This window comes from Cryobacterium adonitolivorans, from assembly GCF_004402695.1.
Classification (GTDB): domain Bacteria; phylum Actinomycetota; class Actinomycetes; order Actinomycetales; family Microbacteriaceae; genus Cryobacterium; species Cryobacterium adonitolivorans.
In genome coordinates this window covers 1-54621 of record NZ_SOFL01000034.1, presented here as the reverse complement: position 1 = coordinate 54621, position 54621 = coordinate 1, and the positions used below count along the sequence as shown (strand labels likewise).

At 62.7% G+C, this 54621-nt stretch carries 59 protein-coding genes and 6 pseudogenes (1 of these 65 only partly in view); 30 read left to right on the top strand and 35 right to left on the bottom strand.

Going from position 1 to position 54621, the window contains the following annotated elements:
* From E3O42_RS10385 to E3O42_RS10355, 7 genes and pseudogenes are all read right to left on the bottom strand, one after another.
* Positions 1-42, bottom strand: a pseudogene (locus E3O42_RS10385) (glutaredoxin domain-containing protein); it reaches 189 nt to the left of the window's first position.
* A 259-nt stretch (positions 43-301) separates the two neighbouring features.
* The gene (locus E3O42_RS10380) at positions 302-625 is read right to left on the bottom strand and encodes a hypothetical protein (RefSeq protein ID WP_134453874.1); all 324 of its coding nucleotides are present in this window, start codon (positions 623-625) and stop codon (positions 302-304) included.
* Complete coding sequence (locus E3O42_RS10375; RefSeq protein ID WP_241984764.1) at positions 622-1404, bottom strand: ParA family protein; 783 nt, start codon at positions 1402-1404, stop codon at positions 622-624. The genes E3O42_RS10380 and E3O42_RS10375 overlap by 4 nt, the downstream gene beginning before the upstream one ends.
* Before the next feature lie 350 nt (positions 1405-1754).
* On the bottom strand, positions 1755-1958 hold the full coding sequence (locus E3O42_RS10370; protein WP_134453873.1) for a hypothetical protein: 204 nt from the start codon (positions 1956-1958) through the stop codon (positions 1755-1757).
* Positions 1959-1976: 18 nt separating this feature from the next.
* Positions 1977-2396: a DUF3846 domain-containing protein gene (locus tag E3O42_RS10365; RefSeq protein ID WP_134453872.1), complete on the bottom strand. Its 420-nt coding sequence runs from the start codon at positions 2394-2396 to the stop codon at positions 1977-1979.
* Positions 2397-2758: 362 nt separating this feature from the next.
* Positions 2759-3196 (bottom strand): hypothetical protein, encoded by a 438-nt coding sequence (locus E3O42_RS10360; RefSeq protein WP_134453871.1) that lies wholly within the window; start codon positions 3194-3196, stop codon positions 2759-2761.
* Between the two features lie 138 nt (positions 3197-3334).
* Entirely contained in the window at positions 3335-4270 is a 936-nt protein-coding gene (locus E3O42_RS10355; RefSeq protein ID WP_134453870.1) for a DUF3560 domain-containing protein, read from the bottom strand.
* 699 nt (positions 4271-4969) lie between these two features.
* Here E3O42_RS10355 and E3O42_RS10350 point away from each other — a divergent pair.
* The gene (locus tag E3O42_RS10350) at positions 4970-5536 is read left to right on the top strand and encodes a DUF4232 domain-containing protein (protein WP_134453869.1); all 567 of its coding nucleotides are present in this window, start codon (positions 4970-4972) and stop codon (positions 5534-5536) included.
* 44 nt (positions 5537-5580) lie between these two features.
* Here E3O42_RS10350 and E3O42_RS10345 read toward each other — a convergent pair whose 3' ends face one another.
* From E3O42_RS10345 to E3O42_RS10305, 9 genes are all read right to left on the bottom strand, one after another.
* Positions 5581-5976 carry a hypothetical protein gene (locus E3O42_RS10345; RefSeq protein ID WP_134453868.1) on the bottom strand — a complete coding sequence of 132 codons (396 nt, stop codon included), beginning with the start codon at positions 5974-5976 and terminating at the stop codon, positions 5581-5583.
* A gap of 504 nt (positions 5977-6480) precedes the next feature.
* On the bottom strand, positions 6481-7887 hold the full coding sequence (locus E3O42_RS10340; RefSeq protein ID WP_134453867.1) for a ParB/RepB/Spo0J family partition protein: 1407 nt from the start codon (positions 7885-7887) through the stop codon (positions 6481-6483).
* A 494-nt stretch (positions 7888-8381) separates the two neighbouring features.
* Positions 8382-8849, bottom strand: a complete 468-nt coding sequence (locus tag E3O42_RS10335; protein WP_134453866.1) for a GNAT family N-acetyltransferase — start codon at positions 8847-8849, stop codon at positions 8382-8384.
* 52 nt (positions 8850-8901) lie between these two features.
* Positions 8902-10755 carry a hypothetical protein gene (locus E3O42_RS10330; protein WP_241984763.1) on the bottom strand — a complete coding sequence of 618 codons (1854 nt, stop codon included), beginning with the start codon at positions 10753-10755 and terminating at the stop codon, positions 8902-8904.
* A gap of 276 nt (positions 10756-11031) precedes the next feature.
* Positions 11032-11259 carry a hypothetical protein gene (locus E3O42_RS10325; RefSeq protein WP_133163808.1) on the bottom strand — a complete coding sequence of 76 codons (228 nt, stop codon included), beginning with the start codon at positions 11257-11259 and terminating at the stop codon, positions 11032-11034.
* Positions 11260-11350: 91 nt separating this feature from the next.
* Positions 11351-12271, bottom strand: a complete 921-nt coding sequence (locus E3O42_RS10320) for a M23 family metallopeptidase (RefSeq protein ID WP_166787959.1) — start codon at positions 12269-12271, stop codon at positions 11351-11353.
* A 216-nt stretch (positions 12272-12487) separates the two neighbouring features.
* The gene (locus E3O42_RS10315) at positions 12488-12982 is read right to left on the bottom strand and encodes a hypothetical protein (protein WP_134453863.1); all 495 of its coding nucleotides are present in this window, start codon (positions 12980-12982) and stop codon (positions 12488-12490) included.
* The gene (locus tag E3O42_RS10310) at positions 12979-14328 is read right to left on the bottom strand and encodes a MinD/ParA family ATP-binding protein (protein WP_134453862.1); all 1350 of its coding nucleotides are present in this window, start codon (positions 14326-14328) and stop codon (positions 12979-12981) included. Before E3O42_RS10310 ends, E3O42_RS10315 begins: the two co-directional genes overlap by 4 nt.
* A 21-nt stretch (positions 14329-14349) precedes the next feature.
* Positions 14350-14592, bottom strand: a complete 243-nt coding sequence (locus E3O42_RS10305) for a helix-turn-helix domain-containing protein (protein ID WP_134453861.1) — start codon at positions 14590-14592, stop codon at positions 14350-14352.
* Between the two features lie 179 nt (positions 14593-14771).
* On the opposite strand from E3O42_RS10305, the gene E3O42_RS10300 reads away from it, so the two are divergent.
* The 14 genes from E3O42_RS10300 to E3O42_RS10235 all read left to right on the top strand — a co-directional run bounded on the left by E3O42_RS10300 (position 14772) and on the right by E3O42_RS10235 (position 28126).
* Positions 14772-15371 (top strand): DUF6668 family protein, encoded by a 600-nt coding sequence (locus E3O42_RS10300; RefSeq protein ID WP_134453860.1) that lies wholly within the window; start codon positions 14772-14774, stop codon positions 15369-15371.
* 17 nt (positions 15372-15388) lie between these two features.
* The gene (locus E3O42_RS10295) at positions 15389-15679 is read left to right on the top strand and encodes a hypothetical protein (RefSeq protein ID WP_134453859.1); all 291 of its coding nucleotides are present in this window, start codon (positions 15389-15391) and stop codon (positions 15677-15679) included.
* Between the two features lie 48 nt (positions 15680-15727).
* Positions 15728-16456: a DUF8175 domain-containg protein gene (locus E3O42_RS10290; protein ID WP_134453858.1), complete on the top strand. Its 729-nt coding sequence runs from the start codon at positions 15728-15730 to the stop codon at positions 16454-16456.
* 3 nt (positions 16457-16459) lie between these two features.
* Positions 16460-18019: a TrbL/VirB6 family protein gene (locus tag E3O42_RS10285; RefSeq protein ID WP_134453857.1), complete on the top strand. Its 1560-nt coding sequence runs from the start codon at positions 16460-16462 to the stop codon at positions 18017-18019.
* Between the two features lie 9 nt (positions 18020-18028).
* The gene (locus E3O42_RS10280) at positions 18029-19525 is read left to right on the top strand and encodes an SCO6880 family protein (protein WP_174844253.1); all 1497 of its coding nucleotides are present in this window, start codon (positions 18029-18031) and stop codon (positions 19523-19525) included.
* The gene (locus tag E3O42_RS18285) at positions 19525-21249 is read left to right on the top strand and encodes an ATP/GTP-binding protein (RefSeq protein WP_198414111.1); all 1725 of its coding nucleotides are present in this window, start codon (positions 19525-19527) and stop codon (positions 21247-21249) included. Before E3O42_RS10280 ends, E3O42_RS18285 begins: the two co-directional genes overlap by 1 nt.
* Positions 21246-23048: a type IV secretory system conjugative DNA transfer family protein gene (locus E3O42_RS10265; protein ID WP_241984760.1), complete on the top strand. Its 1803-nt coding sequence runs from the start codon at positions 21246-21248 to the stop codon at positions 23046-23048. Before E3O42_RS18285 ends, E3O42_RS10265 begins: the two co-directional genes overlap by 4 nt.
* On the top strand, positions 23045-23470 hold the full coding sequence (locus E3O42_RS10260) for a DUF4913 domain-containing protein (protein ID WP_134453855.1): 426 nt from the start codon (positions 23045-23047) through the stop codon (positions 23468-23470). Before E3O42_RS10265 ends, E3O42_RS10260 begins: the two co-directional genes overlap by 4 nt.
* Before the next feature lie 134 nt (positions 23471-23604).
* On the top strand, positions 23605-24717 hold the full coding sequence (locus E3O42_RS10255) for a type IV toxin-antitoxin system AbiEi family antitoxin domain-containing protein (protein ID WP_166787958.1): 1113 nt from the start codon (positions 23605-23607) through the stop codon (positions 24715-24717).
* Positions 24707-25627: a nucleotidyl transferase AbiEii/AbiGii toxin family protein gene (locus E3O42_RS10250; protein WP_134453853.1), complete on the top strand. Its 921-nt coding sequence runs from the start codon at positions 24707-24709 to the stop codon at positions 25625-25627. The genes E3O42_RS10255 and E3O42_RS10250 overlap by 11 nt, the downstream gene beginning before the upstream one ends.
* 140 nt (positions 25628-25767) lie before the next feature.
* The gene (locus E3O42_RS18005; protein WP_166787957.1) at positions 25768-26358 is read left to right on the top strand and encodes a hypothetical protein; all 591 of its coding nucleotides are present in this window, start codon (positions 25768-25770) and stop codon (positions 26356-26358) included.
* 4 nt (positions 26359-26362) lie between these two features.
* Entirely contained in the window at positions 26363-27436 is a 1074-nt protein-coding gene (locus tag E3O42_RS10245; protein WP_166787956.1) for an XRE family transcriptional regulator, read from the top strand.
* 7 nt (positions 27437-27443) lie between these two features.
* The gene (locus E3O42_RS10240) at positions 27444-27878 is read left to right on the top strand and encodes a DCL family protein (RefSeq protein ID WP_134453851.1); all 435 of its coding nucleotides are present in this window, start codon (positions 27444-27446) and stop codon (positions 27876-27878) included.
* Positions 27875-28126: a hypothetical protein gene (locus tag E3O42_RS10235; RefSeq protein WP_134453850.1), complete on the top strand. Its 252-nt coding sequence runs from the start codon at positions 27875-27877 to the stop codon at positions 28124-28126. The genes E3O42_RS10240 and E3O42_RS10235 overlap by 4 nt, the downstream gene beginning before the upstream one ends.
* 21 nt (positions 28127-28147) lie before the next feature.
* Here E3O42_RS10235 and E3O42_RS10230 read toward each other — a convergent pair whose 3' ends face one another.
* Both E3O42_RS10230 and E3O42_RS10225 read right to left on the bottom strand, forming a co-directional pair.
* Entirely contained in the window at positions 28148-28390 is a 243-nt protein-coding gene (locus E3O42_RS10230; RefSeq protein WP_134453849.1) for a hypothetical protein, read from the bottom strand.
* Positions 28391-29066: 676 nt separating this feature from the next.
* Positions 29067-29924 (bottom strand): alpha/beta fold hydrolase, encoded by an 858-nt coding sequence (locus E3O42_RS10225; RefSeq protein ID WP_134453848.1) that lies wholly within the window; start codon positions 29922-29924, stop codon positions 29067-29069.
* 81 nt (positions 29925-30005) lie between these two features.
* On the opposite strand from E3O42_RS10225, the gene E3O42_RS10220 reads away from it, so the two are divergent.
* From E3O42_RS10220 to E3O42_RS18525, 3 genes and pseudogenes are all read left to right on the top strand, one after another.
* Positions 30006-30524 carry a CGNR zinc finger domain-containing protein gene (locus tag E3O42_RS10220; protein ID WP_241984759.1) on the top strand — a complete coding sequence of 173 codons (519 nt, stop codon included), beginning with the start codon at positions 30006-30008 and terminating at the stop codon, positions 30522-30524.
* A gap of 79 nt (positions 30525-30603) precedes the next feature.
* Positions 30604-30809: pseudogene (locus tag E3O42_RS10215) on the top strand (IS110 family transposase); the annotation flags it as partial.
* Positions 30810-31041: 232 nt separating this feature from the next.
* Positions 31042-31199, top strand: a pseudogene (locus E3O42_RS18525) (recombinase family protein); the annotation flags it as partial.
* 145 nt (positions 31200-31344) lie between these two features.
* Here the strand turns inward: E3O42_RS18525 and E3O42_RS10205 are convergent.
* On the bottom strand, positions 31345-33198 hold the full coding sequence (locus tag E3O42_RS10205; protein ID WP_241984758.1) for an MSCRAMM family protein: 1854 nt from the start codon (positions 33196-33198) through the stop codon (positions 31345-31347).
* A gap of 844 nt (positions 33199-34042) precedes the next feature.
* Between E3O42_RS10205 and E3O42_RS10200 the strand changes: the two genes are divergently transcribed.
* Positions 34043-34249, top strand: coding sequence for an ANTAR domain-containing protein (locus E3O42_RS10200; RefSeq protein ID WP_134453845.1), 207 nt, complete (start codon positions 34043-34045; stop codon positions 34247-34249).
* Positions 34250-34344: 95 nt separating this feature from the next.
* On the opposite strand, the gene E3O42_RS10195 is transcribed toward E3O42_RS10200, so the two are convergent.
* Positions 34345-34647, bottom strand: coding sequence for a DUF7882 family protein (locus tag E3O42_RS10195; RefSeq protein ID WP_134453844.1), 303 nt, complete (start codon positions 34645-34647; stop codon positions 34345-34347).
* Between the two features lie 232 nt (positions 34648-34879).
* On the opposite strand from E3O42_RS10195, the gene E3O42_RS10190 reads away from it, so the two are divergent.
* Positions 34880-35089: a hypothetical protein gene (locus E3O42_RS10190; protein WP_134453843.1), complete on the top strand. Its 210-nt coding sequence runs from the start codon at positions 34880-34882 to the stop codon at positions 35087-35089.
* Positions 35090-35675: 586 nt separating this feature from the next.
* Entirely contained in the window at positions 35676-36461 is a 786-nt protein-coding gene (locus E3O42_RS10185; RefSeq protein ID WP_134453842.1) for a (S)-acetoin forming diacetyl reductase, read from the top strand.
* 371 nt (positions 36462-36832) lie between these two features.
* On the opposite strand, the gene E3O42_RS10180 is transcribed toward E3O42_RS10185, so the two are convergent.
* The 3 genes from E3O42_RS10180 to E3O42_RS10170 are packed head-to-tail and all read right to left on the bottom strand — an operon-like array spanning position 36833 to position 39744.
* Complete coding sequence (locus tag E3O42_RS10180) at positions 36833-37681, bottom strand: hypothetical protein (protein ID WP_134453841.1); 849 nt, start codon at positions 37679-37681, stop codon at positions 36833-36835.
* 15 nt (positions 37682-37696) lie between these two features.
* Positions 37697-39355, bottom strand: a complete 1659-nt coding sequence (locus E3O42_RS10175) for a relaxase/mobilization nuclease domain-containing protein (protein WP_134453840.1) — start codon at positions 39353-39355, stop codon at positions 37697-37699.
* Complete coding sequence (locus E3O42_RS10170; RefSeq protein WP_134453839.1) at positions 39352-39744, bottom strand: plasmid mobilization protein; 393 nt, start codon at positions 39742-39744, stop codon at positions 39352-39354. The genes E3O42_RS10175 and E3O42_RS10170 overlap by 4 nt, the downstream gene beginning before the upstream one ends.
* Before the next feature lie 239 nt (positions 39745-39983).
* Here E3O42_RS10170 and E3O42_RS10165 point away from each other — a divergent pair, with 239 nt between their 5' ends.
* The 3 genes from E3O42_RS10165 (at position 39984) to E3O42_RS18960 (ending at position 41158) form a co-directional block, all read left to right on the top strand.
* Positions 39984-40322 (top strand): hypothetical protein, encoded by a 339-nt coding sequence (locus E3O42_RS10165; protein WP_134453838.1) that lies wholly within the window; start codon positions 39984-39986, stop codon positions 40320-40322.
* Between the two features lie 324 nt (positions 40323-40646).
* Positions 40647-40934, top strand: a complete 288-nt coding sequence (locus E3O42_RS10160; RefSeq protein ID WP_338144947.1) for a glutaredoxin domain-containing protein — start codon at positions 40647-40649, stop codon at positions 40932-40934.
* A complete protein-coding gene (locus tag E3O42_RS18960) occupies positions 40925-41158 on the top strand; it encodes a helix-turn-helix transcriptional regulator (RefSeq protein WP_134453836.1) in 234 nt (77 codons plus the stop codon). Before E3O42_RS10160 ends, E3O42_RS18960 begins: the two co-directional genes overlap by 10 nt.
* 1 nt (position 41159) lies before the next feature.
* Here the strand turns inward: E3O42_RS18960 and E3O42_RS10150 are convergent, their stop codons facing one another.
* The 5 genes from E3O42_RS10150 to E3O42_RS10130 form a co-directional block, all read right to left on the bottom strand.
* The gene (locus tag E3O42_RS10150; RefSeq protein WP_134453835.1) at positions 41160-41657 is read right to left on the bottom strand and encodes a hypothetical protein; all 498 of its coding nucleotides are present in this window, start codon (positions 41655-41657) and stop codon (positions 41160-41162) included.
* A complete protein-coding gene (locus E3O42_RS10145; protein WP_134453834.1) occupies positions 41654-42235 on the bottom strand; it encodes a recombinase family protein in 582 nt (193 codons plus the stop codon). Before E3O42_RS10145 ends, E3O42_RS10150 begins: the two co-directional genes overlap by 4 nt.
* On the bottom strand, positions 42232-42480 hold the full coding sequence (locus E3O42_RS10140) for a hypothetical protein (protein WP_134453833.1): 249 nt from the start codon (positions 42478-42480) through the stop codon (positions 42232-42234). The genes E3O42_RS10145 and E3O42_RS10140 overlap by 4 nt, the downstream gene beginning before the upstream one ends.
* Positions 42481-42631: 151 nt before the next feature.
* Entirely contained in the window at positions 42632-43507 is an 876-nt protein-coding gene (locus E3O42_RS10135) for a Fic/DOC family protein (protein WP_134453832.1), read from the bottom strand.
* A gap of 2 nt (positions 43508-43509) precedes the next feature.
* Positions 43510-43716, bottom strand: a complete 207-nt coding sequence (locus E3O42_RS10130) for a hypothetical protein (protein ID WP_134453831.1) — start codon at positions 43714-43716, stop codon at positions 43510-43512.
* 758 nt (positions 43717-44474) lie between these two features.
* Here E3O42_RS10130 and E3O42_RS10120 point away from each other — a divergent pair.
* Entirely contained in the window at positions 44475-45329 is an 855-nt protein-coding gene (locus tag E3O42_RS10120) for a hypothetical protein (protein ID WP_134453830.1), read from the top strand.
* A gap of 466 nt (positions 45330-45795) precedes the next feature.
* Here E3O42_RS10120 and E3O42_RS10115 read toward each other — a convergent pair whose 3' ends face one another.
* The 3 genes from E3O42_RS10115 to E3O42_RS10105 all read right to left on the bottom strand — a co-directional run bounded on the left by E3O42_RS10115 (position 45796) and on the right by E3O42_RS10105 (position 47916).
* The gene (locus E3O42_RS10115; RefSeq protein ID WP_134453829.1) at positions 45796-46425 is read right to left on the bottom strand and encodes a hypothetical protein; all 630 of its coding nucleotides are present in this window, start codon (positions 46423-46425) and stop codon (positions 45796-45798) included.
* Entirely contained in the window at positions 46415-46885 is a 471-nt protein-coding gene (locus tag E3O42_RS10110) for a class F sortase (protein ID WP_198414109.1), read from the bottom strand. Before E3O42_RS10110 ends, E3O42_RS10115 begins: the two co-directional genes overlap by 11 nt.
* A gap of 260 nt (positions 46886-47145) precedes the next feature.
* Entirely contained in the window at positions 47146-47916 is a 771-nt protein-coding gene (locus tag E3O42_RS10105) for a hypothetical protein (RefSeq protein ID WP_134453827.1), read from the bottom strand.
* A 219-nt stretch (positions 47917-48135) separates the two neighbouring features.
* Here E3O42_RS10105 and E3O42_RS10100 point away from each other — a divergent pair.
* A pseudogene (locus tag E3O42_RS10100) lies at positions 48136-48675 on the top strand (transposase); the annotation flags it as partial.
* 42 nt (positions 48676-48717) lie between these two features.
* Here the strand turns inward: E3O42_RS10100 and E3O42_RS10095 are convergent.
* A complete protein-coding gene (locus E3O42_RS10095) occupies positions 48718-49131 on the bottom strand; it encodes an ester cyclase (protein WP_134453825.1) in 414 nt (137 codons plus the stop codon).
* A 332-nt stretch (positions 49132-49463) separates the two neighbouring features.
* Here E3O42_RS10095 and E3O42_RS10090 point away from each other — a divergent pair, with 332 nt between their 5' ends.
* Positions 49464-49817: a hypothetical protein gene (locus E3O42_RS10090; protein WP_174844252.1), complete on the top strand. Its 354-nt coding sequence runs from the start codon at positions 49464-49466 to the stop codon at positions 49815-49817.
* Positions 49818-50105: 288 nt separating this feature from the next.
* Here E3O42_RS10090 and E3O42_RS18520 read toward each other — a convergent pair whose 3' ends face one another.
* Together E3O42_RS18520 and E3O42_RS18955 are read right to left on the bottom strand one after the other, a co-directional pair.
* Positions 50106-50546: a TSUP family transporter gene (locus tag E3O42_RS18520; RefSeq protein ID WP_338144946.1), complete on the bottom strand. Its 441-nt coding sequence runs from the start codon at positions 50544-50546 to the stop codon at positions 50106-50108.
* 91 nt (positions 50547-50637) lie between these two features.
* Positions 50638-50928, bottom strand: a pseudogene (locus E3O42_RS18955) (hypothetical protein); the annotation flags it as partial.
* A gap of 194 nt (positions 50929-51122) precedes the next feature.
* On the opposite strand from E3O42_RS18955, the gene E3O42_RS10080 reads away from it, so the two are divergent.
* From E3O42_RS10080 to E3O42_RS10070, 3 genes are all read left to right on the top strand, one after another.
* On the top strand, positions 51123-51677 hold the full coding sequence (locus E3O42_RS10080) for a hypothetical protein (RefSeq protein ID WP_134453824.1): 555 nt from the start codon (positions 51123-51125) through the stop codon (positions 51675-51677).
* Positions 51678-52004: 327 nt separating this feature from the next.
* Positions 52005-53204, top strand: coding sequence for an alpha/beta fold hydrolase (locus E3O42_RS10075; protein WP_166787954.1), 1200 nt, complete (start codon positions 52005-52007; stop codon positions 53202-53204).
* Between the two features lie 98 nt (positions 53205-53302).
* Positions 53303-53947 (top strand): Pr6Pr family membrane protein, encoded by a 645-nt coding sequence (locus E3O42_RS10070; RefSeq protein WP_134453822.1) that lies wholly within the window; start codon positions 53303-53305, stop codon positions 53945-53947.
* 49 nt (positions 53948-53996) lie between these two features.
* On the opposite strand, the pseudogene E3O42_RS10065 reads toward E3O42_RS10070, so the two are convergent.
* A pseudogene (locus E3O42_RS10065) lies at positions 53997-54083 on the bottom strand (transposase); the annotation flags it as partial.
* Positions 54084-54621 lie beyond the last annotated feature (538 nt).

Here is a 54621-nt window from a genome sequence, read left to right as displayed (position 1 = left end):
CTGGCACTCTGGCTACGTATAGACGACCACTGACTCACTCATGTCCCTGTCCCTTCCCCACCAACAATTCTTTGTGCCTGTCTGGCAAAGGGAATCGATTGAGAGCGGGAGTGCCGTAGTGCAGGGTCGTGGAATACCGGAGCGAGCACAGCGAGTGAGGATATGCCGCGAAAGCCTGGAACGAGAGGCACGCAGCGAACTACGGTGAACGGCTAGACAGGCGCAAACATCACAGGCTCTACAGTGCCGCGCAGCGGCTCCCCTCGTGGCCGGCCTCCGTGCCGGTGACCGTCTTGAATGGCTATTTTGTTTGGTACTTCTCGCGTATGGCGGCCTCGACAACGCTACGGATCGTTGCACCGTCCTCCGCGGCCGAAGCTGCGTCGATGAGTTCGAGAACATCGGGGGCCAGCCTGGTACTGAACGGCACCGTGGCCTCGCGGCGTGGGCGGCCGCGCCGCGGTGCGGCGCCGGCCGTAGCCACGGGAGCCTGAGAGACCACAGGGGCGGCCTGAGGGGTCGGCGCTCTCTGGCGGTAGTCCACCGGGTCTACGCGTTCGTCGGGTGCCGCCTGCGGCTTGCGGCGGCGGCTGAGGTCTGGTCGGTCCTGCTGCTGGTCGCTCATCGAATCACCTGGTTCACAATCTTTGTGTACGCGCTCAAGACGGGCGCGCCCTTCCTGTAGTTGCCGTACCACTCCCCCGTGAGGCGAACTTCTTGAATGATTGCCCTTTCGGGCACTAGGGGCATGAGAAGCATTCCGGTGGCGCGCAGCTCGTCTGTGCTGGCAACGGCTGGCCGGGAGGGGATTGTCTCTTGGACCCTGCCACAGACGATCCCGGCCTCTGAGAGCGTGACGGGTGCACCGATGCGCTCTCTGCTGAGGCGGAACTGTTCGACAGTGCGCCGTGCGCCTGCAACGCCGTCCACGCCGTCACTGGAGGCCGTGGCGGCATAGACAATCGAGTCGGCAGCATTCAACGCTGACAGGATGAGCGGGCCGCCCTGCCTGTTGGGGCAGTCGATAACTACCAGGTCAGCAGAGATACCGACAAGTGCCGTTCGTAGTCTCAATTCGGCGTGGTCTGCTCGATCAGCCTCACGGTTGGAGACGTTGCGAGCGGAGGGAATCACGCGAAGATTATTTGACCAGTTGGACTGCACTGCCAAGTCTTCGCCCCATCCTTGCGGGTCGTCGTCTCCGAGAATCGCGCCGACGTGGAGGCCTTCACCGGAGGGTGCGACGTCGAGCCATTTGGTCGCTGCTGCACGGGGGTCAAGATCAACCAGGACCGTCCGCCGGCCTTGCCCGGCGGCAGTCATCGCGATCGACACGGCGGTAGTCGTTTTCGAGACGCCGCCCGATTCGCTGTAGACCATTAGTGTTTGCATGCTTTCAATCATTCCTGCTTGCATTCCTTCTGTCAATCATTCCAACATTCCTGCATTCTGTCTTTCTGTCATTCATGCATTAATTATTCGACCTCGAAAAACGAGCATTACCTCGGTATCGCGACTACGGGGGAGTGTGAGGGGGTCGCCCCTCACAGGCTGGTCCGCGAGGGCCAGCCGGTGGCTGGTCCTGGTTAGGCGGCCTCGACAAGGCACTGGGGGCAGCTCTTGGCGATTGTCAGGGCGCGGTCAAATTCGTCCATGCGGTGCAGCTCTGGTGATCGGCGCATGCGGAGACTTGTTCGGTCATGGTGTTGCTTTCCGGCTGGGGGAGGGGCGGCCCTGGCCGCCCCTCCGGATCGTTAGTCGCTTACGCGAGTGAGGGTGTCGACGAAAGTCACATATTCGGCGCTGTCGATCGTTGCCGTGTGTGCCAGCGTGTAACTGGCCTGTGCGTGGGCGTACAGATCCTCGCCACGCTTGGCGAGCTGAAGGGTACGGCTCCAGGTGTCGTCATCGCTTTTGGTGACTCGCGTCTGGATTGTTTCGATGCTCAGGGTGGCCATTGCTCTTCCTCCCGTTTGCTAGATGTTGCGGAGCATGCTGACGATGGTGGGGAAAGGCGACAGGCTCTCAATGAGAGTGTCGACAGTTCCCGGGTCGGGCTTCTGGGCGAAAGCCTTCTGGACCCGCGCGAACTGGCTATCGCTCAGCCCGACGGTTTGGCCCTCGGGGTTGGTGCCGACTGCGATAGCGGTTCCAAAGATCACGGTCGGGTTGCCGAGCAGGTGGGTCAGCACGGTTGCGGGCAGGTTCAGGGTCGACCCGTTGATGAGCCCTTCGTCGTCTACGAATAGGTCGATGCTGTCGGCCAGGTCGACGACGGCGAACATCCGGCAGTCGATGGCTGCGGCTATGTCGTTGCCGCTGTTTGCGCTGTCCAGGTCGAGTGTGGTGATGGTTTCGGTCGGGTTGATCTTGACGCTGCGGATGGTGGTGGTCATGGTGTTTCCCTCTCCAAGGATGGTGAGATACGCGGGGTCCCGGGCTCTCGTGGGCAGTGATTGTGTAGTCGTCCACCGTTTTTCTGCCCTTGGTGGCAAGAGAAATCGATTGAGAGCGGAGTGCCGTAGTGCACGCAATCTGGTGCGAAATAAGGGAGCTTGCGACCGCGTGCCAGATTGTGGGTGACGAAGGCACGCAAGCGAACTACGATGACCGGCCACCAAGGGAAGAAAAGTTCTGTCAGGGTCAGGCCGGCGTAGCCGGGTCCGCGTGGATCCGGCCTCCGTGCCGGATTCACCTGGGGGAGTGTGAGGGGGCGCCGTCCCCCTCACGGCCGACCTCGTGAGGGTCGGCCCGGCGTTCAGGTGGTGGCGGTTGAGCTGGCGGTTACGTCGTCTTGGTCGCCTTCCCAGAAGTGGCCTAGTCCGGCGTCGACCATGCTGCGGATCAGCGCGGCCGCGTTGATGCCGCGTGCAGCTCGGTCGGGAAACGACAGGGTGACGGTGATGCTCTGGGTGGGGGCCGCCTGGTCGACGTCGCCGTGCTGCGCGTCGGTGGCGTATTGGTACGTCCACGCGATGGCAACGGCGCCGCCCGACCCGTCGCCTGGGGGAGTGATGGTGGCGCGGTGTTCGTCCTGGCCGGGGTGGGGTGCTCTGCTGCAGCTCCACTGGATCCCGAGGACCCCGACGGTCGTTGTTCCGCACGTGGCCCCGGTGGGGCTGAGGTCGGCGGCGGGGGCGTCCTGGTCGAGCTGGTGCGCCTCGAGCGTGCCGGGGCGTTGGTAGGTGATGATCATGGCCGGATCTCCTGTGGTCCCTGTGTCGGGACCGTTCTCGAGGGTGGGTGCCGGGCGGGGCCGGCTGCAGCTGGTGGGGGAGTGTGAAGGGGTTTCCCCTCACGGCCGGCCCTGGGTGGGCCGGCCGTTTGGGCGGGACTACTCCGGCCGCACGAGCTGCTGAATCTCGGCGTATGGGGCGGTGTCGGTCCAGGTGTAGCCGGTGCTGACGCTGACTGTTTTGAGGTTGGCGCGCACGACTTCGCGCCACTGGCCGCGGATCTTCACCCGGTCGCCCTTCTTGACGGTGGAGCGGTCGTAGCCGGTGGCCGTGCCGCTGACGACCTGGGCGGCGCGCACGGCTTCCCAATAGGCGATCTGGTCGCGCTTCTCGTCGATGTGCGGGGCGAGGCGGGTAGTCCGGGCCTGGATCTGCTCGGCGGTGGCCTCGATGTAACCGCGTGTGTCGTCGTAGCACTGCGCGATTATGCGGCGTTCGAGCCTGCGGAGCTCAGCGCCCAACGCCTCGATGCGGTTGGCCACGGTGACCGGGTTGTAACGGGCGTCGGTGGTGTGGGTGGCCGCGTCGGCGTGGGCCTGGGCGATGGTGGCCTCTGCGCTGGCTTCGACTGATTTGCGAATGGCGTTATCTGCTTTGGCGATCGCGTTGCGGTGTCGACCTTCCGAATGGTGGCCAACCTTGATCGGCTCGCCTCCCTCGGGCAGCCGGTCCAGCGCTGCGCGCGCATTGTTCCAGGCGGCATCTTCCGCGCCGGTTTTGCGCTCTGCCTTCGCGGCCAGGGCATCTACCCGGTCGGCCTGACGCTCGATCTTTCCGGCCTCGACGTCGGCGGTCGTGCGGTGGGTGCTGTCGATTTCGGTTGTGACCTCGAACCCGGCGGCTTCAAGTGCCGACTTGGTGCGGGTGATGGTGTGCAGCTTGGGCAGGCAGTCGCGGGACTGGGGGACGAACCATGCGCTGATGCTGCGGCCCCAGCGCCATCCGGTGGACTTGAGGACTTCGGCGGTTCCGTCGCCTCGGCTGGTTCCGTCGATCATGGTTCCGGCTTCGTGGGTGTGGGTGATGGTGAGCATGAGTTTTTCCCTCGATCTAGGCGAAGCTGTCGGCGTAGCGGGTGGCGGTGCAGGTTGCGCCCGGCTGAGAATCTGCGGCACCTTCGGACCGGCAACCACGGCAGGCGCACCCGCTGGCGGAGCGCTCCCGGGGGTAGGTGTTCTCGTACGGGTGATCTGACTCGGCCATGGGTTCTCTTCCTCGTGAACAACTGTTTTTTTGCCCTATCTGGCAAGAGAAATCGATAGCGACCGGGAGTGCCGCAGTGCACGGATTCTCGGGCGAAATAAGCCCGCAGGGTGCGTCCGAGAATGTGGGTGACGAGGCACGGGAGGGAGCTACGGTGAAACGCCAGAAAGGACAAAAAGACCCATTGGACAGTGCCGCGCAGCGGCTCCAATTTGCTCATGACGGCATCGCCGTCACGGTTTTGCAAGTGATATCACTCTGATATCCATCGGCCGCTCAGCGGCTCAAAATGGGGGATGGGTACAGCGGCCGCGCCGCTGTTCCGTCACGACCCATTCAGGACGTGTGCCTAGTCATCGCCGGCTCAAGACGTGCGTTCCGGGGTTCGGGTCGCCTGGCCCGCCGTCGTGCGCGACATGCCCGGACATTTGCTCAGCTGCAGCGACGCTGACATTCCGATTAGTCGATCTTTTCTGGCCGATCAGACGTGCGGTGCAGCCGAGTAGCATCGGTGCCGGGGGGAACAACAAATGAACACTCGATCTCGTAGGTCCGCCAAGGCACTGGTGGCCGCGACAGTGCTGCTCATGCTGGGCGCGCTAACGGGGTGTTCACTGAGCCCGGCTGAAGGAAACGCTCGAACGCCGGCAGCGGACAAGAACGCTGACTCTGGCACCTGCGAGTTCACGGCCACCCGGGAATCCTTTAATTCGGACCACCCCCATAACACGGCCCTGTTCTACGTCAAGCTCACCAACACCGGGGCGACCAGCTGCACCGTCTCAGGATTCCCCGAGGTCGCCCTTCTCGACGCCGCAGGGCAAGTCATCGACAACCCGGCTACGAAACGCGACACCATTCCCGCCCACAGCATCACCGTCACACCCCAGGACGCCGCTTACCTCTTGGTCAGAGTGGCCGGCCAGAATCTCTACCCAGACTGTCCGCTGCTTGGGGCTGAATCATTACGGATCGGACTCCCACAATCCAGCGCGGAGATCCTGATTGATGTCACCGACCTCACCATCTGCGACGCCGCGACATCAGGCTGGCTCATCTACAACCTCGCCGACACCCCGCGCAGGCCACACTCCTAAAACAGATGTGTCACCTGGCCACTGCCGGCGTTAGGGAGGGCCGCCTAGAAGATGCTGGCGGTAACGCCCAGAATCAGGCATGACCCCAGGATTCCAAGCGTGCTCACCATGACCGAACGCCACACGGGAAAGCCGTGGCGCCCAGCAAGCACGGACACTGGGATCGCCGCCAGGACAGTCACGCTGAACAGACCAAATCCGCCCAGGACGGTGGCAAAGAACTCCTCGCCATCGTTCGAGTTGGGATCCCCCGCCCACCACCCGTTCTGCGCTCCCAACGATTGAATACCTATCCCCAAAAACAGAAGAGGCAGCAACGCGACAAAAACTGCGACCACATCAACCAGCACAATGCGTCTAACGAATTCTCTCCTCGTTATCGGCGCCGGTACTGCCGCATCCTGGCCGAGACCCGCAGTGGGAAGCGCCGATTCAGTCATCTCAGCACGCTACCCAACTTCGCCGTCGCGTGGGCATCTCCGCCGCACGGACTGGCCCACTAGGCGGCATCTCCCAAGTATTGCCAGCGGCTCTCGGGATTGAGGTTGCCGGCAGCGACGAGCTCCAGCGCCAGATCGACGGCAAAGGGGGGGGCGGGGGGCGGGGCGGGGGTTATGTAGTGATTGTGGCCGGACTGTACGTGGGGTTGTGCGCAGCCGCTCCGAGTTACTTTCGACGGCATCGGCGGGCATCACCCTGAAAGGGTGATCTTTCGTCACCCTGAAAGGGTGATCTCTCGTCACCCTTTCAGGTGATGTCGCTCTGTTCTCCCCGGCCGCGCAGCGGCACAACATCGGGGACGGGTACAGCGGCCGCGCCGCTGTTCGGTCACGACCCGTCAGGGGCGTGTGCCTGGGTGCAGGTTCCGGCCTCCGTGCCGGAGCCGGGGACGGCGGAACCCGGCGCGGCAGTAGGGGGACTGTCGCGCCGGGTCGGGGCTGAAGCTACTCCTGAGTGCCCTTAGCGGCTACGGCTACGGCTGCCTTGGTCGCGGTCTTCTCGGCAACAGCGTTGATCACGATTTGCTCAACGTCGCTGAGGCCGTAGCCCCATGCGGCCAGCTGCAGCAAGTAGCGAGCGCTGTAGGTGTTCGGGTGGCGCCAGGTTTCCTTGCTGGTGCTGTCCTCGATACCGGCCAGGATGATTGCGAGGGCGACGTGCTGCGCCTTGGTGGGGGAGTGCTCCACCAGCGCGGAGAGCTTGTCACGCGACCAGTAGTCGGCCCGCTTCAATCCGAGCAGCGTGTGCGCGAGCACGTTGCCGTTCTGGATGGCTTTGCCGACCATGCTGTGGTGCACGGTCAGGCCCACGGTGATGGCCTGGGTGGCATCCTTCGGGAGCGTCTTGCGGCTCAGGAACTCGGCCAACCATTCGCGGCGCACGACCTCAGCGCTGGCCCACGCCTTGTTGTTGGCAATCAGGGTCTTACGTTCGGCCTTCTGCTCGTCGGTCATCGGGCCGCTGGTGGCCCCGCTGCCGCTGGACTTACGGAACCCGGCAGCATTCGGGTCTTTCAGGTAGTAGCGCACGGTGGCGGTGTCATTGCTGCTGTACGCGTACACGTACGCGGCCCGACCCTCACTCGCCGCGATGTGCTCGGCGGTGACTGACTCACCGTCTGCGGTGGTCAGGTAGCTGATGCTCGTGTAGTCGTTTTCGTAGGATCCCCGGTCACGGTCCAGAACCGTAAAGCCGCGCGCGATCAGGTCGGCGGCCGCGTCTGCCTTCATCGTGGCCACGCGCTTGTCGTCGCGTGCGCGCTGCGCTGCGTGGGCGAACTGCTCGGGGCTGGTGGTGGCAATGTCGATGAGCACGGACACGGTTTCGTCGTCGCCCTCGAACTCGATCAGCGCGGCAGCCTGGTCGAGAGTGAGGGAGTGGCTGACGATGGCGGATGCCGCGACGGCGTTCTCTGCCACGGCGATTCCGGCCTTGACTGTGGCGGGCTTGCTGCCCAGTCGCTTGGCGATCACCGCGGGGGTCAGTCCCTCGAAAGCCAACTGCTGGAACGCGGCCACCCGGTCGGCGTCGGTGACGGCCTCGCGGTGATCGTTCTCGGCCATCTGCTGCACAATCCGCTCGACAGTAGTCTCATCGGCGGCTACTACGTAGGCGGGGATCGTAGCCAAACCGGCCTCACGAGCGGCCAGGGTGCGGCGCTGACCGGCTCGCACGATGATGTTGCCCTGGTCGTCGCGGCGGGCGAGGATCGGCGTCAGGACGCCGTTTGCCTTGATGCTGGCCACGAACTCGCGGCCCAACTGAGCTTCGGTGCGCACGTTCGCTTCTACAACGATCAGGTTCGGGTCAACGTGCTCGATAGTTCCGACATTTACGGTGCTGGTAGTCATTGGGTTCTCTCTCCATCAACTGATTTTTTTGCCTGTCTGGCAAGAGAAATCGATTGAGAGCGGGAGTGCCGAAGAGCAGGGACGTGGAATACCGCAAGCGCAGCGAGGATATGCCGCGAAAGCCCGGAACGCAGGCGCGGAGCGAACTACGGTGAAACGGCCAGACAGATAAAAAATGCAAGAAGGCGACCGCGCAGCGGTTCCCAGGCCCGAAGGGCCCACCGTGGGGTGCCGGCCGACTAGGGCGTGTTGCTAAATGGTTGACCAGCACTCGTCGCTGACGCTGGGGATGTGTCGCGTAATGTGCTGTCGGACGAGACCCGGGCTCTGCTCGGTCCGTAGATCGTCGGCTCGTGGTGGAGACAGTGATCTGGCACTGGCGCGGCATTGCGATGCGCTCCGACAAGATCGCTCGGAACTACAACGCCGCGCCCTGCCTTGCAGCGTCCCTTCAGTAGCCACCGCCGCCTCAGAAAACGAGGACTGAGCGGGGGTCAGAGCTGCTTCCGCATCTTGACGGTAGTGGTTTCATATCCGGCTGACTCGTACAGTCCCCGCGCGGCCTCGTTGTGACCGAACACGCTAAGGCCCAGCGTGCGCGCTCCTGCCGCTCGGGCGTGGTCTTCAGCGAGCCGCATCGCCGCTCGCCCGTAGCTCTTGCCTCGGTATTCGGGCTCGACTACGACGTCCCAGACCCACCACGAAGTGTCATCGCCCGAGCTGTCGCGACCGATCCAGAGGTACCCGACGGTGCCATCCGTGTCGTGAACGAGGTCAAACACAGCGTTATCCGCGGTGGGGGCACCTGCGGGGAATGCCCGCTTTAGAGAATCGGCGGCATGCCGATCTGCAGCGTGTGGCGTCTCACCAGCAGTGATCAGGTCTGCTTCGTACTCGGCGTGGCACCGTTCCTGCCACGAGGGGAACCGTTGTGCGTTAATCGGGACGAGGGTGATCGGCATGCGGCCAGTCTGACAGCGTCCCCGCCCTCTCTTACCCATTTAGCAACACGCATTAGGCCGCGCTCGACCACCAGAGCGAGCCAGGAGCCAGCATTCCGTTGACGGCCCAATAGCGGGCCATTCGGTGATCGCCTCGGCCTTCGCTGTCACGGGGGTAGAGCGGCCAGCTGCGTTCACCTGGTCGGCTGTCGGTGAATTCGAGAGTGCGGCTAGTGACGTGGAGTCGGCGCGTGCGGGCTCTCGGCGCTGTGGTCATCCGGTCGATTTCGGCGTGCCACCATGCCCACACTTCGCGTTCGGCTCGATACCGTTCGGCTCGATCAGCCAGCGTGCCGGCTACTCCCTCGGTGACAGCTGCATGGTCCCGAAGATCCCTCTTGGACCTGGCCCAGCCATCGGGGTGTTTGACGATGAGCTTGTGACGACGTAGCCGGCTGAGGATGGTGGTGGTGTGCCTGGTCGAGACACCTAGTAGGCGAGCGGTTGTTTCGACGGTGAGTGCGGGGATCTGGCGTAGGAGTGCGTAAATCTTCCCGGCGAGATGTCCGAGCCCGGCGCGGGTGAACAGGTCGTGTCGCTGGTCGGTGAGTTGGTTCTCGAGCGCGGTTACCAACGAGGCTCTGAGGTTAAAGAGTTCGGAAGGGGGGCGGGGGTTATTGAGTGGTTGTGGCCGGACTGTTCCGGGGGTTGTGGAAAACTCGCGGAGTAGGCGCCATTCGGCGGCGTTGCTGTCGTCGCTGGGCGTCACTCGGTCGATGAATCCGTCCCGAGCGAGTGCTGTGAGCGCGTCTGCGGCCGTGGTGCGGCCGAGCCCTCCCATGAGTGCGAGGTCGCGGGTGGAGGCCGCTACGACGCGTTTGCCGGTCTGCAGAGTCAGGTAAGCGAGGGAGAGCAGGATCGTGCGCTGCGAGATTGCCTTCTCGGTGCGACCCCAACGGCCAGGGGAAGCTGTCAGGCGGCTCAGGAGCACGTCTACGTCGGTGACGAGGGCGTTCAGCTCCGTGAGGTCGGCGGGTTCACGGGAGGCCGGCAGCGGGCGTTGTACGGCCGCGAACTGCAGGGCCTTGGCCCATTGGCGTTCCAGTCGGGCGCGGGCTTCGCTCGTGGTGCGGGTGTGGCGGCTGCCTCGGCCGTTGTTCTTGGTGCGGTAGTGCTCCATGCCCGGGGCGTTCTTGGCGGCGTGTTCGACGTCGCTCAAGGTCCATCCGGCGTTGGCTGCGGAGAGCAGGCACGCAAACCCGGTCCAGCTGGGGTTGCTGCCGCCGCCGATGGTGGCCATGTGGGCGGTGCCCGCACGGCTGAGGTGGCGGTGTGCCCGGTGGTGGTCGTTCACTGGACCGGCCGGGGCGCTGTCGGCGGCGCGCAGCGCCGGTTTGCGCTTCTCGAGGGCTGCCGTGAGGGCTGCGAGGTCGTCAAGCGTCGTTGTGGGGTCAATGAGGGCGTCGAGGTCGCCCCAGAGCACAGTGGAGCTGCTGCCGTCGCGGTGCGGCGACAGAGGCGGACGCGCGGCGCCGGTACGCGGGTTGTTGAGCATGCCGTGATCGAGGGTGCCGAAATTGGCGTGCGCGGCGCCCGAAAGGGCGGCCATGCGCTCAGCAGCCGCGCCGTCGCCGAGGGTGATCCAGATGTGCCGGCCACCGGTGCCGGAGGACTGGCAGACAACATGAGCGATCGACAGGGTGTCGAGGACGCGTGAGAGAGCGTCGCACTCGTCGTGCGCCTGTTCCATGAGGTCGACGTCGACCTCACCCTTGATCTTGCCGTCAAAGTCGAAGCAGAGGACGCGGAAGAATCCGCTCTCGTCAGCCAGGTTCATCGCCCACGGCGTCGTGGGGGAGTGCGGCCCGACGCGGTGCACGCTGGGATAGGCGTTCTCGTCGAGACGGCCGTAGGCGTCCCGTTTCATCACGCGCACCTGGTCGCGGGGGCTGATTCGTCGCGTCAAATCCCAGGCCGTCCACCCTTTAGAGGACACGCTGAAAGTATTTTGCGTGTTTTTGCGGTCGAAAACAGCGCTATCAGGTACTATCAGGTCATCACCTTCCTCCGGTTGGTGGTACTTCAAAGGCCCGGTTCAACCGGATCTTTACTGGAAATAGCTCGAACCTCGTAGCCGGCAAGCAGAAGAGGGTTTGAGCGCCAATGCTTCAAGGCCCGTCGTTTTCACGACGGGCCTTATGCGTTAATCGGGGTTGATAGGCAACTCCTCGTTGCTCGTGGTTGGCATCCACTCGGGCAGACCCTCGGCTGTAAGCGGGAGGTTCCGGACCATTAGCTCGACAAAGACAGCAGCTGAAACGCCGCCTTTGGCCGCGATTCGCTCTAGTTCGAGCTTGTCGGCTTCCTCGATCGCGTAGCCGAGCCGCACGGACTTCGTGCGCGTGTTACGCGGAAGGCGTGGATGGGTCATACCGAGAAGGTTAATGCTGCATGTATAAGCGTGTCCATATTCGGTGCGGTGTGTCGGGATCTAAGTCCGGTCATGGCGCTGCTTTTGGTGCTCATTCGTCGTAGTTTCTTGCACAGGTGTCGTCGCACAGGGTCTGACCGAAGAGTGCGTAGAACTTTTCGGGGTCTACCCAGTTCGGGGCGAGCGGGTCATTTGCCAATGTTGCAACGTCAGCGTTGGTGGTTCCAAGGGTGTTAACCCGGATATCGAGGTGGCAGCCGGTGCTAGGCGCTTCGTTCCCGATGGCGGTGATTTGCTGGCCCGTGGTGACCGGATCGCCTTCTGCAACGGTTCGATCGGTGACGTGACTGTGGAGGTAGGACACGGTGTAGCCCTCCGGGCTCTTGACCGAGAGGGTGAGCCGGTTCGAGACCGTTACGGTGCCAGGGGCGATTGCGTAGACAGGGGTTCCGCACGCGCCAACCAGGTCGTCGGCGGGGTGGTAGGTGCTGGCACCTTCCACGCGACCTGGCCGGGGGCCGAAGTTGTCGCTCATGTCGTACGGCTTGGTCAGCGGGAAGCCGATGGGGCCGTCAGCGCAACCCGCCGCGGCCGACGCGGGTACGGCGTCTGTTGTGGCGTCGGATGGCGTAGTGCCGCCGCTGAGCGCTGCGGTGATCTGTCCGGCCCCGGCCCAATACTTCGTATAGAAGTAGGGATCGGCGTTGACCTGGACAGCGTGAGCGACGAGGGTCGGCTCCATCGACTGCCAGTTTTTTACGCCCGGAAGTCGCTCGTAGAACTTGGTCGCGGAGGTGAATGGGTCCAGTCGTTCTTCGGTGGTTCCCCAGCTGCTCTGCTGCTGAAAGGGACCGATTGAATCAGCGATTGAGCCGTCTGGGTTGATCGCATTATCGCCGTAGGTGAGCGATTGCAGGCTTGATTCGCCCATGGCCGTCATGACGCCGATTTGCTGGGCTCGCGCGTCGAGGCCGAGCTTTTGGGCCGCGTTCATTACGCCAGCAGCGACCACGAGCTGGTCGTAGTTGTACCCGGCTATCGGCCCCTGAGGGACCTTGGAAACGTCGACGGTTGAGGCGGTGCCACCGCCTCCGCACGCCGCCGTGCCCTTGCCGCCGCCCGCTCCCATTAGGAGTAGGAAGATCCCGAAAAGCCCACCGATCACTAGGACGGGCACTAGCAGCAAGACGATTGCTGCCCCTGAGCCTTTTTTCTCCCCCACGGTTGTCTACCTCGCTGGTGGTGTTACTCGGTCGGCCAGCCACGGGTCAGTCGGGGCCTGGCGGGTGAGGGAAACGATGTATTCCCCGATGTTCGTCGGGACGATCACGAGCAGCGCGTATTCAGTAGCGCCCTCGACGACGGATCCAGGTCCCGTGACTTCGTTCACGGGCACCTTGGCGGGGTTGGTCCCGGCATACGCCGTGCCTGCAGTCTGGGTGAGGTGTGGATACAGGCCATTGATCCACGTGGTTTCGTCGACGTCTGGGCGCGCGAACGCGGTCATCAGATTCTCTGCGACGGTCACCGCCGCCGCGGTGTTCGTCTCGTCAGGGGGCGCGGCCGTGGTCACATCGAGGCCGTCACTGAGGCCGTCTTCCGGTACCGACTCTGTTGGAACCGTGCTCGAGGTGGCTGCCGGTGTGACCTCGGCCTGAGGCGAGCACGCTGAGAGTCCTGCGACAGTTACCGTGACGGCCAGAATGGCCGTTGCAGCCCTCACAGGCCCTCTGCAACGGCTGCTGCAGCTGCGAGCCAAGCACGCTTCGTGGCGGGAGCCAGAGCGTCATAGCGGAGCTTTCCGCCGTGCAGCGCGTCGTCATACGGGATGGTGACAGCGCGGCGGGAGAGAACGGCGAAGCCGTTCGCGATCGCCTGGGCGCCGCTGGCCGTTTTTTCGGACTGAGAGACGATGACGACGGCGTTGGCTGCAAGCTGCGCGGAACGCTCGTCGCGCTGCGCGAGTGCTTCGAGCAGGAGCGCGCCGGCCTCGGCGGACTCGTCGAGGGCTGTGGTGGCGATGACGAGCTGGTTGGTCCGCTCGATCATCTGCTGCCAGCGTTCGGCGCTCTCGTCGTTGCCGGAGTCAACGAACACGAGACGGAAGTATTTGCTGGCGACCTGGTGGAGTGAATCGAACTCTGCGCGGGTGATCTTCTGTTCGGCTGACAAGACGATGGGGTTGGAGCGAAGCACGTCGTACTTGTCGCCGGTCTGGTGGTGCACGTAGTGCGCCAGATCCGACGACTGCGCGCCGGGCGAGAGTAGGCGGTTGGTCTGGGGCAGCAAGTCCTGCACCGTGGCATCGTGGCCGCCTTGTTCCGTCCGCCAGCCGAGCGTGCCGCGCGTCTCGTTGTTATCCCATGCGAGCACCCCGGATCCGCCATAGCGGGCGAACACGGCCGCGAGGATCGCGGTCGAGGGCGTCTTGTTGGCCCCGCCTTTGCCGTTGACGATGGAGATAGTTCGCGGGCCTGCCCAGTGCTGGCTGACCGCGTGCACGTCGGCACGTTCGGCCATCTCCTCGGCGGATGGGGCGACCTGGATTCCGGCCCGGCTGAGCATTCCGCGCCAGCCCCTCGACGCGGGCTCCTGCGGGGTTTCCTGAACGAGGAAGGAGGCGCGGGCAGCGCGGCGCTCACTAGTGACGATGGGCTCTGCTGCGTCCTTGATCGCTGCTCTGGTCGTGGCCGGCGGCGGGCTGATCATCGCGGAGGGTGCGGCTGCCGGTGCATCCTTTACTTTGCTCGAGGCGGCGGGCGGCGCCGTAACGATCCGCGAGGGCGTGGTGTCGTTCTTTTCGTTGTAGACGAATTCGCCCACGGCCTCCACCTTGCCGTCAGGGTGAACATTCAGCCGACCCTGGCCGAGAGCGTCATCGGTGACCAACAGCACGGGACGTCCAGCCATGCGGGCGCGGCCCGTCACCTGAGAGAAGATCTGGGTGCGCACATCCGCATCGTCCGTCCCGGTGACATTGTGCTTCACACCGTCGACGTCGAGGACGCCCGTCAAATCGGCCCGCACAGTCGCGTAGATGGTGGGTTGAGCTGAATCGTGCTGAGCCATAGTCGGCCTCTCGCTTTTGGGTTAGTCGGTGATGTTGTTGCTACGGCGGAGCAGCCATGCTTTGAAGTCATCGCGGAGGATCACCCAAACCTTGCCGATCTTGATGGCCGGCAAGGGGTCGTCGCTGTTTTTGGTGATGAGGTTTCGGATCGTGATGACGGTCACGCCGAACAATTCGGCCGCTTGTTCTGGGGAGAGCGTCTTTGGCAGGTCCGCAAACATGTCGTCAAGTGCGGTCACGTCAAAAGCTCCATGCTGATTCATATCGGCAGTCTAGATCTCTAACAATACGTATAGAACTGTATAGATATTCACGAGCTACTATAGGGGTCATAGGGTTCGCTTCCGTTCAAAGAGGGGTGCCGGGTACGTGAGACTAATTATCGCGTGGGAACGTCACAGGAAGTCGTCATACTTGAACCCGCGATAGCGAAGGAGAACCCGTGTCGGATACCCAGCACCCCTGGCTTGCGGAAACAATCGAGCCCGAAGACGCTCTCATCCCGGTAGTTGAAGAGTCCCGTGAACTTCCACGACCCCAGACACCGCAGCCCGGTGTCCGAACTCCCGAGATGGCCGACCGGCTGCCCCGTCGAGATGTGAACCGCCCCGCGACCCTCTGGTGGCTGGGCGTTCACGGCGGCGCGGGCGAAAGCACGCTCGCCGCGACGGTCGCCGGATCGCGCTCGGCCGGGCATGCCTGGCCCACGGCCAACGACGGATCACTGTCTAACGTGCTCCTGGTCGCCCGGTCCAACGCGAACGGGCTGGCTGCTGCGCAGCGTGCGGCAACGGAGTGGGCGTCTGGCTCGCTCCCGATGGTCCGTCTGCTGGGCCTCGTCATCGTTGCTGACTCACGCGGCAAGCTTCCCAAGCCCCTCCGCGACCTGGCACAGGTCGTCTCGGGCGGGGTCCCGCAAGTTTGGCAAGTCCCGTGGGTTGAGGAGTGGCGGCTCGGAGAGCCGTTCGACCTTGATTCATCTCCCAAAGAAGTCCGTGCGTTGGCCGCTTCGGTCACCGCCCTGATCGCACCAACCGCCTAAACCGAAAGGACACACATATGTCTGTACTTATTACCTCTGTCGATGCACTGAACTTCGTCGCCGGAACCCTGCCGGTGCCGGGAAACGGCACGCCCCCCGGAGCCGAGAAGTTCCAGGAGGTCATGGGCTGGGTTAAGTGGATCGCCCTGGGCGTGGCCATCATCGGCGTCATGATCATCGGCGCAAAGCTCGCCATCGAAAGCCGCCGCGGTGAGGGTGGAGCGGCCCTCGGATCGCTCGGAACGGCAATGGCCGGTGTGATCGTCATCTCTGCCGCCGCCTCACTGGTTGGCTTCTTCGTTAGCTGACACCGCCCAGCAGCACTCCACCAGCAGAAGTAATAAGAGGGGGGACTTATGTCCGACCAGTCAGAACAGCAGAACCCATTTCGTAGCCGACGATTTGTCCTTTCTATGGTGGTCGTCGCCATCATCGCGCTCCTGGCGGTGATCGTTCTCGTCAGCAACCTCATCGGAGGTCAGGACGAGACGGCACCGACAGCCTCCCCCCTCCCGTCGACGACGGCAGTTCCCGTGGACGGCGACCCAAGCGCGTGCGGGTTGGAGGGGTTTGAAGCCGCCGCGTCGCTTAGCGACGCACCCGATAGCACGTGGGCCCTTGTCGGAACGGTCGCGGCCCCCACAGACCCGGAAGGTTCCGGTCCGGGCGTCACCGACTCTTCTGGCTTCCGAAGCTGCTACGCACACACTGCAGAGGGTGCGCTCTTCGCCGCTGCTAACTTCGTTGCCCTCGGAACCGATGCCACAATGTACGACAAGATGAGCGCGCTCGTGGCTCCTGGTCCGGGCCGTGACGCACTGACGTCGATGGCTGAGGGCGCTGATAGCGGTGCGTCCAGCTATCGCGCTCAGATCGCCGGATTCGCTATTAACGCCTTCGACGAGAAGGCCGCAACCGTTGACCTGGCACTGAACTACAACGATGGCCAAATGGTGAGCCTGCCACTCAAACTCGTGTGGTCAGAGGGGGACTGGAAGATCGTTGTAGCCGATGACGGCAGCATGCCTATTGCTCCCGCCGCCCTTGAAGGACTTGGCGGCTACACGCCTTGGTCGGGCGCGTAAAAAATGTGCAATCCGTTTGACCCTGTTTGCAACACCGGGGAGGCCGTCGGAGGTGCCATCGCCGATTTTGCCAACGACCAGCTGCAGGGCCTTGTTGACAGCATCGTCGAAACCGTGGGTACCGCCGTGCAGGCGATGGCCACGGTTTGGGTGTTGATTCCCACTCCAAACCTGACGCAGAGCGCGGAGGAGGTGACAACGGTCGGAAATTCGGCCTCAGGCGCTACGGGTTCTGAGGGGTTTACGACCATCCTCGGCTACGTCGTGTGGATCTCCTTGGCGATCTGCATTATGTCCGTTCTCGCGGCAGGCGCAATGCTGGCGTTGAACCATCGTCGAGGTGAGGGCACCGCACACATGGGTCGACTTGGGACAGTTCTCGTCGGGGTCATGCTTATCTCAGCTGCCAGCGCCATTGTGGCCGGACTTATCCCTGCCATAGGTACGTCTGGCGGTAGCGGTCCGGTGGCTTATCTCCAAGACTCGCTCTGGTGGTACGTCGCTGGCTTCGCGGTTCTGTCTGTCATCGTCGCCGGTCTAAGAATGGCTTGGACTCAGCGCATGCAACCAGGAAAAGACCTCCTGCAGTCTCTGCTCACTCTCGTTGTCGTGTCGTCTGCGGGTCTGACGGCAGTCGGGCTTGCCGTCGCGGCGGCGGACGGATTCTCCTTCTGGATCCTCGACGGCGCCGCTGATGGGGACTTCAAGACGAACATAACGGCGACACTCGGCGTGGCCTCGTCGAGCGGCATCGGCCTGATCGCGATGCTAATTCTCGGCACCATAACCATTCTGATGAGCTACGTGCAGGTGTTTCTCATGGTCATCCGTGGCGGCATGCTCGTCATCCTCGCGGGAATCCTCCCGATTACTGCGGCCTTCACCAACACTGAAACCGGTCGGGCCTGGTTCAAGAAGTCCATTGGGTGGATCGTCGCTTTCATTCTCTACAAGCCGGCCGCTGCGATTGTTTATGCGGCCGCGTTCAAGCTCACGGGCAGCAACCTGTTCGTGGAAGACGGTTCGGGTTTGGTCAAAATGCTCACGGGCCTCGCGTTGATGGCGATGGCGCTTGTCGCTCTGCCGGCGCTGATGAAGTTCGTCGCTCCGATGGTTTCCCAAACCGGTGGTGGTGGCGGCGCTGCGATGGCGATGGCGGCAGCCGGAGGCGGTGCGATTGGCGAGGTCGCGTCGGGAGCCATGAAGAAGCTCAGCTCGAGCACCGGTTCCAGCGCAAGCGGCGGTGGCGGTGGCGGTGACGCTTCTGGTTCCAAAAAAACTGCGTCCCCTTCCCCTGCCCCATCTTCGACGGGTGGCGGCGGCGGTGCAACTGGTGGCGGCGCTGCGGCCGGTAAGGCTGCGTCCGCGGCAGGCGCAGGCGCAGGCGGCGGGGCCGCTGCAGGTGGCGGGGCCGCTGCGGCCGGCGGTGCGTTGGCTGCAGCCGGCCCGGTGGGGATCGGTTTGGCCGCTGCTCAGAAGGCCGGCGAGACAGGCAAGAAAGCTGCTGCGGCAGCCAAGAGTGCGACTGAGGATGCCGCCGGTGGCGGCCCAACGGGGAACTAGGGGATCACATTGTCTAACTCGACTATTCGCACGTACGGTAACTGGCGACAGCCAACGTCACCGGGCCTACTCGGCCTCGGCTCGATCAGCACGGGAGTGCTGCTCCTGGGACTCATCGCCACGATTATGACCGTGATGGCGTCGACCCTGACGAACGCGATCGGCGTTTTTCTCGTCATGGTCGCCGCACTGTCCACGGTGGCAGTCAAGGACAAGCACGGCCAGAGCGTGATTGTCCGGGCCACCAACCGCTTCAACTTCATGCGCGCCCGAAACTCGGGAGCCAACGTGTACCGTTCTGGCCCGCTGGGGCGCACGAAATGGGGAACGAACCAGCTCCCCGGACTTGCGGCCCAATCGCGGTTGAGCGAGCACCTGGACTCCTACCAGCGTCCCTTTGCACTTCTGTCCGTTCCGTCGTCGGGCGACTTCACGGTGATCATCGGGACGGAGCCTGACGGCGCCGCGCTGGTCGACCAGGAACAGGTCGACGGCTGGGTGGCCGACTGGGGTCACTGGCTTGCCAACCTCGGGGATGAGGCTGGCATCGTCGCTGCTGCGGTGACAATTGAGACAGCTCCCGACACCGGCACGCGGCTGCGAGGCGAGGTCACCACCAACATCGACCCGGAAGCACCCGCGTACGCCCGGGCGATGCTCAACGAGGTTGTGGCCACGTATCCCTCCGGCTCAGCGTCCGTTCGGGCGTATGTGTCGGTGACGTTTAGTGCCGCCGCTCGTGCGAACGGTCGACGTCGTGACGCCGATGAGATGGCGCGCGAGCTTGCCGCCCGCCTGCCCGGGCTCACACAAGGGCTCTCAGCCACCGGCGCCGGTGCAGCTCGCCCTCTCTCGGCGCAGGAACTCTGCGAGGTCATCCGAATTGCGTACGACCCCGAAGTGGCCACACTGATCGACGACGCACACGCGGCCGGCGAAAGTACCGGTCTGCGTTGGCCCGATGTTGGCCCGTCCGGTCACCAGTCCAACTGGGACTCCTACCAGCATGACAGTGCCGTGTCGGTGACTTGGCAGATGACGGAGGCTCCGCGCGGCATTGTGCAGGCCAACATCTTGACCAGGTTCCTCGCCCCTCACCGTGACATTGCCCGCAAGCGAGTCACCTGGCTCTACCGGCCCATCGATGCCGGCCGGGCCGCTGCGATCGTGCAGGCGGACGTGCGGGCGGCTAGCTTCAATGAGTCAGCCAACGATCGGCCCTCCGCCCGGGCAGTGATGGGAACACGCGCAGCCCTGGCGACCGCTGCGGAAGAGGCATCTGGCGCCGGGTTGGTCAACTTTGGCATGCTCGCCACGGCGACAGTGATGGACGTTGAGCGTCTCGCGGACGCCCGCGCTGCGATGGACAACATGTCGTCGACGGCGCGGCTCCGGTTGCGCGTCGTCACCGGCGGCCAGGATTCCGCGTTCGCGGCCGCATTGCCGCTGGGCTTGGTGCTGCCGAAGCACCTGAAACTGCCTGCCGAGCTGCGAGGGAACATCTAATGAGTTGGTTAAAAAAGCCCGCGTCGCCCCTCAGCGGAGCAGGCCGCGCGGCTGCAAAGGCCGCGGCGACCGCGGCTGCCAAGCCTGTGACGCGCCGCCCGCCCGCTCGCGGGTGGCCGGGACGCGGAGGCGGCGAAACGATGGTGATTTCTCCCGCCCCTGAGTGGCGCGGAACCACCGTTCAGGTCTGCGGCCTTTGGCCGTTCGGCGTTGGCACGGGTGCTCCGATGATCGGTGTGCCGCTCGGGCGGCACCTGATCAATCGCGGCACCGTCTGCTGTGATCCAATTTCCTGGTTCCAGCGCGCCAACCTGATTTCAAACCCTTCCGCGTTCGTGCTCGGCAAGCCTGGCCTAGGCAAGTCCACGCTGATCCGCCGGATGGCGACGGGGCTGGCCGGCTATGGCGTGCAGCCCCTCATTCTCGGGGATTTGAAGCCCGACTACGTGGATCTCGTCAAAGAGATGAAAGGGCAGGTCATTACCCTCGGCCGCGGCCGCGGGTATCTGAACATTCTGGATCCCGGCGAAGCCGGCGAGGCCGCGCAGCTGCTCCGCGATGCCGCCACCCGCGAACGCAAAGCGATCGAAGAAGAGGAAGCCGAGCTAGCCCAGCTCCGCGCTGTGGATGTACCCGACGACAAGAATGCGGCACAGGTCATTCGCGAGCGCTCCGCGCAGCTCGTCGGTTCGATGCCCATCCACGCCGAGAACATCACGCGCAATGAGCGCCTTGCGACACAGGTTCTGCAGGACGCCCACGGGCGTCGCCTCACGATGGTGTCCGCTCTGCTGACGATCATGCGCCGAGAGCCGCCGACTGACCGTGAAGAGACGATTATCGACGCGGCTCTCAAATACCTGGACGCCCATCACGACGGGATTCCGGTCCTCAGCGATCTTCTCGAACTGATCCGGAAGGCACCTGTTGAACTACGTTCCGTAGCCCTGGACCGTGGCGACATGGGCCGCTATCAGGAAATTACGGAGAACCTGGAAGCGTCCCTCATAGGCCTGGTCTCCGGCGGTCGCTTGGGCGAATTGTTCTCCCAGCAGACCACAGTCCGAATGAAACGTGACCGCCCCGTGGTCTATGACGTGTCGAGCATCGACGACTCCGAAATGGACCTGCAGGCCGCAGTGCTACTTGCGTGCTGGTCGGCGGGCTTCGGCACGGTCAACGTAGCGACGGCCCTGGCCGACGCCGAGCTAGAACCGCGCCGACACTACTTCGTCATCCTCGACGAGCTGTGGCGGGCGCTGCGCGCCGGCCGTGGCATGGTCGACCGGGTGGACGCTCTGACGCGTCTGAACCGGGCGCGGGGCGTGGGCATGGCCATGATTTCCCACACCATGAGCGACCTCATGTCGCTCAGCAATGAAGAAGACCGGATGAAAGCCAAAGGCTTCGTCGAGAGGTCCGGCATGGTCATTTGCGGCGGCCTCCCGGCCTCCGAAATGCCGTTGCTCAACAGCGCGATCACCATGAGCGCGGCCGAGCAGAGCATGCTGCAGGGCTGGCAGGACCCGCCCGCGTGGGATCCGGTGAGCGGGAAGGAAGCCGACCCGCCCGGGCGCGGCAAGTTCCTGATTAAGGTCGGTGGCCGTCCCGGCATCCCTCTGAATGTGGAGCTGACGCAGGCAGAGCTACACTCCAACGACACCAACCAGCTGTGGCACGACGTGTCTCGGACAGGCGTTGTCGATCGCGAGGTGACGGTGTGAGCCAGGCCACGGATCGTCGCAAGCAGAACGCCGGAGGCAGCGACGGCGTGGTCATCTGGGTCTTCATCGGGATTGCCGTCGTGCTGATCGGCGGCATGTGGGGCGGGATGGTGCTCGGGTCGAAGATCGCCGGGGTGAACCCGGATCTTCCGAGCGATCCTTTCGAGATTGTCTTCGGCACGCTCAAAGGGACGTACGCGTGGCCCCTGTCCGCGACATGGATTGTTGCCGGCGCAGGTGTGATCGTGCTGGCCCTGGTGATCGGCTTCACCATCCTGATCAACGGAGGTCGCTCCAAGCGCAGCCGAGTCGACAGTGCCGCTCGCTACATGGGTCGAGGAAAAGACCTGGCGGCGCTCACAACGAAGGGGGCACGCGCCACGGCGCAGCGGCTCGGGGTGACGGACTGGTTGGGTGTTCCTATCGGAGTTACTGTGGCTGGGCGTCAGTGGCTCTATGGCTCGCCTGAGGACATGCACGTAGATATCTGGGGGCCTCGTACGGGTAAGTCCACCAGTCGAGCGATCCCGGCGATCCTGAGCGCACCTGGTGCGGTCCTCACTACGTCGAACAAGCGCGACGTCCTCGACGCGACTCGTGATGTGCGATCGGCCAATGGATCGAAGGTGTGGGCATTCGATCCGCAAGGCATTGCCCGGGAAGAGCCCCGTTGGTGGTGGAACCCACTCTCGTATGTGACCGACGATGTGCGTGCCGCGAAGATGGCCGCACATTTTTCGTCGTCAACGATGAGCGGCGGCGGTAGCGAAAACTCGTCGTACTTCAACCGGGCCGGCGAGAACCTTCTCGCGGGTTTTCTCCTGGCTGCGGCCCTTGGCCAGAAGCCAATTACTCAGGTGTTCACCTGGACGACCAAGCCGGGCGACCAGGAACCGGTGCGGATCCTGGAAGACAACGGATATGACGGCATGGCCGACGCTGTTGCCGGCGAAGTGAACGGCGAGCCGAAACGACGCGACAGCGTGTACGGCACCGCCGCGCAAATGGTCGACTGCTTGAAGATCAGCGGCATTGCCCGCTGGGTGACGCCGCTCGGTGGCAATGCTCAGTCGGATCGGCGGCCGCAGTTCGACCCCGACGCGTTCGTGCGCAGCCAAGACACTCTCTACAGCCTCTCCAAGGAGGGCCAGGGCAGTGCCGGCCCGCTCGTGACAGCGTTGACCGCAATCACGGTTGAGGCCGCTGAGGAGCTGGCCACGACCCAGCCAGGCGGTCGCCTAGCTGTTCCGATGCTCGGTGTTCTCGATGAGGCCGCAAACGTCTGCCGCTGGCGCAACTTGCCGGACCTGTACTCGCACTACGGCTCACGCGGCATCGTACTCATGACGATCCTGCAGTCCTGGTCACAAGGCGTCGAAGTCTGGGGCCGCGAGGGAATGCGCAAGCTGTGGTCGGCTTCAAACATAAAGGTCTATGGCGGCGGTGTCGCTGAGACGGAATTCCTCGGTGAGCTGTCGCAGCTGATCGGTGATTTCACCTTGCGAACGTCGTCCGTGTCGATAGGCAAGGGGCAGCGCTCGACGTCGCTGGCCCAGCGCCGGGAGCACACCTTAGAGGTGTCCGAGCTCACGGCGATGCCCCGCGGCCGCGCCGTCGTTTTCGCGTCCGGTGCCCCGGCCACACTGGTGGCCACCGTGCCATGGATGGCAGGCAAGCAAGCCGAGGCTGTACGGGCCTCGATTGCCGCCCACGACCCAAGCAGCACGTCGTCTCTGACGGCCTACGAGGCGTTGAGAGAACCGTGGCCGGACGATAAGAAATATGGGTACCCCGGATGAGCGGCGGATACGAAGACCTGGACGATGACCTCGATGTTGTCCCCCACCAGCCGGCGGAAGAAACCCCGGCGCCCACCCTGGTCTTCGGGTCCGTCGACGAGTTCGTGCGCGAACAGCTGAGCCAGACCTACCGGCGGGTGGTGGGCCCGTCAAACCGTGCCTCAAGGCGCTGGGCAGCGGAATGGTGGAGGTCACCCGAAGCCATCGCCCGCCTCGAGGCGCTGTGGCGTTCTTGGGAACATTTGCGGCTCGACGGGGCCACCGGATCGAGCACCTGGTGGCGCGACCACCTGGACCACCACATGCCAATTCTGATGAGCGCTGACGGGCCCTTCGCAGACTCAGAAGATCAGAACAAACCGGGGGAGCCGTTGCCCTACGCGCCGCCGCCGGCTGGTATGTTCCCCGACGTACGAGTCTGAACAAAATACTCTTTGTGATCACGATCGAGATGCGTGGGCCATATCCAATGGTTCCGGCTACCACGCAAAGCTCTCGGCGACCGCCCAGACACCCGACGCGCTTTGAAAGTGTAGATAATGTATACTTTTCAAGTATGAGCGTGATTGTTGAGCCGATCCTGGAGAAACTGGCCTCGGGCCAGTGGGGCCTGTTCACGGCCGCGCAGGCGAGGGCTCGCGGAGTTAGTCGAGCCAATCTCTCGCATCGGGAGCGGGATGGACGTCTGGAGCGTCTCGCTCACGGCGTGTACCGGCTCGGCGGCGTTCCGGTGGCGCCGCTGGATGATCTCCATGCCGCCTGGATGTCGACTGTTCCGGAACTGCTGGCCTGGGAACGGCTCGAGAACCCGCGCGTTGTGATCGGCGGTGCGGCCGCCGCCGCGGTGCATGAGGCTGGCGATATCGAGCCAGCCCCGTATCGGATGATCACCAGCGAGCGTCGTCAGACCCAACGACCAGACATCGCATACTCACGTCGCCAACTGGAACCGCGAGACGTCGTCGTTATCGCGGGTCTTCCGGTGACGAGCATTGAGCGCACCGTCGCTGATCTTGTCGATGAGGTGGGGGATCTCTCCCTGGTTGGGGATGTTCTGGCCGACGCAACCCGAGGAGAGCGCGCCGTCGACCTGGATCACCTGAGTCTCCTCCTGGCGCCGTACGCGACAAAGTACGGGCATCCTCGACGGGACGGCACGGCGCTTCTCGAACAAATACGCCGGAGTGCCGGCATTGACGATGTCGCCGCAGCTCGTGCGCTCATTCAGCGCCCTGCTGTCGGTGCCGCCCTCGAGCAGGTCATCACGCGGGAAGTAGCGGAACAGCTCAGGGTCATCGCTGAGAGACTTCAATTCAAGCTACAGGGGAGCACTCAGTTCAGTGAACAGCTCGAACAGATGATCGCACCGATGATCCAAGCGCAGAGCCGCCTCGCTTCCGAAATCGCGGACGCCGTTCTGTCCCCATTTCTGGAACACCATCGCGAACAGATGGAGCAGATTTCCAGTGGTATCGCGGCCCAGATGTCTGGTATCAGAATGCCCAAAATCTCAGTTCCCGCCAGGACGTTCCGTGGGGCTGTGAACCCAACAGTCACGATACCCGCGGTGCCCACATCTGGCGTCAGCGCACCCAAGCGTCCGGGTGTTTCAGAGGCACACGCTGACGGGGCACCGTCCAGTGCAGAGGAACAGATCGATGGCAACTGACCCCTACCCAGACGGACGGGCGATGCTCGCCGCTCTCAAAGAGAAGGCACGCTCCGCGCACCACGCTGGACTGGGGACCTCGATCCAGAGCCTCCAGGATCTGGCCATCTTCGACCGCTTTCTCTGCCGCGTTTTCTCCGTGGACGATTGCCCGTTCGCACTGAAAGGCGGAACGAGCATGCTCGCGCGTCTGCCTGGAGCTCGGAGAACAACCGACGTCGACCTCGAAACAGCAGAGATGAGCATCGATGAGGCCATCGCCCAGCTCACGGCGTCCGCCAGTATTGATCTAGGCGATCATCTCGAGTTCCGATATCTTCATCACCGCGATACGGGCGGGCCCAACCAGCCGGGTCTGCAGGCTGCTGAGGTCACGTACAGCGTCACCATCCGAGGTGTAGGCACCCGGAACCCGATCAAGGTCGACCTGGCCATTCACAAGCGCACGCCGACAGCGCCGCTGGAGAAGATCGTCCCAGCGTTCCGGCTCGACCTGCCCCGCCTCGGTACCGTCTATGCCTATCAAGCGATCGCTGTTGAGGACCAGATCGCGGACAAGGCCTGCGCCACGATGTCGACCTATGGGGGCCTTCCCTCGACTCGATCGAAAGATCTCATCGACTTGGCCATCCTCGCCCTAACAGTGCGGATCGATGCCCGTCAACTCCGCAGCAGCGTCTTCACAGAATCGGCTCACTGGCATTTGCCCGCATTCATGACGCTCGCGGTGCCCCGATCGATGACTGACCCGTATCCCAACGGAGCAAAGAACGTGGCCGTCCTCAGCGATCTCCTCAACCCGGACGATGCAATTGAGCTGGTCAATAGGATGCTGCGTCCTGCTCTTAGTGGCGAGGTTGAAGAAGGGTGCTGGGATCCCACCCAACAGGAGTGGGTCGCCTGCACATAGCGACCGGGACCTGTCGTCTGGGATGGTGCCCAAACGTCCTCCTTTCGCGGAACTCGGAGACTCCTCGTTACGAGTCGTTCGACAGGCGAATATCTCTAGAATAGTTGACAGGCAAGAATTTATAGCCCAAACTTGGTCTCATGCTTGATGAACTCCTCTCCCAGCGAAGCGCTGAAGCTATCCTTGCACCTCACCTCGGAGCGCTTCGGAGCTTCTTGGAACAGGGCTGGGCCGACTGGCACGAGTCGGTGCTGGCCGCTCCGAAGCTGGCGACTTCACGCCCCACCACTCGGGCCAATGTGGTGTACGACCGGATCACCTTCCACGCCGAAGCGTACTTCGATGCGCAGGGCATTCCGGCCGTGCGGAAGGGTCAGATGCTGACCGTCTCGCTCGACGACGGGCGTCTGGTCCTCCGCTTCAAAAAGTTCCGCAACCGTAAGCTCGGTACCTCGGGCATCCCGACGCAACAGCGGCTTGAGTTCGAGATGCAGCAGGTTGTCCTGGACGGTACCGCTACGACGTATGCCGTCGCGGGATATCTGCCTGACGAGCTCGGCATCGGTCTCGACGTCCTGGCCATCGCCTGCACCTACGACGGGCGCGTCATTTGGCAGATCGACCTCAACGAAGAGGGCACAGCCTCCGTCGTACCTGTTCGCGTCGATGCGCCACAGGGTCCGCCCGTCCGCAGCACGCGGCCCGCCGCGCGCGAGGAATCCGAAGGATAGAACCATGAATCCGCAGATGCTGACTCTTCTGCGCGAATCACGGGGATACAGCGGCGCTCAGCTCGCGAAGCTGGCCGGCATCCCGCAGCCAACGCTCTCCAAGATGGAGAACGGTCTGGCTGTGATCGATGAGGCTCGGCTTCAACAGCTTGCTGATGCGCTCGAGTACCCCGTGGAAGCGTTCAACTGGACCGACCCGATTTACGGTTTCGGCTCCGCCGCCTTCTATCATCGGAAGCAGCAGGCACTTCCCCAGACAACCCTTCGGAAGATTCAAGCGCAGGTAAACCTGACTCGGATGCGTCTGGACAGGCTACTTCGATCGATTGAGATAGACACGCAGTACGTCGTCCCGTCGCTCGACGTGGAGGAGTACGGGACACCCGCCGAGGTTGCGCGTGCCGTGCGCGCACTTTGGCGAATGCCGATGGGGCCTATCCGTGACATGGCCGCCGCGCTGGAACTTGCGGGGATCATCATGGTTCGCAGCAACCTGGAATCGCCGAGGATCGCAGCGATCAGTCTCGACAATGTCGGCACCTACCCGGCGCTCATCATCCTGAACACTGGCTTGCCTGCTGACCGCGAACGATTCACGCTCGCGCATGAGCTCGGGCACCTCGTTATGCACTCCGTGTTGGTCACTACCGACGAAGCCGAGCGAGAGGCGGACGCCTTTGCAGCGGAGTTCCTGATGCCCGCCGCTGAGATTCGAACAGAGCTCAAAGGGATCACTCTTGCGCGTGCGGCTCAACTCAAGGTTGTCTGGCGAGTCGCGATCAGCGCGCTTGTCCGTCGCGCTCGTGACCTCGGAGTTATTGACGACACCCGATACAAGAGCCTGATGGTGTCTATGTCGCAAAAGGGCTGGAGGAAGTCAGAGCCTGTCGAAGTCGCGCATGACCACCCCACGGTCATGTCGTCCCTCATCAAAGTTCATCTCGCCGATCACGACTACACATTCGACGAACTTGCGCGGGTAGTAGCACTCAACCGAGATGAGTTCACCATGCGTTTCGACTTGGACGCACCACGCGGTGATGAGCCAAGAGGCTCCCACCTTCGAGCACTGAAATGAGGCAACGATGGCAATTCCGTTTGTGATTCCTTCGATGTCGTTCCGCAGCCGAACGGCAGCGAAGAACTACATCCGGGACAACATTCTGCGCGCGTACGAGTTGCGGACGCGCATTCCTGCGGGACCCCACGATCAACTCCTGCGCGAGGTACTGCGACTCCATTCGGACGCCGAAGAGAAGATCGGTCCCGGAACCGACTACTTCTACGTTCAAGAGACATGGCGACTCCCAGGCAGAGAAGCCGTTGGGCGGGACCAGCGCGCCATCATCGTGGTCCGATCCGATGCAACCGAGCGCGACTGGAGCTACTGGCATGTGATCGACCAGCCGGGGAAGCGGCCAACGTCAAGGGTGCTCTCGCCTTTGCGCTTGAGGACGGTCGGCTCGGGAGGCGGGACACTGACTTCGCTGCCGGAAAGCCGCCTGTGTACTGCGCCTTGACCGGTGAGCTAATTAAGCAGAAGCACCAGGCCGACACTCGACACCTCAGCCCGACATGGGGAGAGCTGACAGAGGACTTCGCCAACACTCACGGCGGCTGGAGCGCGATCGAGACTCACAGCGGCAACGGCTACATTTTTGTGGGTCGCGACGTCGAGGACGAAGCTTTACGAAACCAATGGCTTGACTACTACGATGCCACGGCCAACCCTGCATATGTAAAGAACGAGAGTCCTGAGCGCATCTGACACCAGGATGCGCTCCGCGCGCTACGAGTCGTCGTTGTCGAGCTCGCGGAGCCGTCGCATCAGCGGTGTTCCTTCGATGATGTCCGCATTGCTGCCCTGCTCGTTGCGCCGGATTATGCGATTCAGGTGGTCTGGCTGAATGTCTTCGACAGGGATGGCATCGCCAGCCCCGGTAACCCAAACCTCGTCTTGGCCCCACATCGTGCCCTCGCCGTAGCGCCACGCATTGGCGCGACGTCCATGCTCGGCTGGATCGACTGCCATCCGAAAGCTCCATTCGCACGAGAGCGCAAGCGCGCCGATTAATAGGCTAGCTCTTGGAGGGGCTGACGAGAATCGATCTCGCATCATCCGTCTGGCAGACAGAGGCTTGGGCGGCATCCATTCGAGACTCGCCGAAGCGACCGGGGCCCTCTCAGGATCGTCGGAATCGCGGTGCGCGGTGAATCTCGTAACTGCGTTGCACAATCTCCTAGTTGGCCATCCGCACTCACTTTTAGTTTTGAGGCGCCGACGGCGTTACAAGGAAGCCAGCACCATGCAGGCTCAAAAAGGTACAGCTTTCTCGTACATCAACTCCGCCCACTGCCAGACGCTCATTGCCCGATTTACGTCTGCGATATATCTCTGATATATCGCCGATAATATCGATTATGTCAACTAGCAGCCGACATCTTCGCATTGGGTGCGAATACGCCGGTTCGGGCGACCTCCCCCATGCGGCACGGTTCCGTGCGTCGGTACGGCGGCCTTGGAGTGCTCACGAATTGAGCTAGCGCGGCCCATTGAGCGGTCGCATATCAAGCACCGCTCGCCCATTGTCATGGTGAGGCACCACGAGAGTCGAGGTGGCCAGACGCTCGGGCGCCCGGCCACCCCCTTCCCTCAACGCATGACCATGAGTGCGGAGCGCAACCTGCTGATTAGTGCCGGTGAGCCGCTAGTCTCGGAGCCAGTTCGCGATCGTGGCAGCGACATAGTCGAGGTGTGATTCGAGCAGGAAGTGCCCGCCGTCGATGAGCTCGATGCGAGCGTCGGGGGCGTCGCGCTGGAAGGCGCGGGCTCCAGCGGCGTCGAATATCTCGTCGTTACGCCCCCAAATCGCCAGGACGGGCACCTGGGAGGTGCGAAGCCATTCATGCACAGCAGGGTATAGGCCCCTGTTGGTGGCGTAGTCGCGGAACAAGGTCAGCTGAATGTCGTCCTGTCCGGGTCGAGCGAGGAGTGCGAGGTCGTGCTCCCAGGCGTCGGGGTCGATAGTTGTCGGGTCCGGCACGCCGTGGGTGTACTGCCATTCGACCGCCGTCCGGTCGAGGGCGGGGCGGAGCGCCTTGCGTGTCTCGCTCGTCCGCTCGATGGCGTCGGCCCAGATGGCATCCCAGAAGCTGGGCACGAAGCCTTCCTCGTAGGCATTGCCGTTCTGCGAGATGACACCGGTGACGGCGGTGGGATCGGCGAGGGCCAGGCGCCAGCCTATGGGGGCTCCGTAGTCCTGGACGTAGATCGTGTACTGCTCGATCCCGACGGTCGCGAGGAACCGGCCCGTCACCTCCGCGAGGGCGGCGAAGGTGTACTCGAACTCGTCGACCGACGGGGCGGACGACCGTCCGAAGCCGATGTGGTCTGGCGCAATGACACGGTATCGTTCGGCCAGTGCCGGGATGAGGTGCCGGAACATGTGCGAGCTGGACGGGTACCCGTGCAGGAGAAGCAGAACCGGCGCGTCGACGGGTCCGGCCTCTCGGTAAAACACGTCAAGCCCGTCGACGGAGACGGTGTGGTGGTGGACGGCAACCATTGCTAACCCCTTAAGTGTGTATTACTGGTTAGTTCACGCTAGCATGGATCCGGAGCGCCAGGCGGTGCGGGAGAGCGAGGAATGGTGCATCGGGACGAGGAGCTGTTGCTGGCCGTGTTGAACAGCGCGCCGGTGAGTGCCGGGCGCTTGATCGACTGCCTCGACGGGACGTCAGGGCGAGAGCTTGCGCAGAGCTGGGGCGGAACGGGCACCGCGGACGAGTCGGCGCAGCTCCGCCGAGCTCGCGACGCGCTGCAGTCCGTCATCCGCGGAGCCGAGCCACCGGACATCGACGGGCTCACGGTCATCGACGGGCTCACGGTCATCGTCGACGACGCTGTGCGCACGCCGCGTGTAACCCGGGACGGCGTGGTCTGGGACCTTCAGGCTCCCGACGACGACCGCCTCGCGGTGGATGTCGTCCTGGCCTGGTCGAGTGTGGTTGCGGAGTTCCCCGGACGGCTCCGCGCGTGTGCGAACGACGAGTGCAATTTGTTCCTCGTCGATCACAGCCGTCCCGGCACCGCGAAATGGTGCTCAATGGCCACATGCGGCAACAGGATGAAGGCGCGCGCGCACGCAAGCCGGTCTAGCGGCTGACCATGACTACCTAATCAACAATCCGACTCCATATCCGATAAGCCCGTTGGTGATAGCTCAGCCACACATGTGATGGGGTCGGGGATCCAAACCACGAGCCCTGTTCCTCTCCGCTTTCGCCGCCCTCCACGACCCGCTCTCACGCGCCTACTACGACCCAAGATCGCCCAAAACAAACGCCACAACCAAGCCCTCATCGCCCTCGCCCGACGACGCTGCGACGTCCTCTACGCCATACTCCGCGACGGCACCCTCTACCAAACCGACTATCCACTCGCCGCTTGACAAAAACATCGGGCACCCCAATGGCGATTGCAGGAATACTCGGATCTGGATGTACGTATAACTCGCCCGGTCAAATGCCTGATCTACACCACGGTGAAGTGGCCCTCAACCGCAATACTTTTGGCGCTAAGGACCGCAAATAGTCGTGGTCAGGTCCCGCGCTCATGCCTTATTCTTTGCAGTTGGTCGCCGAATTGCCTGGAGCGCAAGGAGATAGTTGTCTCCAGCCTGGGCCAAGGTCTCAGAGTTCGAATCAGAGCTCATCCGCTCCCGAACGCGTGAGGGCATGGCGGTGGCCAGAGAAGAGGGCCGGCTGCGCGGGTGCGGCCCCAAGCTCTCCTCCGCTCAGGAAATCGCTTGGTCGAATTGCACGCCGCCGGCCGGCACTCGATCGCGCTCGACCATCACCCAACTGCCTTAGGTACGGCGGATGACTTCGCGGTCGACACATTGGCAGCTGTCGCGGTGATGCTCAGGGATTACATTCTCTGCCAGCTCACGCGGGTCGATGGTGCTCAGCGATGTGGCGGCAGTGCTACCGCGACTTACCTACGGATCTCTCAATACGCCGGGAGATGGCAACGAGCATCGCCCCGACGAATGCGAACGCCACCCCGGTGAGGGTCAGCGGCCCGACGAAAACGCTTCCTGAATTGGCCAGCTCGGCGACAGGGGTCACGTCGACCGGCGCCACGGGCGGATCCACTGCAGGCACAAAGACAGGGACAGGCGCGGGAACAGTGACAGGCGCGGGGTCGGGAGTAACCATCGGCACCGCGCTAAACACGAAGTTCTGCTCGACGACCGTTTCACCCGCCGAGGTAATCGTTGCGGCCAACGTCACCGCGGACGACTCTTCGTAGCCGGCAGGCACTGCCGCGGTGACCTCGTAGTCGCCGGCGGCCAGTTCGGCGAGGACGAACCTGCCGCCGGAGTCGGTGGTCAGCGTGACCGGACCGGTGGGCCCCGTCACCGTAACGTCAACGTTTTCAATCGGGTTCCCGTCCGTGTCAGCGATATTTCCTGAAATAGACCCCTCGCGTGCGAAGACAAAATCGACGTCAATAACGTCTGCCCTAGCAACCACGGCGCTCTGCGTCGTCGGGCCCAGTGGATAAGTTCCGTTTGCCGTCGTCGCCGTGACGTCATATGAGCCGGGTGCGAGTCCGGTAAAAATGTAGCTTCCATCGGCTGCGGTGATCGTGGTTTGCGACCCGCCGGGGCCGGATACCGTCACCGTCACACCGGCCGCGGGCTCGCCGCCGGTAGTGACGCTGCCCGAAAGAGACGGGAGAGCTATCAGAACGAAATCGAGCCCGGTGATGGGATCCTCCACACCTGCCGGCACGGTGAAGGCCGCGGGCCCGCTCTGCAGCACGAAACCATCGACCGGTGCCACAGTCACGGAATGATCGCCAACCGCCACGGTGTCGAAGATATACAACCCGGTCGAGTTGGTCACCGTGGTGCCGCCGCCGTCGAGTGTGACGGTGGCTCCGGGCACCGGGTTGCCGTCCGTATCTATCACTCGCCCGCTCACGGGCACGGGCATTGTGTCGCGCACCACGAAGTTGACGTCGACTGCATCCGTGACGGCCAGGTCGGCGGGCAAGCGGTTGGGGCCAACGACGATCTTATCCAGCGGACGCTGTACCTCGACGGCGTAGCCGTCTGCGGCGGTGAAGCCGGGAAACGAGTATGCGCCGGCCGCATCCGTCGTCGTAGTTCCCACGACGGCCCCGTTCGGATCGAAGAGATTGAGGTTCGTTCCGGCCACCGGTGAGCCACCCGGATCTGCAACAGTGCCCGAGATGTCACGCGCAATCGACGCGAACCAAGTCTGGTAGATCGGAAACCCCGATCGGGCAGTGTAAATCATGGTGAGGCTGGAGAGAGGCACATTCGGTTCGAACCAGGCCGCAGCGCCCGAGGTGTCGGATGCAGCGGCGTTGCCGGTGAGCGTCCTGATCGCGGGGTCCCATGCCGGGACGTCGAGCGGGTCACCGGTGCACGAGGGCTTGCCGGCCGTGCCGGAGGCACAGTAGTTGAAGCCCGAACGGAAGCCGAGCTGGGCTGCGGTGGCCGGGACGCCCTCGGCCGTCACCCCGTCCACTTGCACTCGATCAGCGTCGATATCGCCGAGCACAAAGGTCCAACCGGCATTCGGGGTCGGGCTAGCAAATGTGTAGGTCGTGACGGAGGGTGAGCTCGCCGAATCGGCGAAGGGCCGGAGATTGAGGTACGGCTGGTCGCGGCTCGAACCGTATTTCGCACCAACCGCTGTTCCCTCGGAGAGCCACGTGCTCGCGCCACTGATCACACCGACCTGGCCCGACCGGGACGTCGAGCGCACGGCTGCCGTCAGACCGGGCGCGGTGCCGAAGGTCATTGTCGTCGCGTAGTCGCGGCTCACACCGGTCAACGGCGCCCACTCACCCCACGCCGACGTCGTCGCGGCGGAGGCGGGAGAACCGACTCCCAACGCCGTTACCGCCACCAAGGCGAGCGAAATGGCAGCTATCGCAAATTTTCTTGTGGAACGAGCGCGCATAGTCGTCTCCGGACAATTCGATGTGGACGAGGCAACTTCTGGAGGGTTTGTACGACGATACCCGCGCCGAGCACAACGTGACGGATCACGCTCAAGTCGCGCGGCGCCCCATCAATGCCCCGTCAATGCGCCGAGTACGCGGGCACCTTCCGGGATCCTGTGCGCCCTGGCGGCGCCGCACAACTCTCGCACGCTGGACGTGTGGTTATGTCATGGAGCCGCCCGTGGACCGGGATCTATCCGGGCAGCGAGATATCCGTTCCTCGAGCTAGGCGCTCTGTCTGAGCCCGGCAAGCAAATGCCGACACCTTCGCTAAACGAACGCCGCCTCGCAGTCCAGGGCGTTTAACCTGTCGTAGTCGACGGCACTCCCCCTCGCTTGGACCGGTCCGGAGGTCCCGGGCGGCCTCATCGGACTCGACCTGGCCGATCTGTCCGAAGCAGACGCTTGGCGCAAGTTGCGAACGCTCGGGACGACGCAGACCGTCGAGACAACTGGGTCAAACTCCACGACGCAACAGGAATCCACCTCTAATCCGCCACAGATAGTTCGGTTGCCGTCGTGGCAGGGCTGTCGCCGTCGTTACAGATTCGTTATTTGCATTTTGACCCGTTCGAGGGAAGCAGTCCAGAATAGAGGCGAGCCTCACTACCCGAAACGAGACGGAAAGCTAGGCGCGAAGTGACCATCGAAAACCGGCAACAGATCAGGCAATCCAAGAGCTGGTACAACCCACAGGTGCATCAGGCGACCGGGGTGATCATCGCTCAAATCAACGCAAACCCTGACGAAGCGCTGCGACGCCTCGTGGGGCATGCGGAATCCACGGGGCTTTCAGTGGATGCCGTGGCCGCCGACGTTATCGCCCGCAAAATCACTTTCGCCTAACGTCCTCGGTTAGATCGGCGCGTAGCGGCTCCTCGTGGAATCTCTCAGTGTTCTTTGCCCGGGGGCGACACAGACCATGGCGGGCCAACACGGACCTACGACGGCTCAGGCAGAATCGATAGCCCATCCGCGGTGCTTGCGGATCTCAGCAAGACAGTGATCCACTCCGGATTGATCTGCGGCTTTTCGCTGCTGGAGAAGGCATAAACGAGAGAAACGCCGGGGTGCACCCAGATCACATTTCGGCCGCCACCGTTTCCCGCGCTCGCCTCGTCGCTCCAGAGGAAATGAAAGCTCTCCCTGTCGCTCAACTTGCTACTAATGACCGCTTGCAGGTGAGCGAGGGTTCGATCATCAAAAAGAATTGTCAGGGTCGAGTTGTAGATTATCCGTCCCATGTGAACGCCTCATCCATCCTGTAAATATGACCCGTGCCCCTCCACTCCACATCGAGTAAACCTCGATACGAACACACCGTATCCACCCGTTGTCATTCTCGCGCCGGCCTCCCAGAGAAAATTGCTTTTTGGTTCCGCTGGCCTCGGGCTACCGTGTCGCTATGCGGGACAGCGCAGCGGACCCGACATCAAAAGCGCCGGCAGCCTCTCGCTCGCTGTCGCTCTACCGACCATGCTGGTCGCCGTCGCCAGGTTGAGCCGCGACGAAAGCTCCGCTGTCATCGGAGTGAACGAAGGCTTCCTCATCGCCATGGCAACCGGATCGATCACTGGCAACACCATCGGCAGTCTCGCCCTCGGGGTGGTGCCTTCCCTGGTGCTGATCCCGCTACTCGTGGTGCTACTTGTGCTGTCTTCGATCAAAGTCTGGAACCAAAAGTAAGCCGTCGAACTACCAGCTTTGATGGCCTCTGCGATTGACGAACTGATCCCGTGGCATCCCGGCAGGACTGTTGCCGTGGATTGGCCGCACTGCGGGACCTGCTTTCGTTGATTAGTTTTGAACGAATGGACTGGCCGACCGAGTGCTACAAGATGGCGAATACACTTGGATAGTTGTCCCGTCGAACGGTGGATCCTAAAAAACTGCTACATAGAAATCGGGGCGTTACAGATTCACCCAGAAAGGCCCAACCCCATGGGTTTCCCAGCTGCCACGACCGACGCCGTACACGTTGTCGATATGCAGGGCACCACGGTTTATGCCAGCGTTACATCCGCCGCGACCGTCGCCGATACCGCCTCGAGCCTCCGTGATGAATGGCACCGCACAGCGCCCAACTTCGTCCTGTCGAACATTGTCACAGCGACTTCGTCTTTGCGCGGATAGGCCCCGGCGCCAGGAACTTCCGATGCGCACAGCGCCCCCGGCGACCCGCGTCTCGGATCAACAAAACGCCTGTTCTGCTTTGACGCAACGTCATCGACTCGCCGACAGGTTCTGAATAATCGAGATTGGAATCAAAACCATGACACGCACAGAAAACGGAAAAGTTGCACTCGTTACTGGTGGTGGACAGGGAATCGGGCAGGCCATTGCTGAGCGTCTCCACGCTGACGGCTTCAGGGTAGCTATCGCCGACGTGAACGTTGAGACCGCAGACGCAGTTGCCGAATCCCTTGGGGGCAAGGACGGCGGAGCAATCGCAGTCCATGTCAATGTTTCCGACCGGGACAGCGTGTTCGCCGCGGTCGAGCAGACCGTGACTGAACTCGGAGGTTTCGATGTAATCGTCAACAACGCCGGCATCGCCCCGACATCTCCGATCGAGGAGATCACCCAGGAGAGCATCTCCAAAATATTCTCCATCAACTTCAACGGCGTGGTGTGGGGCATCCAGGCAGCCACAAAGGCGTTTAGGGAGCTCGGGCACGGTGGAAAGATTATTAGCGCCGCGTCCCAGGCCGGTCACGTCGGCAACCCCGGCATTGCGTTGTACTCAGCCACAAAGTTTGCCATTCGTGGGCTGTCTCAGACAGCCGCCAGGGACCTCGCCCAATTCGGCATCACAGTCAACACCTTCGCGCCTGGCATTGTAAAAACGCCCCTCATGGAGGAGCTGGCGAAAAAAGTAGCAGCTGACGCCGGCAAAGCGGAAGAGTGGGGCTGGGAACAGTTCACAAAGGGCATCGCCCTTGACCGCCTATCCGAAGCGTCCGAGGTCGCGGGTGTCGTTTCGTTCCTCTCCGGCTCCGACTCCGACTACATCACCGGACAGTCGATTCTTGTCGACGGCGGAATGGTCTTCAACTAAGCAACATTTGAGCCTGTCTCGGCCCGGGCATGCTGTAGTGCGGAAAGCTGGAGGCAGCCGCCTGACAAGAATGGTTCAAACTCACCCGGTATATCCGGCGCTGCGTATGGCAGCGCCGGATTTTTCTCCACCACAGACGAGGCCTTATGGGTTCGAACAGTGGCAAACTACCTCTGCGCCGATTGAGGGTGACCTCCTGCCCGTTTTGTCATGTTGAACTTAAGGACCCGGAGTTCAGTGTTGCCAACCAACCAAGATTTTTGACCCAGTCTTGACCATGGCAGGTGCCGCAGTCTGACGCCCGAGTGGGGGTGTACTGCACATTGACACGGGACTCAGAGTCTGAGCTGGTTTGCCGGTCCAGGAACCCGCTAGCGGCTGAGGCCGCCGCGCTCACGCTGCAGACCAGCAGCCTCGTTGTTGTTGCGGGCCTTGGGCTGCTTGCCCGGCTTGGTCGCCACGGCCGCGCTGGCGTGGGTGCCGTTTTCTCGATCGGCAACGAGGCGAACCTCCTGCAGCTGGGGGTCGACGCTCGACTTTTCCATGTCGGCCGCGAACGACTCGCGGCGCCCTGCGCTGTCGTACGCGTTCGCGGCGTCGTCGCGAGTGACGTCTGACTTGCCGGTCAGTTCCTCCCGCGACAGCCCCTCCGCCGGCTCATCGTTGGTGTTCCCGGCGCGCTCCTGGTCGCGGTGGCGTTCTTCGGCCTTGCGGTCCAGCTGGTCAGCTACCGTGAGCAGCGATGCCGCTTCGGCGTAGTCCTTGCCGCTCTCGCCTCGACTCTCCGCGGCAGCGCTGCGGTTCTGCTGAGCACGGGTTAGTGCCTCTCGCACTGCGGTGGGTTCGGCGTCTAGGTTGTTCACGTCGATGCCGTACCGGCCGCGCAGTTCCTCGCGCATGCGATCGGACGTACGCGCAATGTCGGGATCCGCGGTGCGCCATGCGTCGGCAGTCTCGTAAGCCGTGGCAATGTCGTCGACCCCGGCGGTGTTCCACCACTCTTGCTGCTGCACGGGGGCCAGGCTGGCTCGTGCTGCGTTCCGCTCCGCATCGAACCGAACCTGCAGTTCCTTGGTCTGTTGCTCGGTTCGCGCCTGGGCGTTTCTGGCGAGCTCCTCACGGAGCCGGGCGAAACGCTCGGCCATCTGCGTGGCCACGGTCAGAGCAACCCGCATCTGCCCGTCGAACGCGTCGCCGATGCCGTCTGATTCTTCGGCCATTGTGATGCCCCCTGGTTATCTCTCGTGACCGTCGCGCTCGTTCGGCGTGACGGTGGTCTGTGGCTTGTGGGACTCGATTGGAGTCGGAACGGGCGTGCCCGTTCCGGGGACGACCTGGCCGCGCTGTGCGGCCTGGACGATCTTCGCTAGCTCCGGGTCAAGGTCTTGGGCCGGCGTCGGCATAGCACTGCCGGGCTGTCCGGTTTCGGTGCGCACGATGGCTGGCAGACGGTCGCGTACCTGCGAGTATTGTTCCCGCAACGTGCGGTCGAGCTGCGATGCGCGCTGGGCTTCACCGATGGCGGTGTGCATGTCCATGACCGCTTTGACGGTCGATGCGAGCTGGCGCAGCATGATCGCCTCGGCCATCGTTCCCTGGCCCTGGGTCGATGCCTGCAGCAGCATCATCGTGGCCCCGGCGACCGACACCCGGCCGGCGGCCTTCGGCTTGGATTCGTGGGCGCGGATCTGCGCTGTTCGGGACAGGTCCCGTGCAGTTTGGGCCAGCGGTCCGGGAGTAGCCTCGACGCGCTGTGACCACGCCGCGAATGCCCCGGCGGTGTCGCGGGCCAGGTGCGCCCAACCGGCGCGGTCCTCGAACGGAATCTCTCGCATCTGCACGCGGAGCTGCTTGATTTCGTCGGTGTACTGCTTCCACAGTTTCGGGTCCGGTGTCGTCTCTTCCCGGCCCGGAGCGACCGGCCGGTACTGCCACGGGTTCTTGCTCGTGGCCCTCCACTCGTCCACTGCACCCTGTGCGCTCTGGGGGCTGTCCGGCCATCCCTCGCGCATGCGCGGCAAAGTCAGGTCGCGGGCGAGTCGGCCGCCGCCGTACCAAACCGGCTGCGCGCCCTTCTCCGGTCGCAATGCAACGGAGTAGCCGGCCACAACGTCGTCGCGTCCAGCGGCGAAGCGGGGCCGCACGAGGGCTCCCCCGCGGCGGATGCGGCGTACAAACTCGCCCTCGTCGAGGGAGGCTACCGATGCTGAGCGCACGATGCGTTCCAGCTTGTGGGCCTCAACCTCAGTGCCGGTGCGCTGTGCCCGGGCCTGCTCGGCGGGCTTGATCCCGCGTTCACCGATGCCGCGTTCCCGCGACTCCAATTGTTCTAGGCCGTAGTCGCGTTCCAGGTCACGGCAGATGCCCTGAGCGCGCTTGAAGTCGTTGTGCGTCGGTGCCTTGGTGCCGTCCTCGCGGACTAGCGAGACAGCGATGTGCACGTGGTCGTTGCCGTTCGTCGAGAGGCCGTGGCGCACGGCAACCCATCGGCAGTCGGCCTTGCCGCTGGCTTCGGTGAAGCCCATTCGATCCATGAAGTCTTGTGAGATGGCGCCCCACTTCTCGTCCGAGAGCTGCCCTTCTTCGGCGCGCAGCGACAGCGAGCAATGCCAGACGTCGGCGGCGACTCGCGTCGTGATCGACTCACCGGTGTCTGGATCAGTGATGCGCGCCTGGCGCGTGACCTCCACTCCGAGTTTCACCCGCGGTTCGTCCAGGTCCTTTGCGATGGCCAGGGCCGTATCGCGGTCGAGTACTCCGTACCCGTGCATGGTGACGACGGCCGAGTTTCCGCCGACGAGGTGCTGTTCTTCGTGCTCGTTCGACTTGCCGGCGCCGGCCAGGTAGACCATGAGCCCACCCATTTGGCCGCCGCGGGTGATGTTGGGCATCATGAGTCGGCCAACGTGTCTATCGCGGCTGAAAGGCGAGGGACGATCGCGCGGTATTCCGCAATGATCGACTCGGCCTCAATGGGGAACTGGCTCTCGGTGTTCGCGAACTTGGCGAGCTGGTTGGCGTTGTTCGCGACGCTGGCCAGCAGCTTACGAACGGCGAACAACTCGACGATTGCCAGCTTGCGGTCCGTCGACGTCTGCACCTGAGAATCCATGGCCGACTCGAACAACAACCGCGGCACAGTGACATCTCGAAGAGCGGCACGGGTCTGCAGCTGAATGTCCTCAGCGTCGGAGACGTAGACGCTGTAGTGCTTCTTCCTGGGGGTGTCCGCATTCTTACGGCGCTTCCGGCCGAACAGGCGACCTTCATTCGTGTCACTCATGTTCACCCACTCCCCTTGGCCCAGCGCAGCGAACCCCCGAACTTCGGGGGGACCATACGACAAGTATGCCGAATCTGACGCCCCGCGTCCAGAATCAAAGCGAGTTACCACCGGTAACTCTATAGCTTGCTCCAAAAAGGTTTCACCTCATCGGCGCGAAAGCGAGGCTGAGGGTGAACTAGGGCAAGTGCTCGCACTTGCCGAGCCGGGAAGGCTATTCCCCCGCTACTGTCGACTGTATGAGCAATGCAAATGTGACTAACGACGAAGTGGCCGTGCGTGCACGCGCCTTGATTGAAGCCGATGTGTCGGCCCGTGTGAATGCGGTTGTGGCCATAGCTGAGGCGGCGAAGCAGAACGACGCGGCAGATGCTCGACTCAAGCAGGCGATCAAGGATGCGGAGGTGGCTCTGAAAGAGTCCAGCAACGCACACGCTGCGGCGTGGAAGGCCGCCCTGAGTGCTGGCTGGGCTGAGAAGGAATTGCGCGCCACGGGCGTCCGCGCACCCGGCACCTCGACCCCTAAGGCGCGAAAGCGCCGCACTGCGCCAGCCGTGACGGACGCACCTAGCGAGTGACAATCTCGTAGGACAAAGCGACACAGTAGGCCCCGCCAGAGCGTGCAGCTCGGCGGGGCTTTGTCGTACCCTCCGAAGTTTCGCTTTAACCAAGAAGTGCTCTGCAGTGGAACGGGTTGCACTCCGCTCCCACGGGAGTAAAGGGTGCTGCGCAGATTCCTACGGAATCCGACCTCCGGTCGCCCTTGACACCCGCTCCGCTGCATACAACGGGCTCAGGTACCAGCAGATGGCAAGCCATCGGCTGATAGCCGATAAATCGAAATAGTTCAGGCCACCTGTGATCTGACGTCGATGGACTTCCGGACTGAGAGGGGAACAACCGTGAATGACTCACTGACCGTTTACACGCTGCCGGGGTGCATGCAATGCGACCTGACCAAGCGAGTACTTGACGGGACGGGGCTGCCGTACATCGTGGTCGACCTCGCCACGAACGCGCACGCGGTCGACGCTGTGAAACAGCTCGGCTACGCGTCCGCACCGGTCGTCGTAGTCGGCGCCGCGAGCTGGTCGGGATTCCGCCCCGACAGGATCAAAGCCGTGGCCACGGCACGGGCCACCGTGCCGGCCAGCTCGACCGATGAGCTGGGGACCGGCTCGTGGGAGTAGCCAAGAGCCGGCCGCCGGTCGCGGAGCCAAAGCGACGCGCACTTACGCCCGCAGAAACCGCGGAGCGGCTGCGACTAAGCAGCCGGGATCTGGCACGACTCAGGCACCGCGGCGAGGGGCCGGCCTTCGTCGCTCTGTCGCGCAAGACCGTGCGCTACCTGCGGTCAAGCGTCGACGAATGGGAGGCCCGACACACCGCCTGGGACGGCGACCGTCCCGCGTAGGTCACCGGCCGACGTCCTGGCTCCGGTCCTGCTCGGGGCTCTCGGCGCGATGCCGGGGCCCGGCCGGCGCGGCGTGCTTCCCCGGCGCGCGAATCTCTGTCGCGCTCGTCGGGTAGCTGCGTGCGTTCAAGTCAACGATGCGCTGCAGCTCGGGAGCCAGCGCGGCAGAGGCCGGCTCGACCACGGGCAGCACCAACTTTGCGTGCAGCTCGTCGATCGTCGCCGGCGGCGTCTCCCCCGCGTAGATTGCTCGCGCGCGTTCCTCAGCGAAATACCCCTCCGCCGCACCTGGTCGCGGGGTGTCCTCCATCGGCTCGTAGAGCCGTCCGTCATCGGTATAGGTCACCCCGTCGACCTCGACGTAAGTGACGCCGTCGATATGGTCATCAAGCATCTGGTTGAACTTGCGATCTTGCTCGCTCGCGCGAAACTCATCCGCGAGCATCCCGCCCGCGATGGCGTCGAACCCGCCATCGTTACTGGCTGCTGCGTCGGTCATCGGGGCTCCTTGGAATCGTGCGTGTCAGGGTCGCCCGCGAGGGCGCGGCGCACGCTCGATGCCCCGACCTGCAAGGTTTGAGCGATGGTCGCCCAGGTCGCTTTCTCGGCGCGCATGCGCCGAGCGACCGCGACGCGTTCGGCAGTCATCACGCTTGGTCGGCCACCGAGCCGGCCGCGGGCCTTCGCGGACGCGAGGCCGGCGCGGGTGCGGTCGGAGATGATGCGGCCATTCATCTGCGCGAACGCGGCACAGATGTGGAAGAACAACTCACCGCCGGGAATGGTGGTGTCGAACGGTTCCGTGAGCGATTTGAACTCCACGCCGCGCTCCCCCAGGTCAGCGAGTATCGTCACGACGTCAGTCATCGACCGGCCCAGCCGGTCCGTGCTGTAGACCAGCAAAGTGTCGCCACGGCGCAGGAACTTCATACAGTCGGCTAGGCCAGGGCGGGCCGCATTCTTGCCCGTCAACTTGTCCGAGTAGATGGACTCCGCACCCGCCGTTCTTAGCGCGTCGCTTTGCGAATTCAAGTTCTGGTCTTGTGTCGACATTCGGGTATAGCCGACGACACTCATAGGCCGGCCGTCAGCTCAGGGAAGCTCATCTCCCACACCTCTCGGACGGGATCAGGGAGGGTCAACCGCGGCCAGATCCTGATGAGCAGATCACGGTTAAGCGCCTCGATGTGAGCCGCGGCAGCTGAGTGGGAAATGACCTCCTGGTAGGCAGCGACCACGTTCACGTCGAACGTTAGATCGACGGCGAATTCCTTCATGATGTTGGCTGACACATCGATGGTGGGCTCCAGTACGACCGCCATCTCTGCAGATACCCACATAAGGCCCGTCGCTGGCCCTCGGAGCCAACTGAGACTGTCGGGAGCGGTCTGGCCCTCGGCACGGCGCCGGCGCCGCAAATCTTCGTCGCCCAACGCTTCCTCGTCTAGTTCGAAATCTCGAGAAAGCACTGACCTACCTCCCATATCCCTGATCGTTGCCGCGCCCTTGGCCCCGCGCCTGGTAACCCCGACCCTCCGCCGGGCTTGCCTCGCCCGGCCGGCCAATCGCCGTTGCGCTCGTCGGAAAATTCCGCTTGTTCACGTCAATGATCCGCTGTAGCTCCGGTGATAGAACCATTGCTTGGGCTGACGCCGACTCTGGGCCTTCGTGACTGATTGACCGTGACTCCAGTGCCTTCGATAGGACGGCCTCGAGCCGGTCAGTCTTCGTGGTTGCCTGGTTATAAAACCGAGCAGCCACAAACTCATCGCGCAGCGGCGACCCCATTTTGAACGCCTCAGTGTCGAGCTTGTAGCCGGCATTGTCCGCCAGCTGCGAGAAGAATACGAACTGTGCTCGGGTGTTCCCCTCACGGAACGAGTGGATAGTGTTCAGCTCTCCCCAATGCTCAGCCATGTGGCTGATGAACTGATCCTGCGGCATCCCGACCAGGTGATTCTCGCGGCCGAGATTTCGGTACTGGTCCTGTGCCGCAGCGGTGATCGCCGGCGACGGGTAGTAGCCGTACGCGACAGTTGGGGCAGCCGGATCCCCGGGCTGAAAGTTGACCACGTCTGGGCCAGCCTTCGTCATCTTGCCCAACGGCCCCACCCGCTCCTGCCCGGCCCAGTCGTAGACGTCCTGGAACACGTGCCGGTGAATCGCCTTCATATGGTCGTAGTCGAATGTTGGCGGTATCGGTTTATTGGCCAGTTGGTCGAGCCGGATTGAAGCGGCCGCCTCTTCTTTCGCACCGAGCTTGGCGGCGTCAGTCTCGTTGAACTTGTTTCTTAAGACAGTCGTGCCCGGGATGAAGTAGTCATCCCAGGCACGAAACTTCGCTGCCACCCCTAGCGGGCGTCGATGTGAGCGACAGCCGCGGCGATGGCGGCTTCTGCGGTGATATCGCCGCGGATCGCACGCCGCCGCAGTTCGCGCAGCTCCGGGTCCGTTACCTCGTGGCCAGCAGCACCCAGAGCGGCATCAGAAAAACTCATTCGACGCTCGACTTCGGCCGCGTCAACCGCAGGTACGGGGCGTGCGTGCAGGATCGTCATACTGGCTCCAAACTCATTAAGTCAATTCTACCAGAACTGCTCAAAAACCTCTAGAGAGAAGTTTCGGCAGATTTGATTTCGGCGACGACTTTTGAACAAGAACGACTGTGACTGTTAACACTCTGTGGCGGCGTTTTGTGATCGCTTTGCTGCGCTAAGCGCCCATGACGAGGATGCTGACGGCGGCTTCGATGACGTCGTCGGTGATGACTTCGAGTTGGTTAATCTTAAGGACAGTGCCGGCATCGAATTAGACCCCCTGGGCGCTCCCCCAAAATGCAAGCAGTGCCTAGTACCGATGGTGGACTCCGAGACCCCGGCTAGCCCGTTCTGGCGGCGTCCCCCTTGTGACCTGGTGCGCCTGCTCTAGCTCTCGATCGGCCCACAGGGTGGACGGATAATGTGGAGATGAATTGGGGCCTGGCACACCGCCCACGGGACGCGGCCGAGTCAACGCCGGCCACCATCAAAGCACCGTACGCTGGGCTGCAGTCGAGCAACTGCGAGCGGCAATCCCCGCGGATCACCTGGCGCTGTATCCCGCTCAATCCTGCCCCGCATGGGGGCTCCCATCGAACAACTCCGCCCCGGATAATCTCTTTCCGTAGCCGTCACTATAGGCGGCACTAATCGGGGGATTCATGACCAAACACTTGCGTATTCGCGGGACGATTGGAATCGTTGCGACCTGTGCATTGTCCGCCTCGCTGTTGATGGCTGGCGGCGGTGCTGCGTTTGCTGGTGAGCCTGCTGTCAACGTGATTGACGCCCTCGGGAATGTCTCACCGTCAACGCTGGAAGACGTGGCCAGCATCTCAACGACTGATTCGGGCCAGCTTGCGATAGACGCAGAGCTGCCCTCGACCCTGATATCGGTCCCGGTCGACCCGGCGGCGGGAATCGTGGCTCAATCTCCTCACTCAGACGTCTCTTTCACGATCGGGCTCCCTTTCTCGGGCGAGGCGTCCAGTGCTGAAGTGGAGGCAGAGGGAATTGTGTCCTACGACAACCAGAACGGCTCTGTCACCGTTCCGGTCGTTAAAGCCGATGGTTCGGTCCAAATCAACACCATCATCTCCAACTCAGCTGCACCCACCCGCTTTGACTATCCCCTCTCCCTCCCTGAGGGGGCAACGATCGAGGAAGACGGTTCCGGTGGATTCGTCATCAGCGACGCCACGCAGGTCATCGCCGTGATCGCAGCCCCCTGGGCCAAGGACGCCAATGGGGCGGACGTTGCGACCCGTTACGAGCTATCCGGCACCACTCTCACACAGGTCGTTGACCACAGTGTGGGTGGAGTCGCCTACCCCGTGGTGGCCGACCCCAAGGCCACGGCGCTGTGGTGGGGAATCGCGATAAAGCTAACAAAGGCGGAGTCGAAGAGTCTCGCCAACCAGGTCAACGCCTCGTACAACGCGGCCGCGGGTACAATTTGCATCTGGGTTCCCAATAACCTGGCCAAAGCCGCATGCGTCATCGCTGTAACCATTCGACTCGCAACTTGGCAGGCTCCGATTAGACAAGCGGCAGCCGAGGGCAGGTGCGTTCAAATCAACTACCCCTATGGAAGTGGGCCCGTCCTGTGGAACGTCACAAAGGTAAGCTGCTGACCTCAATAATCTGGGCCGCCGGAATCGCAGGAGCTTCCTTCTTCCTGTACTGGACACTGACGGGAGCCCCCGCAGGTGAAGTACTGATCGGCTCCCTCGTCCTTTTCGTCGGAATCGTTCTTGCCGACTTCATCCGTACACGGAACACCGTCAAGTCAGTGCACAAGGATTCCAACCCGAAGCCCTGAGCCGCGAGCTAGCTCGACCGAGTGCCCCGCCAGCCTGTCTGGCGGAGCACTTCTTCGGTACCGCAGCTTCAGCTGGATCTCATTGTGCGCGGCTGCAACCGAGTGCGGTGTACACGCGCAACACGGGATTCGAGCTTCCGCGTCCGTGTCTCGCCCCCCCATGGCTTTTGATACACATCGTTTAAGAAACACATGACTATTGGACAGCGCGCGCTGTCCACCCTGGTGGCGCCTTTGGCCGCGGCCGCATCGCGTGGGGCTGATGCAACGCGGCCGGGCTAGTGTTCGGTCCAGCAGGCGAGGATGGTCGTAGCTATTTCGTAGGAGAATGCGGTGCGGGTTATGCCATGCGGCCCGATTTTATCCGTCAGTTTTCTGGCGTCCACTTGTAGCGTCATGTTGTCTTTGAGGAAGACGACCACGCCGTCTGCGGTTTCGTACGCGGGAAATCCGAGATTCGCGAGTCCTTCAATGGGTTGGACTGAGGCAAGGTTTCCTTTCATCGTGTCGAAGTAGCTACGGGCAGACGCTGCGTCCGAGGATTCCTGCACCGAGATTACGAATTCTCCATCAGTCAGATGGTAAATGCAGGTGTATTGACGGTTGATCCAGCTGTCGACGGAGTGCGGCGGGGCGGCGAGGGCCAGCGCACGCGTGATGTTGTCGCGTGTTTCGGTGCCACAAATCATCTGTGATGCTGCGGACGGCCCTGCCGCCGCGCTGCCTGCCGAGCTCGACTGCGGAATCGGGGAGGCCGAGGTGCCTGGCAGGGACATTCCGGGTGCCATTGCGTTCTCGGCGCCGGAGGAGGACGTGGCGCAGCCAGCCAGCAAAGCTGTGGAGGCCACCACGATCGCAAGCAGCCCGTCGCGTCTGTTGATCTGGTTCTTTGTTCTGCTAGGCCGCATGGCTGGACACCAGGCTGGCGTAGACAACAACGTTGTCTGGGTACGTCCGGGTGGTTTCGTTGAACTCGCCACCGCAGGTGATCAGCCGTAGTCCCGCGTGGTCTGTGTTGCCGTAAACGGTGAACTGCGGAAAGTTGTCCTTCGGATATTTTTCCACTCCATCGACCACGAATACAGCCACTGTTGCATCGGCTCGAGTAACCAAAATCTCATCGCCGGGACGCATATCGCCGAGTCGGTAGAACACCGCGCGCCCCTGCACTCTGGAATCGACGTGACCCAAGATGACCGAGGGTCCGATCGCGCCAGGGGTGGGCGAACCGGTGTACCAGCCGGCAGGAGAAGCTTCGTCCAACGACGGCGTCTGCACCGTGCCGTCCGGGTTCTGTCCCAATTGCATCAGGTCAGAGTCCACGTCGATTGCGGGGATGTTGATCTGGGTGGGCTCGGAGGCGGTCATGATCGGGCCGACAACCGGGGCAACCTGCGGAGTCGGCGGCACGGGGATGGGCTCCGGCGAGGGCGTAACGGAGATGGGCTTCTGAGCGGGGGCCGCCACGGCAGCCGAGGCTGGTGGTCGTGGAGGAGGGGGGTTGCCCCACAGGGCGAAACCGATCGCCGTGCAGCCGACGGCGATAAACAGAACCGCCGCCGCGGTAGCCAGACGGCTACCGCGACGACGCTTTTCAGCCGGAATAGTCACCGGGGGTCGAACCGATCTCAGCCGCGTGCGGCGAGACGTCGACGAACGATCACAGCGCCACCGGCCGCGGTCAGGGCCCCGGCACCGAGGGCGAGAAGGCCAATGTCGGCACCGTTTGAAGTGCTGCCACCGCCGGTCTGCACGCCACCGATAGGCATGTTCGATTGCGACGCACTCAGGGCGCCGCACAAGGCCGGTGACGTTGCTGCCAGGGGCAGACTCGGAACCAAATCGCTTGGCGCGTCCTGTGCTGCTTGCGACAACGTGGCCGGGTCTAGACCGTGGACCACCACAACAGCCGTGCCTGCCTCCAGTGAAGCCGCAGTGGCAGCATCCAACGTGAAGGTGCGGTTGTAAGTGAAGCTTGCACCCATCCCGGCAACCGTCAGATCAGTTCCGGCCGCCGGACTCGTGTCACCGCTGGTGGACAACGTCGTGCCGATCTCTCCGTAGGACGGCTGACCTTCGGTCGTGCTGATCACACCATCTCCGTCGGTGTCAGCTGCCGTGGTGGGGCATACTCCCTGCGCTCCGATGTGGATGTGCTGCACGTGCGGATACGGCTTACCATCGAAGGTCTCGGCCAGTCCGCTGACGGTCTCGGTAACTGTTGCTTGGTCACCGGAAACCTGGATGGAAATCGTACCGCTGCCATTACTTCCGTTAATCGAATCGAGCGTTCCCTGATAGGACGCATCGCCTGTGGCCGCAACGGCGGGGCCACTCGTCAATACGGCCACGCCCAAAGCCAACGCTGGCACAAACAACAGTGCTGCTTTCTTATTCATCAAAATCCCTTACTAGGAGGTAGTTTCGAAAACATACTCGGAGCGAAAAAATGAACGGGTATTCTGCCGCCGATCCTTTGCGCGAACAGCCTTTTTGTCAAGAGCTACTGGGCGTTCGTCAGCCGAACCGCTAGTCTGCAAGCCCTGCATGCACAGCGATCGGCGCGGCTTCCCAACTTCATAACGGATAAAGGGGAGCTCCTTGGAACGGAGCACTTTGGTTGGAGACCGGCCATCGGGACCGTGTTTCAGGGTGCCGGCTGGCAGCGCTGCCGGGTGCATTTCATGCGCAACGTCCTCGCCGTGATCCCGAAAGGATCCCAGGACATGGTCGCCTCCATCATCCGCACCCTCTTCGCCCAGCCCGACCGGGAGCACATCGAGAAGCAGTTCCGCGAGGTGACCACCATGCTCGCCAGCTCAAACCCGAAGGTCGCCGCGATGCTCGTCGACGCGCAACCCGACCTACTCGCCTTCGCCGCGTTCCCCAGGCGACACTGGCGCCAGATCTGGTCCACAAACCCGCTCGAAAGGGTGAACAAGGAGATCAAACGCCGCACCGACGTCGTCGGCGTCTTCCCCAACGCCGCAGCCCTGCTGCGCCTGGCGGGGTCGGTGCTGATCGAGCAGCACGACGAGTGGGAAGCCGGCGAAAGACGCTACTTCTCCGAAGCACCCATGCTCGAGCTGGCCACCATGAACAACCCCATTGAGGTCATCGACGAGGCGGTGATCCTCCCAGAACTCGCCGCCGCCTAAGCTAGAAGAACTGACCCGCACGGTGTTGAGAAACTCCACCACTCAGCGGGACGTGACCCCGAGTTGTTCGAGCATGCCCTGTTCGTCGCTGCTGCCCCACCGCTCGACGAGTTTCCCGTTCTCGAACCGGCTGATTTGCACGCCACGAACAGACATCGTTTTCCCGCTAGCGGAGTGGCTCATGAGAGGGCCTTGGTGGGTGCCGGTGAGGGTGTAGGCGAACGCGACGTCAGTATCGTTTGCGACGAGGCGCTCGACTTCGATGTGCAGGTCGGGGAAAGCGGCAATCATCTTGCCATAGAACGCTTTGTAACCTGCCGGGCCAGGGCCTTGGCCAGGGGCAGGGGCGTTGTCGACTGCGTCTTCGGCCACGAGGTCGTCGAGAAGGTCAAGTTCTCCACTGTTTACGGCGTCACCAAACTTCTGCTGGGCCGCGATATTCACTTTTTGACTCATGTGCTTACTCTCTTCTCTGGACACACCATGGATGGGATTGGGGTGACCATACCGCCGTTGACGTTCAACGTTTCGCCGACGACAAGGCGGACTCTGCCACGCGAGCCCGCTGGAGAACTTGTTGATCTCTCTATGGTGCTGGCGTAGTCGACGCGGTCAAGAGCAGGAACAGGCACGTATGCCTCAAGGACGCGGTATTGCCAATCGTGGAACGCGGTGCGGGAGAACGGCTTTGATGCCCAGAAAATGGCAACACGTTGGCTGTGAACCGAGACCAATGACGACGGACGCGTCCGAGCGCACTCCCCTACAAAAGAAATGAGTGACCGCAGATGTCCTCTTACCCGCAGCAGCAGATCATCTATCAGCAGGTCGTCAGGCCGCCCACCAACGGCATGGCCATAACCTCACTTGTTCTCGGCATAGTCGCCATCGTTACTGGGATCTGGATACCGATCCCGATCCTCGGGCTGTTCATGATGTTTTTGGCCTTCCTGCCCGCAGTGCTCGCCGTGATCTTCGGCCACGTTGGATTCCGAACCGCAACCCGCCTCGGCGGCATCGGACGCGACGCCTCACTCACAGGGCTCATTCCGGGGTACGTCACGCTCGGTATCTCCGTGATCACGACAGTCCTATGGATAGCCACCGCAGCGGCAGCATCAACATCAACATCAAGCCAATAGCTCCCGGGCCGGCCCGCCCTTACCCCGACGCTGTCTTATGTCGGCAACGAGTTTCGAGCACATCGACTCGGCGGAATCCTGCGGGAATCTGATCAGCATCCCGACCTGCTTCAAAACGATCGTTTTCGAGCCGCAGCGCGCGGCTAGGTCGCCGCCCACAAAGGTGTCAGAACTGTTGTCCAAGAAACTGCCCGGAATCAAGACCTAGAAAAGGGTTCTGAAATGAACAGGGGTTTTTACACCGTTTTCGGTCATTGCTGAAACTTGACCACGATCGTTCTCGCGGGGCTACTTGTGGGACCAAACCTTGATGGACGACAGCAGTAAAAGCAGCACGAGTAAGGGGATGAGTACGAGGGTCGGAATTACGCCGAGCAACAGGCCCCCGAGCAGCGTCCCCGCGATGGACCCCACTGTCATGGCGATGAGGAATGGAACGTTCTGCCGGATGACGGCGAAGTTCGCATCTCGACTGAATCGCGCGAATGCGACAAGCATCGTCGGGAGCGAGACGGCGAGGGAGAGGCTTCCTGCAATCTTGATGTCAGTGCCGAAAAGCAGAACGATTGTCGGTATCAGGAGCTCGCCACCAGCAACCCCCATGAGCGCTGCAACAACACCAATGATGACGCCGGCGACGACACCCGCAATGGTGCGCGATACCGGGGCGATGTTCAACGGTTCCACGGCGAAGAAGTGCGTCACGAACAACAGGATCGCGATGAGCACTAGTAGAACGGCAATAACCCGGTAAAGAGGGCGAGGCGATCTTCGTAGCCCAGTGCGCACCGATCCACGCTCCGACCAGGCTTCCGACAAGTAGGTTCAGGACGATGTAGAGGTATGGGGCCAGGTCGTCTAAAGGGACCGCGCTCAGTCGAGCGGGAATCGCTGTGATTACGACGACTAGGCTCATGAGCTTGTTCATGATGATCGCCTGCAGCGCAGCGAAGCCGAAGAGGCCTATGAGCAGCGGCAGTCGGAATTCGGCGCCGCCAAGTCCGATCATTCCGCCCAAGATGCCGATGGCAGCGCCGGCCGCGAACGCCAGCGGCCAGGTCCGGTTCGGTGCGGGGTGAAGTGCCGAAGCGGCGGCCGAGGAACCAGTCATAGAACCGAAAGTATCAGCCGTGGGAGCGCTCGGAGGTCGGTCTGTCGCCGGCCGGGTACTGCTCCATTTATGAGATGCAGTCTGACAGGTCTCGGTCCCAGATGCGCAGAAAGCTCGGCCGGCAGGAACGCTTGCTAGGTCGATTGAGGTCACTCGATCCAGCGCTTGGCGGTGTCTGTCGCTACGCTCGGGCCATGTCTTCCGAGTCTCAATCCCGAAACGACCGCTTCCGTGACCGAATCCGCCGCCGTGTCGGCCCGGGCGTCACCCTGGACCGGGCCCGGAGCCGCACATCCGCTTACGTCTACGGCAACATTCTTGTACTTACCGCCGTTGCGGGTGTCGACTCGGCGGACATCCTCAATTGGACCGCTCTCATCGTGGTCGCCGGAACAACGATCACAACTTTCTTGGCCCACATCCTCGCCCAGGCAATCGGTCAACATCTTGGTCGTACCGACGTGGAGACGCAGTTGCACGTCAGGGACGAGGTTCGTGACTCATTGCCGATTGCAAGCTCGGGAAGCGTTCCGGCACTAATGATGTTCCTCGGTGCAATGACGATCGTCCCACCGCTTTGGGCCCAGCTGATCGCGGCATTGATCATTGTGGTTCGGTTGGCGTTTTTAGGGATCCTGGTGGAGAGAATGACAGCCCGCAAGTCAACGCTCGGTGTTCTCTGGTCTGGTGTCGTGCTCGCCGGATTGAGCTTAATCATCGTCGGCGCGAAGATCCTCCTTACGCACTGACTCGTTGGCACCATTTCCACATGAACATCCTCTATCACCCGTCGGCCTTGGCGGCGTACAAGAAACCATCAATTCCGCTGTCCAAAATCCCCACGGCAGCTCAGCCCGAGCGAGGGGTGTTTCGGGCTTCGCTTTTGTTCAGGCCTGCGGTGACGCTACGGCGCAGTTCGGGGTTCTGTAGCCAGTGGGACTGCTGTTGGCCGTATTGACGCTCTTGGTGGTCGCCAGCCATAGTTGCCAGATGAGTTCTTTTTCGCTTGCACGCGGCCGGCTCGTTATCGACGTCTGCTTTCGACTCTAATGGGCCTCCTGTCTGACACGGAGCCTGTGGATCCGTTCTATCAAGTGGGCGGCACCGACTTGGTAGGCGAGCATGGTGACGTCATCCGTGTGCGCACGATGTCGGGACCGGCCGCGTTGGAGTCCGCCGCTGGGTGCGAGCTTGTGATCTATCAGTCCACGCGCGTGTCTGATGGGGCGCCGATTGGTGTTTCGGGAATCATTGCAATCCCCCGGGGAGACCCGCCAGCGGGTGGTTGGCCGGTCGTGAGTTGGTCGCACGGGACCGTCGGTGTCGCAGATCGCGGTGCTCCTTCGCTGGACTCGGAAGAGCTGGCTGACATTGGTGACCCGACCGACCCGCCTATGACTATTCACCGCAAGATCAATGCGGCTCCTCATGGGCTGTTGAACGAGTTCCTCAACCGGGGCTGGGTTGTCGTGATGACCGACTATGAGGGGCTGGGCACTCGCGGCCCGCACCCTTACCTCTTCGGGACCTCGGAAGCGCGCGGAGTTTTGGACATCGTCCGAGCAGCTCGCGCCCTTCACAACCGGGACAGCGCGCCTGGACAAGAAACAATCTCTCTACGTTTCGTGATCGTCGGTCACTCGCAAGGCGGGCAGGCTGCGCTATTCGCCGCGCATCTCGCCCCAACCTGGACCGCGGAGCTCACACTTCTCGGAGTCGCCGCGATCGCGCCAGCGTCTGCACAAGAGCGCCTTCTCTTTTTGTCTCTGTTGCCAGCCGCGCCCGACCTGGCGTTCTTACCGCTCGCCATCGCCGGTGCTCTTGCCAGTGACCCTGGCCTGGCTACTGAGCTGGAACAAAAAGTCTTCACGCCGCTCGGGCTTCAGCTCTTCAAAGACACAATTGACGTGCAAACCCGAGTCGAGTTGAGTGAGCCCGATTCCTGGGCTGCGTTACCTGGGCGCAAGTACTTCCGCGTTCTCTCCCGCAAACCAAGGCTGACAGCCGCACTGAGACGGATGCACCCAGATCTAGAAATTCAGGTACCCATCCGGATATCCCAGGCTGTCAACGATCGTCGAGTGTCAGCGGCTGCGACCAAAAGACTATGGAAGCAGCTCAAGCGAAGAAACCGAACCATCACGGTCGAGTGGGTCGAGTACGACAAAGTTACACCAGCGGTCCCGGCCAGTCTCGGCGATCACTTCGGAATCCTGACCAGCGATGTTGTGCCGCTCGCCGATTGGCTGGAGCGTAAATTCGCCACCACTAACTGAACGGATGGAATGGCGCATCCACTCTGTGCATGCGCTAGCTTTAGCACACGCTGTGGGGGGATCCCTTGTCGCGAATTTTCCAGGGAACTGAGGGCATCATGACCAAGCTCATCGCAGTAACCCGCCTCGCGGCCGTCACGCTTGGGGTCGTGGCCATCATCGCGACCTTCGCTGACACCGCCACCAGGGCGACCATCAACCCATTCAACTTCTTCGGGTTCTTCACCATGCAAAGCAACATCATTTGGCTCATAGTGATCGCAATCACGGGAATCGTCGTACTGCGTGGAAAGAAACAAACAAGTTTGCTCCTCCTCGCCCGCGGCTGTGCAACGGCATACATGATTCTCGTCGGAGTTATTTACAACGCACTTCTCGCTGGCCAAGAAGGCGGCGTCGCCCTCGAGTGGGCAAACAATGTCCTTCACATCATCCTCCCCATCTACGCCGTGCTCGACTGGATCCTCTTCGCCGACCGCCCGCCGCTGGCCTGGAAGCGCCTCTGGGTCTCGCTCATCTACCCGATGGTGTGGGTAGTCGTCGTGCTCATCCGGGGAGCCACCGATGGGTGGGTTCCTTATCCCTTCTTCAATCCCGCGACCGGATACGGTTCAGTGTTCGCCTACGTGCTGGCTATTGCAGTGCTGACTGTCATCACCGCCGCAGTCGTTTGGGCTCTCAGCCGATTGAAGCTTGTGAAACTTGAGGCCAAAGGCGATGCCCTGAGACAGGTCCGTCGATAGCTCGACTGTTTTATCTCAGGACATCTCTGAAAGTTCTGAATGGGGCGCAGGCCTCCATCACGACCGCGAACAGCGCCTGGTCGGCCCGGCGGTGCCGCTCGAGCAGCGCCGGGAAGAACGAGCCGGCGCGCAGCTTGGTTCCTCCCCGTCGGGGAGGAGCTGCGTTCGGCGTGCTGGTATTCGCTCATCGACGCGGGCGCACACGGGGGCATCGGAACAACCTTGCAGATCAGCACGACGTTGTTCCCGACCCAGATTTCTTGCGACGTGGGGCCTGGACCATCCGCTGTTGTCCTCTCCGGGTCTGAGGCGACCGCATTGAGCGCTGTGATTTTGCTCTTCATGTTCCACGCCCTCGTTGGCGTGTGGCTGATGGTGGATCGCGGACGGACGAAGGTGGGACCAGGATCGCCAGCCCTACGAGCAGATACGGATGCAAAGCGCAGACCCGGTACAAGCCGCACAGCTGGCCCTAGGAAGTGTCTCGTAACGCTACGGATGCGAGACAGGTGCAGATGCGAGACAAGTTACCTACCACGCGCCGCGCGAACGAAAGATCTCCTGCGTCTCGTATCCCATGGGCGGCTTCAAGGGGTCGTAGCAACACCGTATGAGTGAGGTGTTGTTGATGGCGTCGAGAGTGGTGTTGAAGGATCGCGAGAACTTGTTCTGGG

Coding starts and splice junctions, on each gene's coding strand:
- E3O42_RS10295 (WP_134453859.1), top strand. CDS start 15,389: ATGTCTGTACTTATTACCTCTGTCGATGCACTGAACTTCGTCGCCGGA.
- E3O42_RS10260 (WP_134453855.1), top strand. CDS start 23,045: ATGAGCGGCGGATACGAAGACCTGGACGATGACCTCGATGTTGTCCCC.
- E3O42_RS10365 (WP_134453872.1), bottom strand. CDS start 2,396: ATGACCACCACCATCCGCAGCGTCAAGATCAACCCGACCGAAACCATC.
- E3O42_RS10145 (WP_134453834.1), bottom strand. CDS start 42,235: ATGAGTGTCGTCGGCTATACCCGAATGTCGACACAAGACCAGAACTTG.
- E3O42_RS10180 (WP_134453841.1), bottom strand. CDS start 37,681: ATGGCCGAAGAATCAGACGGCATCGGCGACGCGTTCGACGGGCAGATG.
- E3O42_RS10370 (WP_134453873.1), bottom strand. CDS start 1,958: ATGGCCACCCTGAGCATCGAAACAATCCAGACGCGAGTCACCAAAAGC.
- E3O42_RS10355 (WP_134453870.1), bottom strand. CDS start 4,270: ATGCTCACCATCACCCACACCCACGAAGCCGGAACCATGATCGACGGA.
- E3O42_RS10090 (WP_174844252.1), top strand. CDS start 49,464: ATGTCCTCTTACCCGCAGCAGCAGATCATCTATCAGCAGGTCGTCAGG.
- E3O42_RS10110 (WP_198414109.1), bottom strand. CDS start 46,885: ATGACCGCCTCCGAGCCCACCCAGATCAACATCCCCGCAATCGACGTG.
- E3O42_RS10345 (WP_134453868.1), bottom strand. CDS start 5,976: ATGACTGAATCGGCGCTTCCCACTGCGGGTCTCGGCCAGGATGCGGCA.
- E3O42_RS10115 (WP_134453829.1), bottom strand. CDS start 46,425: ATGCGGCCTAGCAGAACAAAGAACCAGATCAACAGACGCGACGGGCTG.
- E3O42_RS10330 (WP_241984763.1), bottom strand. CDS start 10,755: ATGAAACGGGACGCCTACGGCCGTCTCGACGAGAACGCCTATCCCAGC.
- E3O42_RS10285 (WP_134453857.1), top strand. CDS start 16,460: ATGTGCAATCCGTTTGACCCTGTTTGCAACACCGGGGAGGCCGTCGGA.
- E3O42_RS10250 (WP_134453853.1), top strand. CDS start 24,707: ATGGCAACTGACCCCTACCCAGACGGACGGGCGATGCTCGCCGCTCTC.
- E3O42_RS10360 (WP_134453871.1), bottom strand. CDS start 3,196: ATGATCATCACCTACCAACGCCCCGGCACGCTCGAGGCGCACCAGCTC.
- E3O42_RS10375 (WP_241984764.1), bottom strand. CDS start 1,404: ATGATTGAAAGCATGCAAACACTAATGGTCTACAGCGAATCGGGCGGC.
- E3O42_RS10095 (WP_134453825.1), bottom strand. CDS start 49,131: ATGAGTCAAAAAGTGAATATCGCGGCCCAGCAGAAGTTTGGTGACGCC.
- E3O42_RS10225 (WP_134453848.1), bottom strand. CDS start 29,924: ATGGTTGCCGTCCACCACCACACCGTCTCCGTCGACGGGCTTGACGTG.
- E3O42_RS10130 (WP_134453831.1), bottom strand. CDS start 43,716: ATGACGATCCTGCACGCACGCCCCGTACCTGCGGTTGACGCGGCCGAA.
- E3O42_RS10175 (WP_134453840.1), bottom strand. CDS start 39,355: ATGATGCCCAACATCACCCGCGGCGGCCAAATGGGTGGGCTCATGGTC.
- E3O42_RS10140 (WP_134453833.1), bottom strand. CDS start 42,480: ATGGCGGTCGTACTGGAGCCCACCATCGATGTGTCAGCCAACATCATG.
- E3O42_RS10205 (WP_241984758.1), bottom strand. CDS start 33,198: ATGACCTTCGGCACCGCGCCCGGTCTGACGGCAGCCGTGCGCTCGACG.
- E3O42_RS10245 (WP_166787956.1), top strand. CDS start 26,363: ATGAATCCGCAGATGCTGACTCTTCTGCGCGAATCACGGGGATACAGC.
- E3O42_RS10335 (WP_134453866.1), bottom strand. CDS start 8,849: ATGCCGATCACCCTCGTCCCGATTAACGCACAACGGTTCCCCTCGTGG.
- E3O42_RS10240 (WP_134453851.1), top strand. CDS start 27,444: ATGGCAATTCCGTTTGTGATTCCTTCGATGTCGTTCCGCAGCCGAACG.
- E3O42_RS10310 (WP_134453862.1), bottom strand. CDS start 14,328: ATGGCTCAGCACGATTCAGCTCAACCCACCATCTACGCGACTGTGCGG.
- E3O42_RS10105 (WP_134453827.1), bottom strand. CDS start 47,916: ATGAATAAGAAAGCAGCACTGTTGTTTGTGCCAGCGTTGGCTTTGGGC.
- E3O42_RS10220 (WP_241984759.1), top strand. CDS start 30,006: ATGGTGCATCGGGACGAGGAGCTGTTGCTGGCCGTGTTGAACAGCGCG.
- E3O42_RS10150 (WP_134453835.1), bottom strand. CDS start 41,657: ATGACCGACGCAGCAGCCAGTAACGATGGCGGGTTCGACGCCATCGCG.
- E3O42_RS10305 (WP_134453861.1), bottom strand. CDS start 14,592: ATGAATCAGCATGGAGCTTTTGACGTGACCGCACTTGACGACATGTTT.
- E3O42_RS10340 (WP_134453867.1), bottom strand. CDS start 7,887: ATGACTACCAGCACCGTAAATGTCGGAACTATCGAGCACGTTGACCCG.
- E3O42_RS10190 (WP_134453843.1), top strand. CDS start 34,880: ATGCTGGTCGCCGTCGCCAGGTTGAGCCGCGACGAAAGCTCCGCTGTC.
- E3O42_RS10325 (WP_133163808.1), bottom strand. CDS start 11,259: ATGACCCATCCACGCCTTCCGCGTAACACGCGCACGAAGTCCGTGCGG.
- E3O42_RS18285 (WP_198414111.1), top strand. CDS start 19,525: ATGAGTTGGTTAAAAAAGCCCGCGTCGCCCCTCAGCGGAGCAGGCCGC.
- E3O42_RS18005 (WP_166787957.1), top strand. CDS start 25,768: ATGCTTGATGAACTCCTCTCCCAGCGAAGCGCTGAAGCTATCCTTGCA.
- E3O42_RS10070 (WP_134453822.1), top strand. CDS start 53,303: ATGACCAAGCTCATCGCAGTAACCCGCCTCGCGGCCGTCACGCTTGGG.
- E3O42_RS10290 (WP_134453858.1), top strand. CDS start 15,728: ATGTCCGACCAGTCAGAACAGCAGAACCCATTTCGTAGCCGACGATTT.
- E3O42_RS10230 (WP_134453849.1), bottom strand. CDS start 28,390: ATGGCAGTCGATCCAGCCGAGCATGGACGTCGCGCCAATGCGTGGCGC.
- E3O42_RS10350 (WP_134453869.1), top strand. CDS start 4,970: ATGAACACTCGATCTCGTAGGTCCGCCAAGGCACTGGTGGCCGCGACA.
- E3O42_RS10185 (WP_134453842.1), top strand. CDS start 35,676: ATGACACGCACAGAAAACGGAAAAGTTGCACTCGTTACTGGTGGTGGA.
- E3O42_RS10170 (WP_134453839.1), bottom strand. CDS start 39,744: ATGAGTGACACGAATGAAGGTCGCCTGTTCGGCCGGAAGCGCCGTAAG.
- E3O42_RS10195 (WP_134453844.1), bottom strand. CDS start 34,647: ATGGGACGGATAATCTACAACTCGACCCTGACAATTCTTTTTGATGAT.
- E3O42_RS10255 (WP_166787958.1), top strand. CDS start 23,605: ATGAGCGTGATTGTTGAGCCGATCCTGGAGAAACTGGCCTCGGGCCAG.
- E3O42_RS10380 (WP_134453874.1), bottom strand. CDS start 625: ATGAGCGACCAGCAGCAGGACCGACCAGACCTCAGCCGCCGCCGCAAG.
- E3O42_RS10080 (WP_134453824.1), top strand. CDS start 51,123: ATGTCTTCCGAGTCTCAATCCCGAAACGACCGCTTCCGTGACCGAATC.
- E3O42_RS10165 (WP_134453838.1), top strand. CDS start 39,984: ATGAGCAATGCAAATGTGACTAACGACGAAGTGGCCGTGCGTGCACGC.